Below are 55,147 nucleotides of genomic sequence, written 5' to 3'. Positions count from 1 at the left end.
GCCGTTGATGTCGCGGAAGATCGTGTCCAGCTTGTCCACGCTCTCGCCGAGAGCGAAGCCCTGACCGGACAGCGCCTGGGAGAGCGCGCCGAGGGTGGCGGCCAGATCCTGCGGCGGGATCGCCTGCAGCAGCGGGAGCAGATCGTCGAGCAGCTGGCTGATCTCGATGGCGTTGCCGCTGGCGTCCTGGTACAGGGTGACGCCGTCGGTCAGGTGCTGCGGGCTGGGATCCTCGGGGATCACCAGGTCGACGTAGCGCTCGCCGAACAGGGTCTTCGGCAGCAGCCGCGCGGTCGCGTTCACTGGGATCTGCTCGGCCTTACCCGGGTCGATGGCCAGGTCCAGGGTGACCTTGCCGCCCTCGGACCGGCTCGACCGCACCTCGCCGACCGTCACACCGCGCGCCTTCACGTCGGCGTTCTTGCTCAGCGCGTTGCCGACGCTGTCGGTCACCAGGTCCACGTCGACGGTCCTGACGAACTGCTTGTTGTAGATCGCGACGGTCGTCCACAGGAACAGCCCGACGATCGCGAAGAACGCGATCCCCAGCAGCCGCACCCGGGTCTTCTCCGTGGCCCGCCACGCCCGCGTGGTCATCCCGCCACCCGCACGGTCGTGGTCGTCCCCCAGATCGCCAGGCTGAGGAAGAAGTCGAGGATGTTCACCAGCACGATCGCGGCGCGCACCGCGCGACCGACGGCGACGCCGACGCCCGCGGGTCCGCCGGTGGCGGTGAAGCCGTAGTAGCAGTGCACCAGGATGATCACGAACGCGAATATCAGCACCTTGAGGAACGAATAGAGCACGTCCTCCGGTGGCAGGAACAGGCTGAAATAGTGGTCGTAGGAACCGCTGGATTGGCCGTTGAACCAGATGCTGACCGAGCGCGAGGCGAAGTAGGCGCCGAGCAGGCCGACGATGTAGAGCGGGATGACCGCGAGGAAGCCCGCGATCACCCGGGTGGTCACCAGGAACGGCACGCCGGGCACCGCCATCACCTCGAGCGCGTCGATCTCCTCGGAGATCCGCATCGCGCCCAGCTGCGCGGTGAAGCCGCAGCCGACCGTCGCCGAAAGCGCCAATGCGGCCACGAGAGGGGCGATTTCACGGGTGTTGATGTAGGCGGTGAGGAAGCCGGTGAGCACGGAGCTGCCCAGCGCGTCGAGCGCCTTGAAGCCCTGCAGGCCGACGACGACGCCGACCGAGCCGGACATGAAGACGATGACGCCGATGGTCCCGCCGATCACCGCGAGCGCGCCGGAGCCGAAGGTCACCTCGGCCAGCAGCCGCATGACCTCCTTGCGGTAGTGCACGGCGGTGCGCGGAATCCACGCGATGGCGCGCGAGTAGAACGACATCTGCTCGCCCGCGCGGTCGATCACGTTCAGCGGCCCGCGCGCGATCTGCCCCGCCCGGCGAGCCGACTTGGCGAACACCGGGTTGCGGTAGGAGGTGGCCATCTGTCAGGAGCCCTTGGCCGGGACGACCTGCAGGTAGACCAGTGTCAGAACGAGATTGACGAAGAAGAGGACCAGGAATGTGATCACCACGGATTGGTTCACCGCGTCACCGACTCCTTTCGGCCCCCCTTTGGGATGCAACCCCTTGTACGCGGCGATCACCCCGGCGAGCAGACCGAAGATCGCCGCCTTGATCTCGCCGATCCACAGGTCGGGCAACTGCGCCAGCGCGGAGAACGACGAGAGGTACGCGCCGGGCGTTCCGCCCTGCAGCAGCACGTTGAAGAAATAGCCGCCCGCGATGCCGACGACCGACACCAACCCGTTGAGCAGCACCGCGACCAGCGTCATGCCGAGCACCCTCGGAACGACCAGCCGCGCCACCGGATCGACGCCGAGCACCTCCATGGCGTCGATCTCCTCGCGGATGGTGCGCGCGCCGAGATCGGCGGCGACCGCCGACCCGGCCGCGCCCGCGATGATCAGCGCGGTCACCACCGGCGCGGCCTGCTGCACGGTGGCGAGCACGCTGGTGGCTCCGGTGAACGACTCGGCGCCGAGCTGCTTGATCAGCGAACCGGTCTGCAGCGCGACGACCGCGCCGAACGGGATGGCCACCAGCGCGCTCGGCAAGATCGAGACGCTGGCGATGAACCACGACTGCTCGATGAACTCGCGCCACTGGAACGGGCGGCGGAACATCTTGCGCATGACGTCGACGAAGAGCGCAAAAACGTTGCCCGCCTGGGCAAACGCCGACTCGACTGGTGTCCGCACACGGGCCGGAGTCGAGTTCACGGGCGTATGTTACCCGTTGGTTGTGTTGTGGCGCACGGTGGTGTCGAACGAGTCGCCCTGGTAACTGGCGACACTGGGGGCGTTGTACGACATCACTTGTGTGTCGTCGTTCTCGGCCATCGATTCGCGGATCGCCACCTGCGCGGCGTGCGGCAGGGTGTGCATGATCTCCCGCACGCGGGCCTTGCGGCGTGCGACCGCCTGCCGCACCGGCATACCCGGCTGCGCCTTCATCTGCGGGATGATGCCTTCGACCTCTTCGGCGCCGCCGTGGTGATGGCCCGCGTCGACCATCGCCTGCTCGCGCGCCATCTGGGCCTCGTCCTTCTCCTCGGACATGCCGATCGGGCCGATCATGCGGCCGTTGAGGAACTGCTTGACCACCGGCTCCTCGGAGGTCAGCAGCACCTCACGCGGACCGAACATCACCAGCTGGCGGCGGAACAGCATGCCGATGTTGTCGGGCACGGTGCGCGCCAGGTTGATGTTGTGGGTGACGATCAGGATCGTCGCGTCGATCTGGGCGTTGATGTCGATCAGCAACTGGCTCAGGTAGGAGGTGCGGACCGGGTCCAGACCGGAGTCGGGCTCGTCGACCAGAATGATCTGCGGGTCGAGCACCAGGGCGCGGGCCAGACCGGCGCGCTTGCGCATACCGCCGGAGATCTCGCCGGGCAGCTTGCCCTCGGCGCCGAGCAGACCGGTGAGCTCGAGCTTCTCCATGACGATCTTCTTGATGTCGGCCTCGGACTTCTTCGTGTGCTCACGAAGCGGGAAGGCGACGTTGTCGAAGAGGTTCATCGAGCCGAACAGCGCGCCGTCCTGGAACAGCACGCCGAAGAGCTTGCGGATCTCGTAGAGCTCCTTGTTGGAGCAGGTGGTGATGTCGGTGCCGTCGATGTAGATCGAGCCGCGCTCGGGACGCAGCAGGCCGATCAGCGACTTGAGGAACACCGATTTACCGGTACCCGAGGGACCGAGTAGCGCGCTCACCTCGCCGGAGGGCAAGGTCAGACTGACATCCTGCCAAATTCGCTGCGAACCGAAGGACTTGGTTACACCCTCGGTCCTGACCTCGACGCCCACGCCAACCTCCACTTTTCTCAGCGAGCAGCCCACCGGCGAACCGCGCTCGGTCATCGCGGTGCGTCACGTCACAGTGGGTTCGGTCACTGTAACCCATGCGGGAGACGGGGCACACCCCAACCTGACTCCAGAGTAAGCCGAATGCGCTCGTGCTTTTCGACAAACCCGCTCGCATGTCCCCCGAAAAATGCGAAACGGGCGGCCCCCCGAATTTGGGGGCCGCCCGTTCGAGTAATTCGTGGAATTACTTGACCGAAACCTTGGCGCCGGCCTCTTCCAGCTTCGCCTTGGCGGCCTCGGCGGCCTCCTTGGCGACCTTCTCCAGGATCGGCTTCGGGGCACCCTCGACCAGGTCCTTGGCTTCCTTCAGGCCCAGGCCGGAGACGATCTCGCGGACCACCTTGATGACCTGGATCTTCTTGTCGCCGGCACCCTCGAGGATGACGTCGAACTCGTCCTGCTCCTCGGCGGCCTCGGCCGGAGCGGCAGCGCCACCGACGGCGGCGACGGCGACCGGAGCAGCGGCGGTGACCTCGAACTTCTCCTCGAACTTCTTGACGAAGTCCGACAGCTCGAGCAGGGTCATGTTGCCGAAGGTCTCGAGCAGTTCGTCAACGTTGGCCATTGTTGTTTTCCTTTCGGTAGTTGGTGTCCATGGGGGCGTACCGCCCGCGCACGGTGGGTGTTACTCGGCGGCTCCGCCTTCGGCGCGCTTCTTCTCCTCCAGCGCGGCGGCCAGGCGGGCCACCTGCGAAGCGGGAGCGTTGAAGAGGCCGGCGGCCTTGGCGAGGTTGCCCTTCAGGGCGCCGGCCAGCTTGGCCAGCAGGACCTCGCGGGTCTCCAGGTCGGCGATCTTCTCGACCTCGGCGACGGACAGCGCGGCGCCGTCCATGTAGCCGCCCTTGATGATGAGCGCCTTGTTGTCCTTGGCGAAGGTCTTGAGCGCCTTGGCCGCGTTGACCGGCTCACCCTGGATGAAGGTGATGGCGGTCGGTCCCACGAACAAGTCGTCGAGGCCCTCCACGCCCGCCTCGGCGGCGGCGCGCTTGACCAGGGTGTTCTTGGCGACGGAGTAGGTGGCCTCCGCGCCGAGCGCACGCCGCAGTTCGGTGAGCTTGCCGACCGACAGGCCACGGTATTCCGTGACAACGGTGGCCGTCGAGTTCCGGAACTGTTCCGCGATCTCCTCGACCGCGGTGACCTTCTCAGCCTTTGCCATACTTCGCCTCCTCTCTGGATGTCGGTTCGTGTACACGAACTACCGATCCGAGAGCCCGGCGACAAAACGAACGCCCCGGACGCAAGGCGTTCCGGGGCGCAAAGGAAAAATCAACACGAGCCACAGGACTCGAATCGACTCCCAGCCTCGGTTCTCCCTGCGTGGGCCGCCGGCAATGTCGCCGGACCTTCGACCGAACCCATGCGGGATCGGCGACCAACGGTCTTCGGTAGAACGGATTGGGTAGCGATCGAACTCGTCGATAACTGTCGTCCACAGTACCTGGCGCCGCCCCCATCTGCCAAAACGGCCCTCGATTCGGCGCGAATCGAAACCTTTCGGCGGTCGAATTGTTGTGGCGCACGTCACTTTTCACCGCCGGATGTGTCGGATATCGCCGTCAACAAGTGTTACCAAGAGTGACAGATACCTGCTTAGCTGCTGAACTATGGCAACCTCCATAGTCGATCCACCGGTGTTGCTGGAACGACGCAACCAGCGCTTTCTCGCCTTGGCCGTCATCTGCCTGGCCGAACTGCTGGTCGTCCTCGACAACACCATCGTCAACGTGGCCCTCCCCTCGATCGGTGTCGAGCTGGCCACCGGTGTCAGCGGCCTGCAATGGGTCGTCGACGCGTACACCCTGACCTTCGCCGGGCTGTTGCTCGCCTTCGGCAATCTCGGCGACCGCTACGGACGCCGCAGGGTGATGGCCGTCGGCCTGATCGGCGTCGCCGTCATGTCCATCGGTGGCGCACTGTCGGATTCGATGGGCGCGGTCATCACGGCCCGCGCGGCCATGGGCGTGTTCGCCGCGGCCGTCTTCCCCGCCACCCTCGCCCTGATCATCAACATCTTCACCGACCGACGCGAGCGTGCGCTCGCCATCGCGGCGTGGACGGCCATGGCGGGCTTCGCCATCGCCATCGGCCCGATCTCCGGCGGCTGGCTGCTCGAGCACTTCAGCTGGCACTCGGTCTTCTGGATCAATGTGCCGGTGGCGCTGGTCGCGCTGGTCGCCACGCTGCTGTGGGTGCCGGAATCGCGGTCCGCGCATGTCGGCAGGCTCGATCTGCCCGGCATCGCGCTGTCCATCGCGGGCATCACATTGCTCGTCTGGGCCATCATCGAGGCCCCGCACTACGGCTGGCTGTCGGTCACCACACTGGCCGCGGGCGTGCTCGGCGTCGCGCTGCTCGCCGCGTTCATCGCGTGGGAATTGCGCACGGCGGCACCGATTCTGGATATGCGTTTGTTCCGCAATCGCCGTTTTTCTATGCCCGCGTTGTCGATTGCCGTCGGCTATTTCTCGATGTTCGGCTTTCTGTTCCTGATCACCCAATATTTCCAAGGGGTGCGCGAGTACACGCCGCTCGAATTCGGTATCGCCTCATTGCCGTTCGCGTTCTCGGTCGCCATCGGCGCGCCCGTCGCGACGTTGCTCGCGCAACGCTGGGGCACCACGCCGGTGATCGTCTTCGGCCTGCTGCTCACCGGATTAGGCCTCTACCTGGGCGGCCAGGTGACGGTGGACAGCGGCTACGTCACCGATGTGCTGCCCTCGATGGTGTCGATGGCGCTCGGCTTGGCCATCGTCCAGGGCCCGGCCACCGAATCCATCATGTCCTCGCTGCCGTTGAACGAGGCGGGCGCGGGCTCGGCGGTCAACGACACCACCCGCGAGATCGGCGGCACCCTCGGCGTTGCCGTCCTCGGCTCGATCGTGGCCTCCTACTACACGACACGTGTCGAACCGCTGCTCGATCGCGTGCCGAGCACCCTGATGAGCGAGGACCAGAAGAGCCTGGTCGCGGCCAGCCCGCTCAGCGTGCTGGAACTCCGCAAACGCGAACTCCCCGCGTTCCTCGAATCCCAGCGCGAAAACCTCATCACCGCGATGAAAACCGCCGCCCTCCAGGGCTCCCACGCGGCTTCCCTCGTCGCCGCGGGCGCGGTCGTGGTCTGCGCGTTGCTCGTCGCCCTCTTCCTCCCGTGGGGCGCGCAAAGCGGTGAGTCCGTCCTCCTCGCCTGGCGCGAATCTCCCGACGACCCAGCGGAATAGTCACCGGGCAACATGACCGCCGGTCAATCCGACCGAGGGCCACTGTCAGTCGGCCCACCACGCTGGAGGTCACCCTCGGTCGGTTCACGCCGCACGCAGGTCGGGTGAATGAAGGTCACCTCCTGTCGGTCTGGCGGGATGAAGGAGGCCTTCGGTCGGTTAGCGCCGACCCGCTGGAACGCGGCACTAGTTGTCGACTGTGCCGGTGCGACCCTGCCCGTGGCGAACCAGCGCCTCGAGAGCTTCGGCTACACCGTCGCGAAAACCTTGCGCCGCAATCAATCCATCCGCACCGATGTCGGCGGACAAGACTGGTAGGCGGACACAGGCCGCGCTGACGACGTCGGCGCCGACGTAGCCGAGGACGCTCGCCAGGGTGGCGGTGGCGCCGTCGCCGCGCCCCGGCGCCGCGACGGTGAGCCAAGCGGTGGGCTTTTCGTGGAGGTCGGCGGTGCCTACGGTCCAGTCCAGGAGGTTCTTCAGGCTGCCGGGGAGTGTGCCCGCGTATTCGGGTGTCGAGATCAAGACCGCGTCGGCCCACGCGAGGGCATCGCGTAATCCGACTACCGCCGGATAGTTCGCGGGGTCCGCGCCCGGCACGAAGGCAGGCAGCTCCAATAGTCCTGTGTAGAAACGTGTTTCCACGTCCGCGGGGGCGATGGCCTGCACGGTGCGCAGTGCGGCGGTGTTGGTGGAGCCTTCGCGGGTGCTTCCGGAGATCAGCAGAATCCTGGTCACCTCGGATGCAACCGGCAAAGCCGGCGGGTTACTCCGACGGAGCCTGCCAATTCTTCGAACGCCTCTGCGAGGCCTGAAACGCGCCGAGGGCGGGAACGCGGTTGCGTTCCCGCCCTCGGCGGCTCGGTGAGGTCAGGGGACCTCGGTGCTGCTTACGCGTCCTCTTCGAGGAGGTTGCGGGTGCGGTTCGGGTCCACCGGGATGCCCGGTCCGGTGTTCGTCGAGACCGTCACCTTCTTGACGTAGCGGCCCTTGGCGGTCGACGGCTTGGCACGCAGGATCTCGTCCAGCGCGGCGCCGTAGTTCTCCACCAGCTTGGCCTCTTCGAAGGAGGCCTTGCCGATCACGAAGTGCAGGTTGGCCTGCTTGTCGACGCGGAAGTTGATCTTGCCGCCCTTGATGTCGTTGACGGCCTTGGTCACGTCGGTGGTGACCGTGCCCGTCTTCGGGTTCGGCATCAGACCGCGCGGGCCGAGGACACGCGCGATGCGGCCGACCTTGGCCATCTGGTCCGGGGTGGCGATCGCGGCGTCGAAGTCCAGCCAGCCGCCCTGGATCCGCTCGATCAGGTCCTCGGCGCCGACGGCGTCCGCGCCCGCGGCCTCGGCCTCGGCAGCCTTCTCACCGGCCGCGAACACGATGACGCGGGCGGTCTTACCGGTGCCGTGCGGCAGGTTGACGGTGCCGCGGACCATCTGGTCCGCCTTGCGGGGGTCGACGCCGAGACGAACGGCGACCTCGACGGTCGCGTCGGTCTTGGTGGTCGCGGTCTCCTTCGCCAGGCGCGCGGCGGCCAGCGGGGAGTACAGCTTGGTGCGATCGACCTTCTCGGCCGCGGCGAGATACGCCTTGCTTCGCTTTGCCATGATTCTCTGTCCTTAAAGTTCTTGGTTCAGAAGTGGTTTCCGGGTCTGGCCGACCCTCCCACCGAGTTCTCGGGCTTACGCCTCGACGGTGATACCCATCGAGCGCGCGGTGCCCGCGATAATCTTCGCCGCCTGGTCCAGGTCGTTGGCGTTGAGATCTTCCATCTTGGTCTTGGCGATCTCGCGAACCTGGTCCATGGTCACCTTGGCGACCTTGTTGCGGTGCGGCTCGGCCGAGCCCTTCTGCACGCCTGCGGCCTTGAGCAGCAGCCTGGCGGCGGGCGGGGTCTTCAGCTTGAAGTCGAAGGTCCGGTCTTCGTAAACGGAGATCTCGACCGGGATGACGTTGCCACGCTGCGACTCGGTCGCCGCGTTGTACGCCTTGCAGAACTCCATGATGTTGACGCCGTGCTGACCGAGGGCGGGACCAACGGGCGGAGCCGGGTTCGCCGCGCCGGCCTGGATCTGCAGCTTGATGATCCCGGCGAGCTTCTTCTTCTTGGGGGGCATCTTTCTTCCTTGGTTTCGGGTCCTTACGGTTGCCGTAAGCCTGTCGCGGGCACTGCCCGCATCCGGGCACGCGGCCCGGCGCTCGCGAACGAATCCGGCTGACGCTGTTCGGATCCGCGCACGAACCCATACACCTTACCGGGGGGCGTGCCCTGGTCCTTCGGGCGGGCCGGTTGCCCGGCCCGGCGCCCGACCGGTCGGACGCACTCCGCCCTCGGTCCCGGCGGCCGGGGCGAGGGCGGAGGTGGGACTAAATCTTCGCGACCTGGGTGAACGCCAGCTCGACCGGCGTCTCGCGACCGAAGATCGACACGAGCACCTTGAGTTTCTGCTGCTCGGCGTTGACCTCGGAGATGCTGGCGGGCAGCGTCGCGAACGGACCGTCCATGACGGTGACCGACTCGCCGACCTCGAAGTCGACCTCGATGACCGGCTTGGGCGCAACCTCGGCGGCGCTTTCGGCGCTCGCGGCGGCGGCAGCGGCGGCCGGGGCCTTCTTCTGCTGGGCGGCGGGGACCAGGAACTTCACCACGTCGTCGATGGACAGCGGCGAGGGCCGCGAGGTCGCACCGACGAACCCGGTGACACCGGGGGTGTTGCGCACCGCGCCCCACGACTCGTCGTTGAGCTCCATGCGGACCAGGATGTAGCCGGGCAGCACCTTGCGGTTGACGTGCTTGCGCTGGCCGTTCTTGATCTCGGTGACCTCTTCGGTCGGCACCTCGACCTGGAAGATGTACTCCTCGAGGTCCAGGTTCTGCACACGGGTCTCGAGGTTGGCCTTCACCTTGTTCTCGTAACCGGCGTAGGAGTGGATGACGTACCAGTCGCCGGGGGCGCGCCGCAGCGCGGCCTTCATCTCGGCGACGGGATCCGCCGGCTCGGCATCGATCGGGGTAGCGGGTGCGGATTCCTCGACCACAGCTTCTTCGACGGCCGCGGCGTCTTCCGCCTCGTCGTTGGCGGGCTCCACCACCGCGTCGTCGACCGGGAACTCGTTGTTTGTGTCGTTCTCCGGGGTGCTCACTAGGGCACTCGCTTCCTGTGTCGTCACGTACATCCTCTGCGTGCCGGGCCGGGCGCGGCGGATTACTCCCGCCGGTCCGCCCCCGGGATCGGCTACCGGCGTCGGCGTCGTACTACTAGCCGAACAGCCAGTCGACACCCTTGACGAACGCCAGATCCATCCCGCTGATGAACGCGACCATGAAGACCACGAACACCAGAACAACGCTCGTATAGGTGACCATCTGCTTCCGGTTGGGCCAGATCACCTTGCGCAGTTCCGCGATGACCTCTCGCAGGAACTTGATCAAACGCGAGAACGGATTGCCCGATCCTTCGCGCTTGGCCTTTCCGGCAGTTTTGTCCTTCTTGGGCGACGTCCGGTCGATCGTGGCGATCGAACCGGTGTCGGCCGACGTGGAGCCCGAACGGGTCCGCCGCGCGGACCGCTTTCCGCTCGGCCGACTCACCGCGGCGGTGCCATCGCCTTCGTCGGCCGCATGCGCGCCGTGGCGATCCCGCTCGTCGCTCACGTCGATCCTCTCTCCGTCGCTGGCTTAAGGGCAGGGGCGACAGGACTTGAACCTGCAACCTGCGGTTTTGGAGACCGCTGCTCTGCCAATTGAGCTACGCCCCTTTGGTTGGACGGTGGAACTCGTTGTCCAACCACTGTCTGTATTCAGTTGTCGCTCTGGTCCACACAACACGCGCGCTGCTTCGGCGGTTGCCGGCTCCCATGGGCAGTCCGTCGGAGATCGTCCTCCGGACCGCCTGGAACCAGCCCCACAGAGCAGCGCGCAGCGGCTGGTGACCCCAGAAACCTGAGTGTACGTTACCGCCTAGGCCAATAGCCAATCAGGGTCGATCGACCAGGTCAGGCCAGTTGCACGGTAGCCGTCGCGCGGCCGAAGATCTTCTTGCCCGCCGACTTCGCCACGATGGCGACGACCGCGGTCCGCGTCTCCGGATCCACGGACTTCACCTTACCCGTGTACTCGATTTCGGCCGCCTCGTCGGAGCCGACGTAGACCGGGCTGGTGAAGCGGACGTTGTACTCCTTGACCGCGCCGGGATCGCCGAGCCAGGAGGTGACGAAACCGCCGCCGAGGCCCATCGTGAGCATGCCGTGCGCGACCACGTTGTCCAGGCCGACGAGCTTGACCACGTCGTCGCTCCAGTGAATGGGGTTGGCGTCGCCCGAGGCGCCCGCGTAGTTGACCAGATCGCCGCGGGTGAGGCGGACGATGCGGGTGGGCAGTTCGTCGCCGACGGAGACGTCCTCGAAATTGATCGCGTGCTTGCTCGGCGCGACCTCCGGGATGACGGCGATCGGGGCGGGCTGCTCGTCGCGCGCGGTGCGCGGGTGGTGTTCCGGCGCCTCCTCGCCGATGCCGTGCATCAGCACGTTGCGGACTGCGCCGGTGAGGTTGGGGTCGATGTCGGCGCCGCTGCGGCCGACGAGCGTGGTGTAGGTGGTGAGCACCAGCTCGTCGTTCTGCGCGGTGACGATGTTCTTGGTGACGATGATGTCGCCGCCGAAGGCCTGCCGGAAGGAGTGCAGGTAGACGTCGCAGGTCAGCTGGTCGCCGACCCGGATGGGCCGGTGGAATTCCAGAATCTGGTCGGTCTGCATGATCTGGCTGAGGTCGTAGCCCGTGACGATCTGCTCGAAGAGCTTGCGCTGGGCCAGAATGCCGACCAGGGAGATGAAGGTGAGGGGCGCGAGCAGGCCGTCGTAGCCGTATTCGGCGGCGACGTCCTCGTCCCAGTGCACCGGGTGGTAGTCCTGCACGGCGCGGGCATATTCGCGGACCTTCTCGCGGCCGACCTCGTAGTAGTCGTCGACGCGGTAGTGGTGACCGACCATGGCCGCGGCGTGGGCGGCGGGATCGAGATCCGCCTCGCTCGCCTGGACCGCTTCTTCTGTACCGGTGTTGATTGTCACGGGAGGAATGTACCTATCTGACCCCGCACCCCGGGGTCGGCGAGCGTTCACCACCGCACCCGACCGTAGAAAGCGCTCAGGGCCGGACTGATGTCCGGCCCTGCACAGCTTCACGGTTCCGAGATCCCGGGATCAGCGTCCCGGTTGCCCTTCACGCGGCAGTTTCACGCGTGGATGGGATCAGCGGGATTCGCGGTGCGCCCGGTGCGTGCCGCAGTTCGGGCAGAACTTCTTCAGCTCCAGCCGGTCCGGGTCGTTGCGCCGGTTCTTCTTGGTGATGTAGTTGCGGTGCTTGCACTGCTCGCAGGCCAAGGTGATCTTTGGCCGGACATCGGTGGACTTCGCGGCCACGACTTTCCTTCTTTCCGGTACCTGATGGGCGTAATCGGTTTTGGTAGCGATGGCCGGACTTGAACCGGCGACACAACGATTATGAGTCGTTTGCTCTACCGACTGAGCTACACCGCCACGGCGTCGCATTGCAGTGGTGCGAGCCCAGCCCCACGACAATGGGTGCGATGCCGAGTCGGTCACCACCGGCAATCCGGCGAGCCCCCTAACGGAATCGAACCGTTGACCTTTTCCTTACCATGGAAACGCTCTGCCGACTGAGCTAAGGGGGCATGACTACTTCCGCACCGTGATCCGCGTTCTCGACCCCGGGGCGGCGAAGTCTTGAACGAGATTACACACCCAACGCTCACACTTCCAAATTCCGAGGTCAGCACGCGTTTTCTCACGCGCGCAAACACCGTGAAACGCGGCCCCCGAGCGCCCTCCCACCCACGGGCCGACATCGAGCAAAGCTCACTTGCTCCGACACCCGGCAAAGCCGTGCTACGAACACGCGTCCGCAGCACCCGTCCGTCGACATCTCACAGACACGCGATCCGCCGAGGGAGCTGATCGTCCGAGAAGGTGCCATCAGCCGATCCGTCCCCGCACGGGATCTACACCCGCGCAGTCACCCCCGCACGGGATCCGCGCCCGCCCAGTCACCTCGGAACGCAAAGAGCATCCAAGATCACAGAATCCGAGCCACGGAGCGCGGCAACACCGAAATGCGGTCCGCCGGCGACCCCGAATCCAGCCCGCTCGCGACCGCCGCGGTCACGAGCAGCCCGTACCTGGGCAAAATCTCCACACTTCAACGGAGCATGCGGCACTTCAACGGAGCATGCGGCCAAACCCCCGTTCGCCGAGAAGCCCCGCCTCGAAACCACCTCGAAAATCAACCAAGGACACCAACCGCACATCCCCACAAAACGCAACCACTGCAAGGGGGGTCCGGGGGGCGAAGCCCCGCCGGGCGGGGCGTGGGGGTTGCACCCCCACAAACAAATACGAAGCGAGCCCCGCACGCGCTTTCTGCGTGCAGGGCTCGCCTGTGAGCGAAGTGGCAGGTGTAGGATTCGAACCTACGTAGGCTTTCACCGACAGATTTACAGTCTGCTCCCATTGGCCGCTCGGGCAACCTGCCTTACGTGCGCTTTCTCGGCGCGCAGAGCAGAATACAACGAACCCCGGTGTCGAATGCAAACCGGCTGGCCAAGGGCCCTGCGACGGGACTACGGTCGGGCTTCCGGGTAGAACTGACGATGCCGGTTGCACCGGTGCAGTGAGCCCGTCGGACCGTCAGGAACAGGAGCGTAGTGTGGCCGATTCGTCTTTCGATGTCGTCAGCAAGGTCGACCGGCAGGAGGTCGACAACGCTCTGCATCAGGCGGAGAAGGAGCTGAACACCCGCTACGACTTCCGCGGCACCGGCGCGAAGATCGAGTGGTCCGGTGAGGAAACGATCGTGTTGACCGCCGAGGCCGAGGAGCGGGTGAAAGCCGCGCTCGAGGTGTTCAAGGAGAAGCTGATCCGCAGGGACATCTCGTTGAAGGCGTTCGACGCGGGCGAGCCGGTGGCGTCCGGCAAGACGTACAAGATCACCGGCAGCCTGGTGCAGGGCATCGACGCCGAGAAGGCGAAGAAGATCTCGAAGAAGATCCGCGACGAGGGCCCCAAGGGCGTGAAGGCGCAGATCCAGGGCGACGAGCTGCGGGTGAGCAGCAAGAAGCGCGACGATCTGCAGGCCGTGATCGCGCTGCTGAAGGGCGAAGATTTCGGTATCGCGCTGCAGTTCGTCAACTACCGATAGGGTTGCGCCGCAACATCTTTCGCGACGGCGCAGGAAGCTGAACGAGCCCGTCGGCCAGGTGGTCGACGGGCTCGTTGTGTCGGTCGCGCGCCGGAGCCGCGGCCGCCGCGCACTCAGTAGTTGCGCGGGCCGCCCGCCATTTCCTCGAGCCGGGAGATGCGCTCGGCCATCGGCGGGTGCGTGGAGAACCAGCGTGCGGCCCGCTCACCGGCGCGGAACGGGTTGGCGATCATCAGGTGCGACTGGGCCGTCAACTGCGGCTCAGGGGGCAGCGGAGCGGCCTGTACGCCGCGTTCCAGCTTGCGCAGGGCCGAGGCGAGCGCCAGCGGGTCGCCGGTGAGTTCGGCGCCGGATTGGTCGGCCTGGTACTCGCGGGAGCGGGAGACGGCCAGCCTGATCAGGGTGGCCGCGATCGGGCCGAGCAGCGAGACGAGCAGCACGCCGATGATGTTCGGGCCGCCGTTGCCGCGGCCGCCGAAGGCCGAGGCGAAGAACGCGAGGTTGGCCAGGCCGGAGATGACCGCGGCCAGCGCGCCCGCGATGGACGAGATCAGGATGTCGCGGTTGTAGACGTGTGAGAGTTCGTGGCCGAGCACGGCGCGCAGTTCGCGTTCGTCGAGGATCTGCAGGATGCCGCTGGTACAGCAGACCGCGGCGTGCCGCGGGTTGCGGCCGGTGGCGAAGGCGTTGGGCGCGTTGGTCGGGCTGATGTAGAGCCGCGGCATCGGCTGGCGCGCCGTCGTCGCGAGCTCCCGCACGATCCGGTAGATGACCGGCGCTTCGAGCTCGCTGACCGGCTGCGCGTGCATCGCCTTCAGCGCGAGCTTGTCGCTGTTGAAGTAGGCCCAGGCGTTCATGCCGACGGCCAGCAGGATGGAGATCACCAGGATCGTCGGGCTGCGGAACATGGCCCCGGCGAACACGATGATGGCCGAGAGCCCGACCATCAGACCGAATGTCTTCAATCCGTTCGCATACCCGTGCCCGTGCATAGGTCTCCTTGCCCACTCCCCCGTCCGTCGAGTTCGTTATGCGAGATCAACGATAGGACCCGGGCGAAAGTTCCTGGTAGATCCTGACGATCGTCGGCACCGAGTGGCTTCCGGACCCGGCGCGCAACGATCCCCGACGAACCGTCCAAGCCCTGCCGACCGCCCACGGAGCGAGCCCGACGAGCGACCGTTCGCGGCCAGCGCGCCAACAACACAGCGCAGGCGCGCGGACAACTCAACCCACGCGTTCGATGGTGTAGCGGACCAGCTGTTCGAGCGCGTCGTTGGCCGGGCCGGCGGGCAGCGCGGAAAGCTCGGCGTGCGCGAGGTCGGCGTAGCCCTGCAGCTTCTCCTTGGCGAGCACCATGCCGCGCGAGTGCGCGAGCAGTTCCAGCGCCTCGGCGACCTCCTCGTCGGTCTCCAGCGGACGGGCGAGCAGCTTGCGCAGCCGGTCGCCCTCGGCGCCCTCGTCGCGCAGCGCGTAGAGCACCGGCAGGGTGTGCACGCCCTCGCGCAGGTCGGTGCCGGGGGTCTTGCCGGACTGCTCGGAGGCCGAGGAGATGTCGATGATGTCGTCGGAGATCTGGAAGGCGGTGCCGACCGCGTCGCCGAGGCGGGCCAGCCGCTCGATGTGCTCGGGGTGCGCGCCGGAGAAGGTGCCGCCGAAACGACCGGCCGCGGCGATCAGCGAGCCGGTCTTCTCCCACACGACGCGCAAGTAGTGCTCGACCGGGTCCTGCGATTCGCGGGCGCCGACGGTCTCGCGCATCTGGCCGGTGACCAGTTCGGCGAAGGTCTCGGCGATGATGCGGACGGCATCGGGGCCGAGCGTGGAGGTGAGGCGCGAGGCGTGCGCGAACAGGTAGTCGCCCGCCAGGATCGCGACATTGTTGCCCCAGCGCGAGTTCACACTGGGCGCGCCGCGGCGCATCGGGGCCTCGTCCATCACGTCGTCGTGGTACAGCGTGGCCAGGTGCACGAGTTCGACGACGGTGCCCGCGGTGATCAGGTCCGGATCGGTGGGGCGCGGGCCGAGCTGGCCGGTCAGGATGGTGAACAGCGGACGGAACCGCTTGCCGCCCGCACGTGCCAGGTGCAGTGCCGCGTCCTGCAGGAAGTCCTCGCCGTCGGAGAGTTCGGCGATCAGGAGTTTCTCGACCTCTTCCAGGCCGTTGCGGACGCTCGCCGCGAGCTCGGTGTCACCGAGTTCGACCCCGGCGACCACCGTGCTCTCATCACTAACAGCCGATGTGCTCATCTCATCTCCCAGCGCCGCGTCCGACCCCACGGTAGAGAACCTAGCGTGTTCAGCCCGCGCGGCCCATGAACACCGTCACTATGCGGTGTATCAGACACTTTTCCACATTTCGGCGGGGCCGGATCGGCCGACCTGGCGAGCGGTACTGCGTCGACACCGATCCGGCTGTCCTGCAAGTATTGAGCGCATGGGTGCACCGGATGTCTCAGCCGAGGACCGCGGGGGGAACCCGCTGCCCGATCGCGCCGAAGTGCTCGTCGTCGGCGCAGGTCCGGCCGGTTCCGCCGCGGCCGCCTGGGCCGCGCGCGCCGGCCGCGACGTGCTGCTCACCGACGCCGCGGTCTTCCCGAGGGACAAGACCTGCGGCGACGGCCTGACGCCGCGGGCGACCAAGGAGCTCGAGCACCTCGGTCTAGGCGAATGGCTGCGCGCGCACACGGTCAACCACGGCCTGCGCATGACCGGCTTCGGCAGGGAAGCCCTGCTCAGCTGGCCGGGCGGCGGATTCCCGAGCTACGGAAGCGCCGTCGCGCGAACCGAACTCGACGACAAGCTGCGCGAAACGGCGGTGAAGTCCGGCGCGCGGATGCTGGACGGCACGAAGGTGGTGGATGTCACCCGCGCGGGTGACCGCGTCACGGGTGTGACGGTGCAGACGGCCGAGGGGTCGCGCGAGATCGCCTGCGACATCCTGGTCGTCGCCGACGGCGTGCGCTCGCCGGTCGGCAAGCTGCTCGGCCGCGTCTGGCACCGGCGGTTCGCCTACGGCACCGCGGCGCGCGCCTACATCAAGTCGGGCCGCAGCGACGATCAGTGGATCACCTCGCACCTCGAATTGCGCGATGCCGAAGGCCGATTGGTGCCTGGTTACGGCTGGGTGTTCCCCCTGGGCAACGGCGAGGTCAACATCGGCGTCGGGTCGCTTGCCACCGAGCGGCGGCCCTCGCACATCGCGCTGAAACCGCTACTGCGCCATTACACCTCGCAGCGTTACGAGGAGTGGCAGTTCGAGGGCGAGCCGCGCGCGGTGGCCTCGGCGCTGCTGCCGATGGGCGGCGCGGTGTCGAACGTGGCGGGCCGCAACTGGGTGCTGATCGGCGACGCCGCGGGCTGCGTGAACCCGCTCAACGGCGAGGGCATCGACTACGGCCTGGAGGGCGGGCACATGCTCGCCGACCTGCTGGACGCGCCCGATTTCACCGGCTTGTGGCCGGATCTGCTGCGCGCACGCTACGGCCGCACCTTCTCGGCGGCGCGCCGGATCGCGGGCCTGGCCACCCATCCCCGCATGGTCCCCACCGGCGGCCCGCCGGTGATGCGCTCGAAGTACTTGCAGCGCACCGCGGTTCGCGTGATGGGCAACCTGGTCACCGACGAGGACCTGGACATCACCGCGCGCGCTTGGCGGCTCGCGGGACGGGCGTCCATGCGCTACGACGATCTGCCGCCCTTCACCTGAGGCACGCGATGGGCGAACCACGCGGATTGCCCGCGCTCTACCTTCTTCCGCACCTGCGCAAGGCGCGGGATCTCGCGGATCGGCACTACGCCGACCCGCTGAATCTAGACGAGCTGGCCACCGCCGCAGGGGTTTCCAAGTACCACTTCCTGCGCGCCTTCGCGGCGGTGTACGGCCGGACACCGGCGGCGTACCTGGCCGAGCGGCGCATCGAACGCGCGCAAGATCTGCTGCGCGCCACCAACCTGACGGTCACCGAGGTCTGCATGATGGTCGGCTACGCCAGCCTCGGTTCGTTCAGCTCCAAGTTCCGCCAGCTGGTCGGGGTCACCCCGTCGGAGTACCAGGCGAAGTTCGCCGACGGCGCGCCGCGCATCCCCGGTTGCTACGTCTTCATGCACGGGCTATCCGACCGCGAGCGGCCCTGACACCGCAATTTCGGAGAAGCCACAGAGCGGCGGCCGCCCATAGCCTGGGAGCATGACGACGATTTCGAATATCTCCCTGGTCACCGTGTACGTCACCGATCAGGACGAGGCCAAGCGGTGGTACATCGACAAGCTCGGATTCGTGGAGACCGGCGACGTCACCATGGGCGAGAACGGTTTCCGCTGGGTGACCGTCGCACACCCGGACCACCTGGAACTGGAGGTCACGCTGATGATTCCCGGGCCGCCGCTGGACGAGAACATGGCCGAGGCGGTCCGCCGGGCGCTGGCCAACGGCACGCACGGCGCGTTGGGTCTGCGGACGGAGAACTGTCAGAAGGCCTTCGAGGAGCTGACGGCCAAGGGCGTCGAGTTCATCCAGCCGCCCGCCGAACGGCCGTACGGCACCGAGGCGATCATCCGGGACAACTCGGGCAACTGGCTGGTGCTGGTGGAGCAGAAGGAATTCGACCCGAAGGGCTTCGCCACGCAGTGACGGGCTCGAACGGAATCGGGCGCCCGACCCTGGGCGCCCGATTCGACGGACTGGATCAGGCGGACGTCTCCGCGGTGAGCCACTCCTCGAAGAATTTGCGCTCACTGTTGAGCACGCGGTGGAACAGCTGCTCGGCCAGCGGCTCGATGGCGCCGCCGACCAGCGACACCTTCACCGCGACGGTGCCGACGACCTCGATCTCGCACCCTTCGGCGGTGGGACGCAGTTCGAAGGAGCCCGACATCTCACTGGTGACGCCCGTGGTGCCCGCCTGGAAGACGCCCTTGGCGATCTCGCCGTCCAATGCCTGCCAGTCGTCGGTGCGCGAGAGCACCAATTCGTTCTTCAGTACCTTGCGAACGATGCTGGGAATCTTGTCCGGACGGGCCTTTTCGGTCATGTGGATGCGGATGGTGTCCGCGCCGCCGGGGTGCGACAGCTCGAGGGTCGCGGTCTCGGTATTCGCGAAACGGGCGCGCCAGGCGTCGTCGGTGGTGAGTGCCCGGTGGAGATCTTCGACCGGGACGGCGTAGGGCACGGTGAAGCTGAATTTTCGGGACATGGGCGCACACGCTAGTCGAGGCGGTCGGTAGCCTGTGGCGGTGTCGGAAACCAGCCAGTCCGAAAGGCGGACCGTCCGCCTACGGCGGGCGAGGATCGGCGTACTCACCGCCGCGACGGTCGTCAGCGTGCTCATGGTGTTGCTGGTGCTCGCCGCTTGGCGCAACGACTATCTCATCAGTTCCGACAAAGGCGTGACCACCGGCGAGGTGCTTTCCGCGGGCCGGTTGCGTTCGGCGGTCATCTACGTCACACCCGATGGCGAGACGCACAATCCGAAGGTCGGCGTGCTGTACCCGACCAATCTGACCGCGGGCGAGCGCATCAACGTCGAGTACAGCCGCAGCGATCCCGATCTGGTCCGGGTGGCGGGCCGCGACGTCCGGGTCGCCATCCAGCCCGCCCTCTCGGTGATCGTGGTGGTGTGGGCGTTGGCGCTGCCCGCGCTGTGGTTGATCGTCCGCGCGGGCAGGCGCGAACCGAAGGTCATCGCGGCCGCGGCCCGCTGAGCCGGCCCGCCATCGCGGCGCCGACGATCGGCGGATTCACTGCGCCCACGGCGGGCTGAGCTTGCTGCCGTCGGGCATGGTCGCTTGGAATCCGGCGGCGATCGCGACGTGCGCGACGGCCGGTTCGTCGCCGGGATTGCCCACCGCGATGGGCTCGCCCGCGGGCACGATCGCGACATCGCCCGCGCCGAGCCGCTGACCGCTGACCTCCAGCACGCCGGAGAGCACCATGAAGATCTCGTCGCGGTCCAAGACGTGCGCCTCGTCGCTCGCACGGCGCGGCGCGACGGTCAGCCGCCAGGTACAGACGTCCGCCGAACCGCGGCTGGGGGCCGCCATGGCGCTGAATTCGACGCCGGGGAGCTCGAAGCGCTGCGCTTCGGCGGCCTTGATGACGTGCATTGACACTCCTCGAATACCGGGAAATAGACAAGCCAGCTTGATCAAGCTGGCTTGTCTATCATGACGGCATGGCATCCACACCGCAAGACCCGGATCTCGGCATCCTCCTCGGGCTGGCCTACGAACAGTTCGTCGTCGAACTGCGAGCGTCCTTGACCGAGCACGGTTTCGACGACCTCGGCCGCTCGGACGGGTACGTCTTCCGCTGCCTGACCAAGCGGCCGATGAACGTCAGCGAGCTGGCCGAACGCCTCGGGATCACCAAGCAGGGGGCGGCGCAGATCGTCGACGACATGCAGCGACGCGGCTACGTGGAACGACGTCCCGATCCGGCCGACGGCCGCGCGAAACTGCTCTACCTCACCGAACGCGGCAACGCCGCGCTCGCCGCGGCGAGGCGATACCACCGGAATCGGGAACAGCGGCTCGCGCGCGAGTTCGGTCCGGACGCGCTGCGCACGCTGCGCGCGGTGCTCGGCGCGGTCGCGACCGAGGAGCGGCTGGCGGATCCGCAACTGCGGGCGCTGTACGTCTGAGCCGGCGGGCCACTGTCTGCGACAGCGCGAGGAGTTCGCCGGAACTTTCCGCGCGCTTCATGTGCGCGTGGCTGCGGCGCGCGCTGCACGGGTCACGCTGAGGTGGTGCGCGTAGCCATCGTTTCGGAGTCCTTCCTGCCGAACATGAACGGCGTCGTCAATTCGGTCCTCCGGGTGCTCGATCACCTGGACAAACACGGACACCAGGCGCTGGTGATCGCGCCCGACACGCCCCGCGGACTGCCCGCCGCCGCAGGCGAATACGGCCGTTTCCGAGTGCACCGGGTGCCCGCGGTGATGGTGCCCAAGGTCAGTTCGCTGCCGGTCGGGCTGCCGCAGCCGGGCATCACCGCCGCGATCGCCGAATTCGACGCCGACCTGGTGCATCTGGCCTCCCCGTTCCTGCTCGGCGCCGGCGGTCTCGGCGCGGCGCTGCGGCTGGATCTCCCGACGATCGCGGTGTACCAGACCGACGTGGCGGGCTTCGCGCAAAGCTACGGGCTCGGGCTGGCCAGCCGCGCGGCCTGGGCTTGGACGCGGCGCATCCACGAGGGCGCGACTCGCACGCTGGCGCCCTCCCGCGCGGCCGCCGAAGACCTGGCCAGGCACGGCATCCCGCGGGTGCACCGGTGGGGTCGCGGCGTGGACATCGCCAGGTTCACCCCGTCGGCGCATCGCGCGGAACTCCGCGAGCGCTGGCTCGACGGGCACGAGCGACTCGTCGTCGGGTTCGTCGGCAGGCTGGCGCCGGAGAAGCACGTCGAGCGATTGGCCGCGCTGGCGGGCGATCCCACCATTCAGCTGGTGATCGTCGGCGACGGACCGGAACGAGACCGGCTCGCCCAGCTCATGCCGGACGCGGTGTTCACCGGCGAACTCGGCGGCGACGAACTGGCGCAGGCGTACGCCAGTCTGGATGTGATGGTGCACGCGGGCGAGCACGAGACCTTCTGCCAAGGCGTACAGGAGGCGCTGGCCTCCGGCGTCCCGGTCATCGGGCCGGACGCGGGCGGTCCGCGCGACCTCGTCGCGCACTGCCGCAACGGCTATCTGCTCCCGGTCGACCGGTTCACCGAGCTGCTGCCCAGCGCCGTGGCCGCGCTGCGCGATCCGGCACTGCGCGCCCGATTCGCCGTCGCCGCACGCAAATCCGTACTGCACCGAACCTGGCCTGCCGTGTGCGACGAGCTGATGGGGCACTACGCCGACGTCACCGGACAGGACTTTCAGCTGTCGAATACGGCGTAGACCCGACCGGGGGAAGAGCACAACCCGGCCCGACTCCTACAGCCCTGTGATCGGGTACACGCGGGTCCGTAACGGACAGTCGCTTAAGGTCGTTGGCGTGGCGCAAACGCATGCAGGTCGAGCCTCCCTGGACAAGCGGCCGGGCGAGGTCGCAGCGATGTTCGACGGGGTCGCCAAGCGATACGACCTCACCAACACCGTGATCTCCGCGGGTCAGGACCGCTACTGGCGCTGGGCGACCCGTAAGGCGCTCGGGCTCCGGCCGGGCGAGCGGGTGCTCGACCTCGCGGCGGGCACCGGCGTCTCGACCCTGGAGTTCGGCAAGTCCGGCGCCTGGTGCGTGGCCACCGACTTCTCCAAGGGCATGCTCGCCGCGGGCCGGTTCCGCAATGTGCCGATGGTCGCGGGTGACGCCATGGCCCTGCCTTTCGCCGACGACTCGTTCGACGCGGTGACCATCTCCTACGGTCTGCGCAACGTCTCGGATCCGGATCTGGCGCTGCGCGAGATGCTGCGGGTCACCAAGCCGGGCGGGCGGCTGGTGGTCGCCGAGTTCTCGACGCCGACCTTTCCGGTGTTCCGGACCCTCTACATGGAGTACCTGATGAAGACGCTCCCGAAGGTGGCGCGGGCGGTCAGCAGCAATCCGGACGCCTACGTGTACCTGGCGGAATCGATCCGGGCGTGGCCGAATCAGCGGCAGCTGGCCATGCGGATCGCCAAGGCGGGGTGGTCGACGGTCAAGTGGCGCAATCTCAGCGGCGGGGTCGTCGCCCTGCACCGCGGATACAAGCTCGGCTGACTCCGTCAGCGGCCCCTCCAGGCCGCTGACCTGCGCAAAGGTGACGAAAAACACACCTCACAGCCGCTGATGAGAGCGGTGAGGAGAATTGTCACCTGGCGATAACGTTGGGTAAATCCCGCGCAATCGACGTTCCGCATGATCGGTGACATGTCGGACGCAGCCAGCAGCCCCGCGCCGGGCACCGCCAGAACGGCGTGCTCGTACTGCGGCGTGGGGTGCGGCATCACGGTCGAGACCACGTCGGGCCCCGACGGCGCGCCGGTGATCGCCAAGGTCAGCGGCGACAAGCTGCATCCAGCGAACGCGGGCAGGCTCTGCACCAAGGGCGCCACCCACGCGGAACTGATGCGCACGTCCGGCCGGATGACCACCGCCTACCGGCGGCCCGAGCGCGGCCGGGAGCCGATGCCGATCGCCGTCGACGCCGCCGTGCGCGAGGCCGCCGACCGGTTGCGCGCGATCCTGGACGAGCACGGACCGGACGCCATCGCGCTGTACGTCTCCGGACAGATGACGCTGGAGGCGCAGTACCTGGCCACCAAGCTGGCCAAGGGTTACCTGCGGACCGTGCACATCGAGGCCAACTCGCGGCTGTGCATGGCCAGCGCGGGCACCGGTTACAAGCAGTCGCTCGGCGCCGACGGCCCGCCCGGCTCCTACGACGACTTCGAGCACGCCGACCTGTTCTTCGTCACCGGCGCCAACATGGCCGACTGCCATCCGATCCTGTTCCTGCGGATGGCCGATCGGCTGAAGGCGGGCGCCAAGCTGATCGTCGCCGATCCGCGCCGCACCGACACCGCCGCGCGCGCCGACCTGTTCCTCCAACTGCGCCCCGGCACCGACCTCGCGCTGCTCAACGGCCTGCTGCACCTGCTCGTCGCCAACGGCGACATCGACGAGGAGTTCATCGCCGAGCACACCGAGGGCTGGGACGCCATGCCCGAGTTCTTGGCCGACTATCCGCCGGAGCGGGTCGCCGAGATCACGGGGCTCGCCGAACAGGACATCCGCACCGCGGCGCGCTGGATCGGCGAGGCGCGCGAGTGGATGACGCTGTGGACGATGGGACTCAACCAGTCCACGCACGGCACCTGGAACACCAACGCGATCTGCAATCTGCACCTGGCCACCGGCGCCATCTGCCGCCCTGGCAGCGGGCCCTTCTCGTTGACCGGCCAGCCGAACGCCATGGGCGGGCGCGAGATGGGGTACATGGGCCCCGGTCTGCCCGGCCAGCGCTCGCTGCTCTCGGCCGCCGACCGCGTCTTCGTGGAGACGGCGTGGGGCGTCGAGCCCGGGACGATTCGCACCGAGGCCGGGCCGGGCACCATCGAGATGTTCCGCGGCATGGCCGAGGGCGACATCAAGGCGGCGTGGATCATCTGCACCAATCCCGTAGCGTCCGTGTCGAATCGGAAGACGGTGATCGCGGGCCTCGAGGCCGCCGAACTGGTGATCGCGCAGGACGCCTACACCGAATCGGCCACCAACGCCTATGCCGACCTGCTGCTGCCCGCCACGCTCTGGGCCGAGGCCGAGGGCGTGACGGTGAACTCCGAACGCAACGTCACCCTGTTGCAGCGCTCGGTCGACCCGGTCGGCGACGCGCGGCCGGATTGGCTGCTGATCGCGCAAGTCGCCATGGCCATGGGCTTTCCCGGCTTCGAATACTCCTCCAGCGCCGAGGTTTTCGCCGAAATCCAGGGCTTCGCCAATCCGGCGACGGGTTACGACCTGCGCGGCATGAGCTACGATGCGCTGCGCGACGGCCCGATGCAGTGGCCGTGCGCCGAGCCGGACAAGCGCCGTAACCCGATCCGCTACCTGAACGACGGCGTCAGCCAGGAACTCTTCGTCGACGACGCGGGTCACCGCCCGCGGCTCGCGTTCGCCACCGCGAGCAGGCGCGCGATGTTCTGGCCGCGCCCCCACCTGCTTCCGGAGGAAATGCCGGACGACGACTACCCGTTCGTGCTGAACACCGGTCGCCTGCAACACCAGTGGCACACCATGACCAAGACGGGCAAGATCGCCAAGCTCACGAAGCTGAACGGGCAGCCGTTCCTCGAGGTGCACCCGCGCGATGCCGAACGCCTCGACGTGCGTCCCGGCGATCAGCTCGAAATCGCCTCCCGCCGTGGGCGAGCCGTGCTTCCGGTGCAGATCAGTGACCGGGTCCGCCCCGGCGACTGCTTCGCGCCGTTCCACTGGAACGACGAACAGGGTGAGTACCTGACCATCAACGCCGTCACCAACGACGCCGTCGATCCGGCGTCGCTACAGCCCGAGTTCAAGCAGTGCGCCGTCTCGCTGCGCCGCGTCGCGCCGATGAAGCGCGCCGAAACGCCCGTCGCCGAGCCGGTTTCCGCGCCGTCGACCGGCGCGCATCCGCTCGCGGTGATGCTCGGGCTGGACAACGGTGTCGCGCCTACGCTCAGCGACACCGAACAGATCTACCTCAGCGGGTATCTGGCCGCGCTGCACTCGCTTCCGGTGGTCGGCCAGCCGGTGCTGCCGGAGACCGCGCCGCTGTCCAGCCGCAGCAGGCTCTGGATCGACGGCCTGCTCGCGGGCATGTACTCGCGCGGCGCGTCGGCGGCCGAGTCTCCGGCGCCCGCCGCCGAGGAGCGGCCGGTCACGGTGCTGTGGGCCTCGCAGACCGGCAACGCCGAGGAGTTCGCCGCCGCGACGGCCGAGCGGCTTGCCGAGTCCGGCTTCGCGCCACGGCTTTTCGACATGGATTCCTGCGATCTCGGCGTGCTGACCGGCGACGCGCTGTTCATCAGCAGCACCTTCGGCGATGGCGGCCCACCCGACAACGGCGCGGACTTCTGGGCCAGGCTGACCGACAGCGCGACCCGCCTGACCGGCCTGCGCTACGCGGTCCTCGCGCTCGGCGACTCCTCCTACGACGACTTCTGCGGGCACGGCCGCAAGCTGGACGAGAAGCTGGCCGAGCGCGGCGCGACCCGGCTGCTGCCGCGGGTGGACTGCGAACCCGACTACGAGGAGCCCGCGGCCCGCTGGCTCGACGACGTGCTCGGCGCGTTCGGCGGCGGGAACGACGGCGGCGGCGGGAACGACGGCGGCCCGGACGACGGCGACGGTCCTGCTCCCACGGGCGGTTCGGGCCCGCGCCGATCGGTCCGCGCCGCGAGCTCCGGCGGCACCATGGTGCTGACCAGGCCCGAAGCACCGGCTCCCGCACGCTCGCTGCGCACCGCGCCCGCGCCCTTCACCCGAAACGCTCCGGTGGCCGCGCCGCTCGCACGCAACGAACTGCTCTCGCTCGCCGGATCGCCGAAAGAGGTGCGCCAGTTCGGTTTCGACCTGCGCGGCCTGGACGCGGGTTACGAGGTCGGCGATTCGCTGGGCGTGTGGCCGTCGAACTGTCCGTCGCTGGTCGAGGAATGGCTCGCCGCCACCGGCCTGGACGGTCGGCGCGTCGTCGAGGTCGACGATCGGGAGATGCCGCTGACCGAAGCGCTGCGCACCCGGTACGACATCACCAGGGTCAGCCACGACTTCTTGAGCTTCATCGGCGACCGCAATGCCAGCAACCAGCTCGCCAAACTGCTGCGACGGGACAACCGCAACGAGCTCGACAGCTACCTGTGGGACCGTCAGGCCGTCGACGTGCTGCGCGACTTCCCGGTGCGCGCCGACCTGGTGGAATGGCTCGGCGCGCTGAAAAAGCTCCAGCCGCGCCAGTATTCGATCTCGTCGAGCCCGCTGGTCAGCCCGGACGAGGTGCAGCTGACGGTCGGCGTCGTGCGCTACGGCGAACCCGTTGGCACATCAGCCCGGCGCGGCGGGGTCTGTTCGACCTACCTCGCCGACCGGGTGGGCGATGCGACGGTGCCGATCTTCCTCCAGCGCGCACCGCATTTCCGGCCGCCGCTGGACCCGACCGCACCGATGATCATGGTGGGGCCGGGCACCGGCATCGCACCGTTCCGCGGCTTCCTCCAGGAACGCAGGGCGCTCGGCGCGACCGGCCGCAATTGGCTGTTCTTCGGCGAACAGCACGCGGCGCAGAACTTCTACTACCGCGCGGAGCTGGAGGACATGTTCCGCACCGGTTTCCTCACCCGCCTCGACCTGGCGTTCTCCCGCGACCAGCGGGAGCGGATCTACGTGCAGCACCGGATGATCGAGCACGGCGCCGAGCTGTGGTCGTGGCTTCGCGACGGCGCCCACTTCTACGTGTGCGGCGACGCGGCGCGGATGGCCAAGGACGTCGACGACACGCTGCTCGCCATCGCCCGCATCCACGGCAAGCTGGACGAGGAAGGCGCGCTGGCGTTCCGCAAGCAGCTCGTCGCCGAGAAGCGTTACGTGCGCGACGTCTACTGAGCCGCCGCGCGTCGGCCCATCGCTTCGCGAATCCGCCCGCGCCGCACCATCGCTCGAGCGCGCCCCGAACTACACCGCGGGCGGGTTGAGCCGGGTGAAGTCCGGCAGGCGGTAGTACGGGTAGTAGGGGTACGGCGGTGTGGCGGCGCTGGCCTTGTCCAGGCGGGCGATCTGGTCCTGGTCGAGGCGCCAGCCGACCGCGCCGAGGTTCTGGCGCAGCTGTTCCTCGTTGCGCGCGCCGACGATGACCGTCGCGACGGTGGGGCGACCGAGCAGCCAGTTGAGCGCGATCTGCGGGACGGTCTTGCCGGTCTCGGCGGCGATCTCGTCCAGCACGTCGACCACGTCGTAGAGCAGGTCGTCGTCGACGGGCGGGCCCGCCTCGGCGGTCTGGTGCAGCCTGCTGCCCGCGGGCAACGGCTGTCCGCGCCGGATCTTGCCGGTGAGCCTGCCCCAGCCGAGCGGGCTCCACACCACGGCGCCGACGCCCTGATCCTGCCCGAGCGGCATCAGTTCCCACTCGTAGTCGCGGCCGACCAGCGAGTAGTACACCTGGTGCGCGACGTAGCGGGTCAGGCCGTTGCGGTCCGCGGCGGCAAGGGATTTCATCAGCTGCCAGCCCGCGAAGTTGGAGGCCCCGAGGTAGCGGATCTTGCCCGCGCGCACCAGGTCGTCCAGGGCGGCCAAGACCTCGTCGACGGGAGTGTGCGCGTCGAAGGCGTGCAGCTGGAACAGGTCGATGTGATCGACGCCGAGACGGCGCAGCGAGCCTTCGACCGCGCCGATCAGCCGGGCTCGGCCCGAGCCCGCGTCGTAGGGCCCGGGTCCCGTCGGCAGGCTCGCCTTGGTGGACAGCAGCAGCCGATCCCGCCTGCCCTTGATGGCCGCGCCGAGGACTTCCTCCGAGGCGCCGTCGGAGTAGACGTCCGCGGTGTCGAACATCGTGACGCCCGCTTCCAGGCTGATGTCGACCAGCGTGCGCGCCTGCTCGGCATCGGTGTCGCCCCACGCGCCGAACAGTTCGCCGCGACCGCCGAAAGTGCCCGCGCCGAAGCTCAGGGCTGGGACGAGCAGACCCGATGCGCCGAGCCGCCGGTACTCCATCTGTGAGTCCATGCGCGTATCCCATCCATGCTTCACAGGACGGCCCTCCTAAAGGGTCTATAGTTCCGTTAACACTTCGGACAGTACACCCCTTTCGCCGCAAATGAAACTGGAGTTCCGTTATGACGCCAGAAGAACCCGCTCCCGGCTCGATTCGCCCAGGTGGGCGCACCGCGCGCATCCGCGCGGCCGTCCTGCGCACCGCGGGTGATCTCCTCGCCGAACGGGGTTTCGCCACACTGGATCTCGCGGAGATCGCGGCCGCTTCCGGTGTCGGCAAGACCACCGTCTACCGGCGCTGGGGCACCCCGGCCGGGCTCGTCGCCGACCTGCTCGACGACATGGCCGAGCAATCGGTGCCGCGCGCCGACACCGGATCGCTGCGCGGCGATCTCACGGCCAACGCGCGGCTGGTCGCCGAGACGCTGACCGATCCGCGCCAAGGCCGCCTGTTCCAGGCCGTGATCGCCGCCGCCACCGGCGATCCGGTGACCGCGGCGGCGCTGCGCCGCTTCTACGACGTCCGCCTCACCGAGTGGGCGCCGTGCGTCGAAGCCGCCATCGCGCGCGGCGAGGCTCCCGCAGGGACCGATCCGCGCGCGGTCCTGTCCGCCGTCTCCGCGCCGCTCTACTACCGCCTGCTGGCCAGCGGCGATCCGATCGACGAGGCAGCCGCCGATTCCGCTGCCAAGGCGGCGCTGGATGCCGTGGCCGCAGGCACTTTCGTCACGGACCGGTCCGCAACCCCCGACCGAAGGTGACATTCGGTCCGCCCGGCCAGCTCGCGGACGCCTTCGGTCGGGCGCAAAGTTCCGGCCGAAGGTGACATTCGGTCGGTCCTGCCGGCTGGCGGACGCCTTCGGTCGGTTAGGCGGACCAGTTCGGATCGCGACCCGTCAGCCCGAGCACGCGGTCGAAGAGAGGTCCATCGGTGGGGACCTCGACCACCGGTCCGAAGAGCCCCGGCGTGCCTGAGAGTGGGGTTTCGCGCAGGAAATCGAACAGGATCGCCGCGTGCGATTCGGCGCAACCGAACGGCTGACCGGTGGCCTTGGCCAGGTCCCAGCCGTGCACGACGACCTCGTCCAGCGCGATCACGGCCATCACGATCGCGGCTTCGCGCACGCCGCCCGCCTCGGTCTCGCCCTCCCACGCGTCCGGCTCCCGCCAGGCGGCGACCAGCGCCTTCAGCTGGGCGGGGATGCGCGTACGCCAGTCGTCGGGCAGTTTCGAGTCGTGTTCGAGGGCGGGCGGGGTGCTGTTTCCGACGGATTCCTTGGTCGCGGACTGCCGGAACGCCTCGGTCAGTTCCAGGACGTGTTCGAGCAGCGCGGCCACGGTCGTGTCGGCGCAAGGCGTCGGCGCGGCGAGCTGGTCGTCGGCGATGCCCGCGACCACGGTCTCCAGTGCGGTGGCGGCGGGCTCGAAATCGAACGTGGGGGTCATCGGGTCTCCTGCCGGATGTGAGAGGTCTGCGTGAGTTGAGACGCGGCGGGCGCGCGGAATTCATCGGTGCCCTGCCGCGACCAACTCGTAACGGCGAAAAGCACTGGAAAAGCGGAGAATTGGTAGATGAAGGGTGATCGGGTGGAGATCGTCGTCGACGTCGGCGACGGCTCTCGAAGTTACGAAATCGCGGCGACGCGCGCGGGGCGGCGGGTCGAGGTGCGCATCGCGCGCGGGGTGGTCGAGGTCAGCGAGGTGACGCGGACCGGCGTCGCGGTCCGCACGGCGCGGTTCATGGCCGGGCGCACCCTCGCGCTCGTGGAGCATCCGGTGAACGGGGGCGCGGCCGTCGAGGGGGAATGAAGACGAACGATCGCGCCGGTTGCCGGGAACTCGCGGTCGGAGCAATCTCGACACCGCCGGACTGTTGCCCGCGCCCCGAACTGGGTATACACCCTGCGGGAGACCACCAGCGGAGAGGAGCACACGATGATCGATCGCAGCACGCCGCGCACGTTGGACGACGCGCCGGAGGCCGACCGCGTCGAGCAGTCCACGCCCGCTTACCAAACGGACGACGCCGACACCGACGACCGGGCCGTCGCGGAAACCGCCGTCGCACGCGAGGCGCGCACCGCGGTCGATCGCGACGTCTGGTCCGCGAGCGAGGCCGACCTCATCGAGCAGGCCATTCCCGTGCCGCTCGACGACGAGGATCGCGACGACACCGAATAGCCGGTTCCGGCGGCGGCCTCAGGGCGCGATGTTGGCCCGCACGGTCGCGTGCAGCTCGCGCAGGCTGGAACGTTCCGTTGCGACTTCCAGCACCCGCAATCCGTGCGCGTGCTCGGCCAACTCGGCCGCGAGCTGCTCGGTATCGACCTGCCGGTGCGGGACGCGGTAGGCGGCGCACAGCGCGGCCAGATCCATGCCGTGCGGTGTGCCGAAGACGCGCTCGAACACGCCCGCGTACTGCGGGTCGCCCTGTTCGAGCAGCTCGAAGATGCCGCCGCCGTCGTCGTTGGCGACCACGATCGTCAGGTCGGCGGGCCGCGGTTCGCCCGGCCCGATCAACAGCCCGGACGCGTCGTGCAAGAAGGTCAGATCGCCGATCAGCGCGACGGTGCGGCCTCCGTGTGCCAAGGCGGCGCCGACCGCCGACGACACCGTTCCGTCGATGCCCGCGACACCGCGGTTCGACAGCACCTTGATGCCGGGCCGCGGATGGGAGACGAGCGCCGCGTCGCGCACCGGATTGGACGCGCCCAGCAGTAGTTGATCGCCCTCGTGCAGCGCGTCCATCACGACCGCCGCCACGTGCAGGCCGGTCGGCTTAGGGTGCTTTGCCAGCGCGTCGCGCACCACCTGCTGGGCGTTGGCGTTCAGCGCGCGGCAGTGCGCGAGCCATTCCGCGCGCGGCGCTCCGGTCGTGATCGCGCGGGTTCCGGTTCCGACCACGTTGCCGGACACATCGGGCCAGCGCGGACCGGTGGTCAGCGCGAAGACCGTGACGGACGGGTCGGCGAGCACCTTGGACACCTGCCGGTGCAGGGTCGGCCGCCCGGTGATGATGGCCTGCTTCGGCTTCAGCAGCGGTAGGGCCAGCGGATGCAGCGCGGGGCCGTGCATGGGGGCGGTCGGCTCCGCGACGGTCGGCAGCTCGGCCAACTCGGGACGCAGGCCCGCGCCGTGCCCGGAGATCACCACGGTGTCCAGGCTCAGATCGATGTCGAGCGGCACGTCCAGCGTCGCGTACTGCGTCGCGGTCCAGGGCCGATCGCCCGCGCGCCCCTCCGGACTCGCGCCAGCGGCCGGATCCGGCACCAGCGGCTCGCGCAGCGGAATGTCGAAGTGGACGGGACCCGCGTTGCCCGAACGCGTGCCGCGGGCCGCGGCGAGCACCCGGCACACCGCCGAACGCCACACGCTGTTCTGCTGGCCGTACGGGCCGCTGCCGTTGCCGCTCGGCTCGTCCTCGGCCAGCCCGAGACTGATGGTGGCGCGTACCTGGCTACCGAACAGGCCCAGCTGCTCGACGGTCTGATTGGCGCCGGTTCCGAGCATCTCGTAGGGCCGATTGGCGCTCAACACGATCAATGGAACCCGCGCGTAGTTGGCTTCCAGGACCGCGGGGCCGAGATTCGCTACGGCCGTGCCGGAGGTCATCACCACCGGGACCGGATTGCCGCCCGCGATCGCCAAGCCGATGGCGAGAAAGCCCGCGGTCCGCTCATCGATGCGCATGTGCAGCCGCAACCGACCGGCCGCGTCGGCGGCTTGCAGCGCGAAGGCCAGCGGAGCGTTCCGCGAGCCGGGGCACAGCACCACATCGCGGACACCTCCGCGCACGAGTTCGTCGACGACTACTCGAGCCTGAGCGGTAGACGGGTTCACGTCACCAGCCTCTCAGACAGTCTCCCCGCCGTCTCCGTCACCCTGGTCACAGTGTTTGTTGGCGCGCTGGCGCGCGCGTGTTCGCGGCCTTTATGTCTCGCTTCCGAGCGGTCGAGACTCGCGACTGCGTCGCATGCGCTTCGACCGCTCGGAAGCGAGACGGCCGCGAACGGGCTCGTAAGACTCGCCCTCGAGGTGGCTGGGAGGGCGGGATCGAGCGGTCGGGTTCGAGTGCGCGCCGTGCTCGCCGCTCGGGCATTCGGTGCGCTGCGCTGAAGCACGGCGGCGCTGTGCGGCGAACGAGGCCGCACGCCGAGTTCGGTTGTCCGGAACTCGGCGTGCGCTCGCTGGGCGCGATCAGTTCGCGTGGCGCTGCACCAGGTCGCCGAGGCGCGGCAGGGCTTCGATGACGTTCTTCTTGGCCGAGGAGCGCATCGAGGAGTACACCTTCTGCAGCGCGGGGCGCGAGGAGGCCTCGGCGCGGGCGTCGGTCACCTGGAGCAACGCCTCGGCGACCTCGTCGGACTTGGCGACGAGCAGGTCGGCGAACTGACCCGAACCCGAAGCCTTGTACTCCTGCCAGAACGGCTCCAGCTGCTCGACCAGCTTGGGGGCCAACGATTCCAGCGCGTCCGGGACGATGGACGGGCTGATCTTCTTCACCGCCGCGTAGCCACCCTTGACCGCCAGGCCCGACGCGCCGCCCTTATCCGACACCTCGGCGTCCAGAACCTCCTTGGCATCGGCAAGGAAGGCCGAGCGCTTCGCGTCGTCGAGCAGGGATTCAGACAGTGCTGCAACCACTTTCAGGTTCCTCCGAAATAGATGTCGATGAACGAGCGCACGCCACTATACGCACTGGTGCGCGCGGTCACATTAGCTACTTCCGCTCACGGCTGCCACGGCAGCAACTGCACCATCAGTCCTTCACAATCGGCGAGCAAATCGCCCTGCTCATCGCGTAATTCGGCGGTGATGAAGGTCTTGCGGCCCTCGATGCGGTCGACGCGTCCGCACACTGTCAGCGTCCGCTCCAGCGGAGTTACCTTGCGGTAGTTGACGTGTAGGTAGGCCGTGCGGCTGATCGGCCTGCCCGCGTAGTGCACGATCATGCCGAGCAGGTCGTCGAACAGCAGCGGAAGCACGCCACCGTGCGCGGCGCCGTTGCCGCCGAGATGGAATCGGCGGAACTCGCCCGTCATGGTGATGCCGTCCGGCCCGGCCGAGACCACCTGCCAGGGCAGCAGCAACAGGCTGCCGCGGCCGGGCAGCTCCACCGCGCGCCCGGCCGGACCCTGCAATTCCGGTGCGCGATACGGCTCGAGCAGCTCGGCGAGTTCCCGCGCCTTGGCCAGCGCCTCGCCGAACACCTCGTCCGGCGCGTCGACGGAGACCGCCAGATCTTGCAACGTCCGCATGGCGTCCACGAAAGGCCCGAAATTCGAGCCGATCCGCGCGCGGGACACCTTCGGGAAACCGCCGTGTTTCTCGTACCGGTTCTCGTCCACCGCGCTGCGATCGATGCGCGGGCGGATCGCCGTCCCGTTGGAACGCTGCGCACCCGATTCGGCTGCGCCTGCGGCATTATCTGGAACAGGTTTCACACGCTCGCTCATACCTGCACGGTAACGCGTAGTTTTACACCGTCAAGTCCTCGGCGCCGCCACGCGCGGAAGTCGCTGGCCCCGGATCTTTCGCCGCGGGCAATAATCACAAGCGTGACGTTCAATCCCAAGCTGTGGCGACCGGTCCCCGGATTCGAGAATCTGACCGACATCACCTACCACCGCCATATCGAGCAGGGCACGGTGCGGGTGGCGTTCGATCGCCCCGAGGTGCGCAACGCGTTTCGCCCGCACACCGTCGACGAGCTCTACCGGGTGCTCGACCACGCGCGGATGACCTCCGACGTCGGCGCGGTCCTGATCACCGGCAACGGCCCGAGCCCCAAGGACGGCGGCTGGGCCTTCTGCTCCGGCGGCGACCAGCGCATCCGCGGCCGCAGCGGTTACCAGTACGCCAGCGGCGAGACCGCCGACACCGTCGACCAGGCGCGCGCGGGCAGGCTGCACATCCTGGAGGTGCAGCGCCTCATCCGCTTCATGCCCAAGGTCGTCATCGCCCTGGTCAACGGCTGGGCCGCGGGCGGAGGACACAGCCTGCACGTGGTCTGCGACCTGACCCTGGCCAGCCGCGAGCACGCCAGGTTCAAGCAGACCGACGCCGACGTGGGCAGCTTCGACGGCGGCTACGGCAGCGCCTACCTGGCCAAGATGGTGGGCCAGAAGTTCGCCCGCGAGATCTTCTTCCTCGGCCGTCCCTACACCGCCGAGGAAATGCACCAGATGGGCGCGGTCAACAAGGTCGTCGACCACGCCGAGCTGGAAGACGTCGCGCTGGAGTGGACCGCCGACATCAACGGCAAGTCCCCGCAGGCCCAGCGCATGCTCAAGTACGCGTTCAACCTGCTCGACGACGGGCTGGTCGGCCAGCAGCTGTTCGCGGGCGAAGCCACCCGCATGGCGTACATGACCGACGAAGCCGTCGAAGGCCGCGACGCGTTCCTGGAGAAACGCAAGCCGGACTGGACGCCCTACCCCTGGTACTTCTGACGAAGGGACTGGCCACATGGAGATCCTCAGCAGCCGGGTGATTCTGCGGCCTGGGAACTACGCGAAGACGCTCGAGTTCTATCGCGACGGACTCGGTCTCGCGATCGCCAGGGAATATCCAGGTGGAACCGTTTTCTTCGCTGGACAGTCGCTGGTCGAGGTCGCGGGGCACGGCGGGACGGGTACTTCGACGGCTTTCACCGGCGCGATCTGGTTGCAGGTGCGCGATGCCTCCGACGCCGCGGCCGAGCTCGCGCTGAAGGGAATCCCCATCGATCGAGCGCCCGAGCGGGAGCCGTGGGGCCTGATCGAAATGTGGATACGGGACCCGGACGGCGTGCCGATCGTGCTCGTGGAGATTCCGCCCGAACATCCGATTCGCCGGGATTCCCGCTGGTCGGACGACTGATCGCGGCGCGACGAGCGGACCGGGGTCCGAATGCCGAGTTGCCAAGCCCTGTCCCGGCGAGGACGATAGGCGTACCTCCGCATTCGCTCCGGCCATGCGCAGGCTGAGGGCGGACTCCGTCCGACAACACCCTCCAACGGCCCCCCGGCCGCCGATGCCCGGGCGATCGCCGTCCGCGTCCCGTCCGACGAGTGAATCGCAGTCTCGATGTCTGGCCTATCCGAGCCCCATTCCTTCGGGGCGGCCGCACTCCCCGCGCGCCGCCCCAGCAAACCGACCCGTTCCGCGCGCGGCGGCGCGGGCATGACACGATCGCTGTCGTGATGGAACCGAGCGACGGCGAGGTGCGGTCGTGAGTAACACCTTGCGGACTTTGCCGATGCCCACCGGATCCGGCTTGGGCGACGTGCTGCCGCATCTGCGAGAAGCGTTGGAGGGCAACGGTCCCGCGTGGCTGCCCATCCCGACCAGCGACCGCAGGGAGGCCCGTCGGCTCAGCGACGCGCTCTCCCCCGGCGAGACGATCGACGACGACGTGGCGCTGGTGGTCACCACCTCCGGCACCACGGGCGTGCCCAAGGGCGCCATGCTCAGCGCCTCCGCCCTGCGCGCGAGCGGCACCGCGACCCACGACCGGCTCGGCGGCCCGGGAGCCTGGCTGCTCGCGCTGCCCACCCACCACATCGCCGGTATCCAGGTGCTCTTGCGCAGCATCCTGGCGGGCACCGAACCCACCGTGCTGGACGTCTCCGGCGGCTTCCTGCCCGAGGCGCTGGCCGGCGCGGTGGCGGGCATGCGCGGCCCGCGCCGCTACACCGCCCTGGTGCCGACCCAGCTCATCAAGGCGCTCGACGCTCCGGGCGCGGCCGAGGCGCTCGCCGAACTCGACGCGGTGCTCGTGGGCGGCGCGGCCACCCCGCTTCCGGTCTACGAGCGCGCGAAAGCGGCTGGTATCAACGTCGTTCGCACCTACGGCATGAGCGAGACCTGCGGCGGCTGCGTCTACGAAGGCGTGCCGCTGGACGGCGCCGAGGTGCGCATCGAAGACGGTCGCATCCTGCTCGGCGGCGCCATGATCGCCGGCGGCTACCGCGGCCAGCCCGACCATCCCGCCTTCGCCGAACCCGGTTGGTTCCGCACCGAGGACGCGGGCACTTTCGAGACCGGCGTCCTGCACGTCACCGGACGGCTGGACGAGGCCATCATGACGGGCGGGCTGCTGGTCATTCCGCAGGTCGTGGAGGCCGTGCTGGTCACCCATCCGGCTATCAGCGAGTGCGTGGTGCTCGGCCTGCCCGACGAGCGGCTCGGCCAGCGCGTGGCGGTCGCGGTGGTGCCCACCGCCGGAGCCACCCCGACACTCGAGGAACTGCGCGACCACGTCGTCCGCGAACTCGACGCCATCGCCGCCCCGCGCGAGCTGGCGTTGCTGGACGAACTGCCGCTGCACGGACCGGGGAAGCCCAATCGGGCGAAGCTTCGCCAGCTGTTGGTCGCCCAGTCCACGAACTGAGGTGCGCCCGGACTCGTCGCGCGCCTCGCGGAGCAAGCGATCTCCGCGAGGCGCGCGAGACGGGCGCAGCGGCCTATCCGACCTTCGACTCGCCGCCTCCGGTTCAGGCGAAGCCGAGCGCCAGCGCCGTCAGCGTCGACCAGACCAGCAGGGCGAGGCCGGAATCGCGCAGCGCCGGAATCAGTTCCAGGCCGTTGCCGCCCGAGCGCACCGGCGCGTTGGCGCGCACCGCGAGCGGGACGGCGAGCAGGCCGACCAGGGCGAACGGGGTGCGGATCACCAGCAGCAGGGTGACAACGAACGGCACCGCGAGCAGCGCGAGATGCAGGGTGCGGGTGCGCGGATCGCCGAGTTTGACCGCGAGCGTGGTCTTTCCGGACTCGGTGTCGGTGGGGATGTCGCGAAGGTTGTTGGCCACCAGCACCGCGCTGGAGAACGACCCGACCGCGACCGCGAGCGCCGCTCCGACCCAGTCGACCCGCTCTGCCTGCACGAACTCGGTGCCGAGCACGGCGACCAACCCGAAGAACACGAACACCGCGAGCTCGCCGAAACCGCTGTAGCCGTAGGGCTTGCTGCCGCCGGTGTAGAACCAGGCGCCCGCCAGGCAGGCCAAGCCGACCAGCAGCAGCCACCAGGCCGTCGTCGCGACGAGCACGAGGCCGAGGACGGCGCCGATCGCCAGGCTCAGGATCGCGGCGTTCTTGACCGCGGCGGGCGAGGCGAGCTTCGACCCGACCAAGCGCAGCGGGCCGACGCGCTCGTCGTCGGTTCCCCTGATGCCGTCGGAGTAATCGTTGGCGTAGTTGACGCCGATGATCAGCGCCAACGAGACCAGCAGCGCCAGAACGGCTTTCCACCACACCGCGGCGTCGAGCGAGGCCGCCGCCCCGGTGCCCGCGATGACCGGAGCGATAGCGTTCGGCAGGGTGCGGGGCCGTGCGCCCTCGATCCATTGCGCTGCTGTAGCCATGAAAGCAGCCTAGTGGGCGCAGCCGGGCGAAGCCCGTCGACAGCCCCGCGCATGGCCGGAGCGAAGGCGGAGGTACGCCTAGTGGGCGCAGCCGGGCGCGGCCCGTCGACAGCCCCGCGCATGGCCGCTCAGGCTTCGGCCGCCGCCTTCAACCGGGTGAGTCCCTTGTCGAAGTCCTTGCCGACCAGCCGGTCCATCGAGATCACCTTGCCGAGCAGCGCCATCAGGCCCTGCTGCTGGCCGCTCATCCGCCACACCACCTCGGTGGCGCCGCTCTCGGTGGGATTCAGCTCGAAGACGACGTTGTTGGTCGCCTTGAAGGGCTTGAGGAACTCGAGCCGGACCCCGATCTCGCGTTCGTCGTCGGCGACCAGTTCCATGCTGCCCGCGCCCGCCTTGCGGTTGCCGCTCCAGGCGTAGTGCGCGCCGACGCCGGATTCCGGACCGGAGTAGCTGCGCTGTAGCTGCGGGTCGAGGTCCTCCCACGGGGACCACTTCGTCCACTCCCGGAAGTTGTCGATGAGCGCGTGGATACGCGCGGGCGGGGCCGAGATGACGATGCGCCGGACCACTTCGAAGTCAGCCATGCGGACAGAGTAGTGCGCGCTGCCGGGACCGGCCTGCCGACAGACCGCATACGATGACCACGGCATGTCTCCAGATCGGCGCGGCCCCGACGGCCCGAATCCCACCGCTACGCCCGCCGGCGCATCGGTCGTGGTCGCCCTGTTGGGCGAGGTCGCCGTGCGCCGCGACGACGGGCTCACTCCCGTACCCGGCACCCGTTCTCGGCTGTTGCTCACCGCGCTCGCACTGCGACCGGGCCGCAGCCGCAGCGCACCGGCACTGATCGAGGACGTGTGGGCCGAGCAGCCGCCGCGCTCGCCGATGAACGCGCTGCACACCCAGGTCTCCCGGCTGCGCTCGGCGCTGCCCGACGGCGCGCTCGAGATGGGGCCCGCCGGCTACCGCCTCACCTTCGCACCGGACCAGGTCGATCTGACGCTCGCCGGTGAATTGCTGGCCCGCGCCCGCCGCGATTTCGCGGCCGCGGACTTCGCCGCGTGTCTGGCTTCCGTGCGAACGGCACGAGCGCTGTGGCGCGGCGAGCCCGCGGCGGATCTGCTCCCGGGCGACCTCGCGACGGAACTGAGCCGGACCGCGGGCGCGCTGGCTACGGAACTGGACGCGGTCGAACTGACGGCGCGCGAATCCAGCGGCGACATTCGCGGCGCGCTGGAGCTCGCGCGCCGCCGCTGCGCCGCCGACCCCCTCGACGAAGGGGCCCAGCTGGACCTCATGCGCCTGCTCGCTCGGGCCGATCGGACGAACGAGGCGCTGGAATCCTTTGCGGCGTTCCGCGTCCACTTGGCCGACCAGCTCGGCGCCGACCCGGGCCGGCCGCTGGTCGAGTTGAACACCGCCATCCTGCGCGGTGAGGTCGTCGGCGCTGCCGCCTCGACTGCGTTCGGAGGTCCGGCCGCGAATTCGCCGGCCCGTCCGGCCGCGAGTCGCACCCCGCGCGAGGCCATCGGTTTGCGCGCCGCGCCGAACGCACTGCTGGGCAGGGACGCCGACCTCGACGAACTGGTCGAGCTGCTACACGCCGCCCGGGTGGTCACCGTCCTCGGCCCGGGCGGCACCGGAAAGACCCGGGTCGCCAACGAAGTCGGGGCCAGAGTGGCGCGGCGCGAACCCGTGGTGCTCGTGGAACTCGCCTCGGTGCGCTCGACCTCCGTCGCCGACGCGCGCACCGATATCGAGTCCGCGATCAGCACGACGCTCGGCATCGGCGAGGTGGTGCGCGATCCGGGTCTGTTGCGGCCCGGGCGAATCGACACCGGGCGGCCGCTGCGCGACGCGCTCTCGGCCCGGCCGATGCTGCTGATCCTGGACAACTGCGAACATCTCATCGACGCCGTTGCCGAGGTCGTCGCCGACCTGATCGGCAGCTGCGACCAGCTGACGGTGCTGACCACCAGCCGCGCGCCGCTGGCCATCAGCGCGGAGAGCGTCTATCCCTTGGCACCCTTGGCCATCGACGCCGCGGGCTCGCCCGCCACCGACCTGTTCTGCGCGCGGGCCCGCGCGGTGCGTCCGTCGGTTCGGCTGGATCCGGACGCCGTCGCCAGGCTGTGCGCGATGCTCGACGGCCTGCCGCTGGCCATCGAATTGGCCGCCGCCCGCGCTCGAACCATGAGCGTGGAGGAGATCGAGTCGCGGCTCGAGCACCGGTTCGCGCTGCTACGCGGCGGCGACCGCTCCTCGCCGGAACGTCATCGCACGCTGCACGCGGTGATCGCTTGGAGCTGGAACCTGCTGGACCCGCCGCAGCAGGCGACGCTGCGCCGAATGTGCCGGTTCCCAGCCGGTTTCACGCTGGCCGCCGCCGAGGTCGTTGCGGGTGGATCGGACGTGGGCGACGTGGCGGTCGCGGTGGACGGCCTGGTCGGCCAGTCGCTGCTGACCGTGCTCGAGGACGAGGACGGCACGCGCTACCGCATGCTGGAAACCGTCCGCGAATTCGGCGAGGAACAGCTGACCGCCGTCGACGAGGGCGAGCTGGTGATGCGGCGCATGTCGCACTGGGCGTCCGAATACGCGGTGGCCTCGGCCCGGCGCTATCGCACCGACGATCAGGTGGGCGCGGTGCTGTCGGTCGCCGCCGAACTGGACAATCTCACCGCCGTGCTGCGCTACGCGCTGGACCGGGGCGATTTCGGGACGGTCTATCGAGTGTTCCCGGTCGCCGCGATGCTGTGGATGATTCGCGGCGCGCACCTGGAGTTGACGTCGTGGGCGCCGCGCGTGTTGCGCCTCACGCCCGAACGAGGACCCGCGCGCGGCGTCGTCGCGAATCTACGGATGCTGACGTGCGTGGTGATCGGGCTGCACATGGTCTACCTGAACTCCGACCTGCGCCCGCTGGCCTCGGTGCGCGCGCGGGCCCGCGCGCTGCTGCGCACCGCGGTGGACATGAATCCTGGGATGCGCCTCCTCGGCGGCCTGCTCGTCGCGGACGTCTCGGGAAAGGGCGTGGCGCGCAAGCTCGCCGAGGGCGCGCGCTCGCCGGATCGGGACGTACGGGCGGCCGCACTCATCGCGCGGGCGAACATCAGGGAGAACGCGGGCGACGTGCACGGCTCGGCGCGCGACGCGCTCGGCGCACTGCGGCTCGTCGAGCCCGACGATCTGTGGGGCACGGCGATGGTCTGCCAGCACCTCGGCCAGCTCGGCGGTCAGCGGGCACGCTACGCGGAGTCGGTGGACTATTACCGCCGTGCCGTCGAAGCGCTGCGCACCCTGCGCGCCCACGAGGAGATCGTGGAGATTCGCAGCTATCTCGCGGTCGCGCTGATCGGCATCGGCCGGGTGGATCAGGCGCGCGCGGAATTGTCCTTCGCGCTCGGCTCTTCCGACGATCCGGCCTATCTCGCGCCGCTCGACGATCCGAACGTCCGGCGCAATCACCGGCTGGCCACGGTGGCGGCCGGCGTCGCGGAACTCGCTCTCGCCGAAGGCGATATCGATTCCGGCATCCGGTACTACCGGCGGTCGCTTGACTTGCTTGGCTGGCCCGAGGACGACCTGACGCCGGGGCCCGGCGGGCTGATGCTGGCCGGCGCCATGGTCGGCGCGCACGTGCTCTACGGACGTGTCGATGCCGCGACGGAGCTCGCCGCCGAATTGGCCGCGGGCGCGGCGGGCCGCCTCGCCCAGTTCTACGACTTGCCGCAGATCGGCGCGGTGGCCTGCGGCGTCGGCTCGTATCTCCTCGCGGTCGATCCGGGCTCCGACCTCGGCATGGAACTGCTCGCGCTCTCCGCGAAGGTCGTCGCCCGGCAGGACTATCCGTCGATGGTGGTGGAACGACACCTGGAGCTGCACCGGCCGCGGGTCGGCGCGGAGCGGATGAGCGCTGCCCTGCGCTCGGCCGCCGCGATGCGCCGCAGGATCGGAGCCGCACGGATCATCGCGCTGCTGCGGGAGTTCAGCGGAATGCTGGATGCGTGAAGGGCCGGAACCCCTTTCGAGATTCCGGCCCGCGGGCATCGATCAGGCCCTGCGCATGTACGCCTTGACCGTCAGCGGCGCGAAGATCGCGATCACCACCAACGAGCCGAGCAGCGACCACGCCAGATTGCTGCCGTACACGTTGCCGTTCATCAACTCTCGGCACGCGTTGACCATGTAGTACACCGGGTTCGCGTGATTGATCGCCTGCATCCAGCCCGGCATCGTGCTCACCAGGGCGAACGCGCCGGACATGAAGGTCAGCGGGAACATCACCATCATCGAGATGCCCTGCACAGAGGCCGCGCTCTTGCCGGTGACGCCGACCAGCGCCCAGATCCAGCTGATCGCGAACGAACACAGCACGATGACCACGGCGGCGGCCAGCACGCCGAGCGCACCGCCGCCCGGACGGTAACCCAGGCAGATGCCGACGACGACGGTGAGCACGGTGGCGATGCCGTAGCGCACCATGTCGGCGATCAGCGCACCGGCCAGCGCCGAGACGCGGGCGATCGGAAGGGATTTGAACCGATCGAAGACGCCCTTGTCCATGTCCTCGCGCAACTGGGTGCCGGTCACCACGGAGGTGAGCACCACCGTCTGCACCAGGATGCCCGGAATCAGGATGGGTAGATAGTCGTGCACGTTGCCCGCGATGGCGCCGCCGAAGATATAGGTGAACAGCGCCGTGAACAGGATCGGCTGGATCGTCACGTCGAACAGCTGCTCGGGCTTGTGCTTGATCTTGAGGATGCCGCGGTAGGCCATGGTCAACGAGGTCGACATCGTCTGGCGGATGCCGATTCGGTTGTTCACCTGAGGAATTCGAGTGGCCGCCGCGGTGGCGGTCGGTGGTGCGGTCAGTGTCGTCATGCCGCGCTCCGTTCGTCGTCGTCGGCCGGGTGGCCGGTGATGGTCAGAAAGACCTCGTCCAGGCTCGGCTTGCTCACCGTGATCTCATCGATCGCGACATCCCATTCGCGCAGCCGGATCAGCAGGTCGGTGGTGACGCTCGCGTCCGGAAGCGGCGCGGTGAGACGGCCCGCCTCCGGGGTGATCTGGGCGTCGACGCCGAGGAAATCGCCGACGATGCGGCGGGCTTCGGCGAGCTGGTCGCGATCGACCAGTGTCAGGTGCAGCGAGGAGCCGCCGACCGAGGCCTTGAGTTCGTCGGCGGTGCCGTCGGCGATCACCTTGCCGCGGTCGATCACGGCGATCCGGTCGGCCAGCTGATCGGCCTCGTCCAGGTACTGGGTGGTCAGCAGCACCGTCGCGCCCTCGCGGACCAGGCGGCGGATGGTGTCCCACATCTGCGCGCGGGTGCGCGGATCGAGGCCGGTGGTCGGTTCGTCGAGGAACAGCAGCGGCGGGGTGGCGATCAGGCTGGCCGCGAGGTCGAGGCGGCGGCGCATACCGCCGGAGAAGTTCTTCAGCGGCTTGTTCGCCGCCTCGGTGAGGTCGAACTCCTCGAGCAGTTCGCTCGCCTTACGCCGGGAGGCGGCCCGGCTCAGGCCGAGCAGGCGAGAGAAGACGATCAGGTTCTCGGTGGCGGTCAAATCCTCGTCGACCGAGGCGTATTGGCCGGTGAGCCCGAGCAACGAGCGGACCGCGGTCGGCTCGGCGACCACGTCGTGGCCGAAGATCCTGGCCTGCCCGCCGTCCGGCCGCAGCAGCGTCGACAGCATCCGGATGGTGGTGGTCTTGCCAGCCCCGTTGGGCCCGAGCACCCCGTACACCGAGCCCTGCGGCACCGCCAGGCTCACTCCGTCCACGGCCCGCTGCTCCCCGAACACCTTGACCAGAGCGTCCGCCTCGACAGCGAGCGCCGCATGTGGTGCGAAAGAATTCATGCCACGAACTCTGTCGCCTCCCACTTGCACAGCCCTTGCACCGCGATTGCACGCACTTGCGTCCGACGGGTGCGGCGGCCGGGCATCCCTCAGGAAGTCGAGTGCCGGTGGCCGAAGTGTCAGCCTGCTCGCTGAGCGTACGGCCGGAGAGCCGCACGAATCCTGGTTTCCCGTGGGCTGTCCGGCGACCCACTGGTCGGATAACGATGCTGTTCAGCGCCACTGCCCGCACCCGAACGGTCGATGCAGACGGCTGAAGCGCTTTGGGCAGCGGAATCAGTCGTTGTCGGGGACGAGCACGCCGAGCACCCAGTTCACCAGCGAGATGATGATGCCGCCGAGCACCGCGGCCCAGAACCCGTTCACCTGGAGGCCGAAATCGGTGGTCTCGGCGAGCTCGGTGATCTCCGCGGTGAGCCAGAGCATCAGGGCGTTGATCAGCAGCAGGAACAGGCCGAGGGTGAGCATGATCAGCGGCAGCGACAGCAGCTTCACCAGGGGCTTCACCAGCGCGTTCACCACGGTGAAGATGATCGCGATGATGAGCGCGACGACGACCTTCCCGGCGGTGCCGTTGTCGTCGGGACTGATGATGGCGATACCGCTCACCCAGGCGGCGGCCAACCAGATGGCGACCGCGTTGATGATCAAGCGAAGCACTAGCTGCATGCGCACATGCTAAGTGCGCGCACCGGCCGCCGCTGGGGGGAAATGTATTTCGCGACGCGTCAGGCGGCGCGGTCGAGCAGCGCGTGCACCTTCGGTCGCAGGTCCTGAATCGGGCCGGAACCGCCGAACAATCCGACCGTCGTCTGATTCGGCGCGCGCAGAATGCCGAGCAACACGTGCCCCGACTCGATGCTTTTGTCCTTGCGGGCGAGGGCTTCTCGCAGCGAGAGCTCGAGCACCTTCTTCGCGTCCTTGGTGAACGGGATGTGGTTACCGCTCCACCGCGAGCGTCCGAAGAATCCGCGCCGCTCCTCCGGGATCGGCCGGTCCAGCGCGTCCGCGCCGAAGCCCGCCTCCAGTGATTCGCGGACGGCGTCCAGGTCGATGCCGATCGAGCGCAGCGCCTCCGCGTCCTCGGGGCCGAGCGGCTCGCCGCGTCCCTTGGCGTTCAACGCGCTCAGCGCGCTCTCGTGGGTGAGTCCGGCCTCGGCGAGTAGCGCCTTCAGCTCGGGTTCCCCCTGCGCGAGCAGACCGAGCAGCACGTGCTCGACCTCGATGCTCGGCGATCGCAGCTCGCGAGCGTCTTCCTGCGCGATCACCACGGCCGTCCGCGCCGCCCTGCTGAACCGTTCGAACATCAGCCCCTGCCTTTCCGGTTGTACTTCTGGTGGACCGCCTGCTTGCTGACCTCGAGCGCGTCGGCGATCGCCTGCCAGGACCAGCCCTGCGCGCGGGCGTTGGTCACCTGGATCGCCTCCAGCCGTTCGAGCAGCCGACGCAGTGCGAGCACGGCGCGCAGCCCGACCTTCGGGTCGGGACTGCCCGCGGCGGCCGCCAGGGTGGTTGCCTCAGTCATGCCGTCAATTTTGATTGACGCAACCGGCGCATGTCAACAAAAATTGACGATCGCCGACATGCGGCACCGATGTTTCGCTAAGGAAGGAACGCCGACGCCGCGCGCGGCCGGAGAAGGTACCTAACCGTTCCAGATGCCGGTGGCGTGGAATTCGTCGAGGACAGCGGTGGGCTCGGACAGGCTCATGCCCTGCGCGGAGACCCACTCGTCGTCGAAATACGTTCCGGCGTAACGGTCCCCGCCGTCGCAGAGCAGGGTGACCACGCTTCCGCTGCGTCCCGCCGCGAGCATCTCCGCGATCAGGTGGAACACGCCCCACAGGTTGGTGCCGGTCGACCCGCCGACGCGGCGGCCGAGCACCCGGCTGGCATGCCGCATGGCGGCGATGGAGGCGACGTCGGGGACCTCGATCATCCGGTCCACGACCTGCCCGACGAACGAGGGCTCCACCCGAGGGCGGCCGATGCCCTCGATCCGCGAGGGCATGCCCGTCTGATAGCCGGCGTCGCCGGTCTCGTAACCGCCGTAGAAGGCGGAGTTCTCCGGATCGACAACGGCGAGCTTGGTGGCGTGCCTGCGATAACGGATGTAGCGGCCGATGGTGGCGCTGGTGCCGCCGGTGCCCGCGCCCGCGACGATCCACTCCGGCACGGGGTGCGTCTCCAGGATCATCTGCTCGAAGATGGATTCGGCGATGTTGTTGTTGCCGCGCCAATCGGTGGCGCGCTCGGCGTGGGTGAACTGGTCCATGTAGTGGCCGCCGCATTCGGCGGCCAGGCGCGCCGCCTCGGTGTACATGTCCGGCGGCCGCTGGACGAAATGGCAACGGCCACCTTGTGCTTCGATCAGCGCGATCTTCTGCGGCGACGTGCTCGCGGGCATCACCGCGACGAAATCCAGCCCGAGCAGCTTGGCGAAATAGGCCTCGCTCACCGCGGTCGAACCGGAGGACGCTTCCACCACCGTCGTCCCCTCGGTAACCCAGCCGTTGCAGATCGCGTAGAGGAACAGCGAGCGGGCCAGGCGGTGCTTGAGGCTGCCGGTGATGTGGGTGGACTCGTCCTTGAGGTAGAGCTGGATGTTCCACTCGACCGGAAGCGGATAGCGCAGCAGATGCGTGTCGGCCGAGCGCTGGGCGTCCGCGTCGATCAGCCGCACCGCGTTGTCGACCCAGTCGCGCGGGGTGCTGCGATCGCAGTACTTCACTTGCCCGCCTCGGGCCCGTCCTCACCCCGTAGGCGCGCGCGCAACTGCGCCTTGTCCCTGCGGCGCTTCTCGTCGACCACCGCGATGTCCTCGTTGACCTTGGCGCGCAGCTTCTTGAACAGCGTCAGCGACAACGGCATCGCGATGATCAGGGCGAACAGCGCGGCGACGATGATCGGGATCTCCACCGAGATCAGGCGCGCGGCCAGCCAGATCAGCGCGGTGATCGCCGCGACCAACGCCAGCCTGGCCAGGGTGTACAGCGCCAGGTTCACGGCCAGTCTGCGGCCGGGACGCGCGGTGGACTGGGACGATGCACCGTCCGGACGAGTGGAGTCGCTCACGTGGACCAGCGTATGCGAAGCTGTTGCCCGCCCTCGGCCCACACCCGTTCCCGAGGTCGGACGACGATCCGTTTTGTCCATTACTTCGCCTTTACCAACTGTAGGTGGTTCGCGTACCTAGGGGTCGGGGTGCAACGATGGCGCTCATCTGATGAGGGAACTGTCGAGAACGGAGAGGTTTGCTATGACTGCGATCACCGTCGGCGGCCAGGACACTCTGCTGACACCCGGCCAAGTGGCTGCCCTGTTCCACGTCGACCCGAAGACCGTCACCCGCTGGGCCCACGCCGGGCGCCTCGGCTCGCTGCGCACCCCGGGCGGACACCGCCGCTTCCGGGAATCCGAGGTGCTCCAGTTGCTGAAGTCGCTGACCACGGAAGCAACCCCCACCCGCTGAACGACCGACCGAGGCGCGGGCGCGATGCCCGCGCCCGGTCATGTCGGTCTATTTCGTCTCCACTGTGTGCTCGGACGTCGCGCACGGCTACCCTCGATAGCAGGAGGTGAGCGAACGTGACGTACCTGTTGGCACTCATCGCCATAGTGGCTGTCGCGGTGTTGTGCTGGAAGGCGTTCGGCCCCGTGCGTGAGAGTGAACGGAATCCACGTTCACCCCAGCGCAAGCGGATTCTCGGACCCGACGACGATCCCGAATTCCTGTGGCGGATCTCGCGGCAGGAGCATCCCGACAGCGACGGCACCACCGAGCGCTGAACGGACTCGTGCACGGGGGCGGTAGTGGCGCGCCCCGATATCAGTGCTGATCGACCGGTGCGGCGCGGCAGATATCGCGACGCTGCTCGGGATTCGCCAGATAGTGCCGCAGCAGGTGGTAGGCGATCAGCGGGTTCATCAGCAGGGCTTTGTCCTGCACCTTCAAGAGGGCGCGATCGTCGCGTTTGCGCGCCAGCCGCCGGAGAGCGGGGTTGACGGACTCCCAGACCTCAGCGGTCGGGTGCGCTTCGATCGCGATGAGGTTCAAGTAGCTGCTTCCGCCCTGTTTCAGTATTCGCGCCTCGATGCCCGCGACGTCCCGCCACGGGATCGCGAAGACCTCGCCCGCGTTGTCGCGAAAGAGGATCCGGGTCGGCGTGAGGAGAAGTCCGGGTACGACGTCGCGACGTCCACGCAGATTCAGATACGCCGACAGCAACGCCACCACGCCGAGCGGGCCGACGACTACCAAGGCGCCCAGTCCGAACCAGGTGCGTTCGACGACCGCGGACACCGCGTTCGCTCCGGTGGCCGCCAACAGCAGCATGCCGAGAACCGCCGCTAGGACGCCGAACACTTTGCGCGGCTTGCTCATCGCCAGAAACAGCCCGGATTCCCGCAGGCCGTCGTGCTCGATGTCCTCCACCCGCACGCCCGCCCAGCCGCGGCGCCGGTAATCTCGCTCGCGCTTCGCGTCCCATCGCCACCGATCGGGCCAAGAATGCTCCGCCCCCAAGGCGTTCTCCCCACTCACCCGGCCGATCCTGCCACAGCGGAGCGGGGCGAGGCAGGTTCTCTCGGCGCGGGCAGAATCGAGTCAGAGTTCGGCGGGAGCGGCGTCGCGGGTCGCGATGATCTGCACGACCGTCGGAAGCAGCAGGTGTTCGGCGGCCAAGACCCGCTCGGCAAGCGACTCGACCGTATCGTCGGCCAGCACCGGCACTTCACTCCGCGCGATGATCGCGCCCGCGTCGTACTCCTCGGTCACGAAGTGCACCGTCGCGCCGGACACCTGGTCGCCCGCGGCGAGGACGGCCTCGTGAACCGCCGTGCCGTACATACCTTTTCCACCGTGCCGCGGCAGCAGCGCCGGATGGACGTTGATGATGCGCGAATCGAACTCCCCCCGCGTCGAAGGCCCGAGCTTCTTCATATAGCCCGCCGTCACGACCAGCCCCGTACCGTGCGCGACGAGCGCCGCCCGCATCGCCTCATCCAATTCGTCCGGATCCGGATGCGTCCGCCCCGACATGTGCACCGCCGGAATTCCGACCTCCCGCGCATACGCCAACGCCCCGGCCCCACTGTTGTTCCCGATCACCAGACTCACCGCGAACCGCGCATCCCCCTCCAGCGAAGCCTGATGCAGCGCACGCAAATTCGATCCCCTACCCGACGCCAACACCGCAACCCGAAGCCTCGCCATATCCGCAGTCTCGCACACGGCAGCGCCCGGTTCCGGACCGCTTCCGAGCACCGGCTCCCCGACTGGACGCAAGAAGAAAGGCACTGGGGCGGATCGTGTCCGCCGCAGTGCCCTTCTCGGATTTCGGTTCAGCGGGTCAGCCGCTGGTTGTCAGGGCAGGACCTGCGGGATGACGTCGGGCATGGCCGTGCCGACGAGCGCGCCGATGATGGCGCCCATGACGCCGGTGGTCACCACGCCGACCACCGCGCACAGCGCGTAGCCGACGACGAAGATCGCCAGGGTCGGAATGCAGGTGATCAGGGCGAGGACAGCGCCGACGCCCGCGCCCGCGGCCGCACCGTTCTGGACCGGGTCCGGGTACTGCGCGTGCGGGTTGGTCGCGATGTCCTTCAGCTCGGCGCCCGTCGCGGCCGAGACCTCGGGGGTCTGCACCGACAGCGTGTGGCCGTCCTCGGACACCGCGGCGTCCAGCTCGATCTTGGTGCCGGACGGCGTGGCCAGCTCGAGCGGAAGCTCGCTGACCGCCGCGCCCGCCTTGTCCACGACCTTGATCGAGGACTCACCGAGCTGGAACGTGCCCGCCTCCAGCGTGGCCGAGACCGTGCTCAGATCCGGCGCCACGGTGGTGCGGTAACCGAGCTCGCCCGCCGTGCCCGACGTCGAGATCGCCGCGGCCAACCGCGCCTGCTGATCGGCGTGATTGTCGGCCGACGCGGCCCCCGCCCCCGCGAACGTGGTCGCCACGACCAGCGGCAGCGCACCGATGAGCGCCTTCCGACCGACCCGCATTGCAGCGCTGTGGAACATTGAAATCATTTCTCCCTCCCAACCCCCGACCCACCCCCCACGTGGACGAATCGAACGTCGTGTCGTGCGATGTGAACGCACTATTGGTAGCCGCTGCAAGATCGGCGAAGCAACTCTTGTGAGATAGTGAACAATCGGGAACCGATTGGGAGACAAGGTTTTTGGGATTCGGCATGGATGCCGGGCAATTTCCGGGCACATTCCGTCACCGCCGCTGTCGCGATATACGGCGACCGCCGCAATATCCCGCATCTCCGCTGGTCCAGCGGGGACAACCGCCAGACGAGCAGACACCGAAGCTCAGCGCGTCCCGAGTCCATCCACACGTTCCGAAGTCGCCCAGCAGCCCGCGCGAATCCGGATTCCCTACCCCCGAGACCACGCCGATTCCGGCGTTTCGGTCGCCCTGAGAGCACGCCGACAGCGCCCGCCTTCCGACGAGCGCTATGCGATTCCGGTCAGTTCAATCCGGCGTACGAGTGCAGACCCGAGATCACGATGTTGATGATGAAGAGGTTGAACAGCATCGCGACGAAGCCCGCGACGTTGATCCAGGCCGCTTTGGTGTCGCGCCAACCGGAGGTGGCGCGGGCGTGCAGGTAGGCGGCGTAGAGGACCCAGGCGATGAAGGAGCAGGTTTCCTTGGGGTCCCAGCCCCAGAAACGGCCCCAGGCGGCTTCGGCCCAGACGGCGCCGAGGATGACGCCCGCGCCGAAAAGCGGGAAGCCGATGATGGTGGTCTTGTAGGCGAGGCGGTCGAGGGCGCGGGCGTCGGGCAGCCTGCGGGCGATCTTGCCGAGGAGGTTGTCGGACTCCTGGCCCTCGGGCTGGCGGATCCGGTACAGGAAGAGCAGGCTCGCGACGCCGGAGAGCAGGAAGATGCCGCTGCCGACACTCACCACGGTGACGTGGATGGGCAGCCAGAACGACTTCAGCGCGGGCACCACCGGAGCGGCGTCGGCGTAGAGCACCTGCCCGGCGAGGAACATCAGGACGAGCACCGGCGCGAGCAGGAACACCCACATGGCGCGGAACTTCTGCTCGTACAGGAAACCGAGCCCGACGATCAGCGCCGCCGCGCACGCCATGGTGATGAACTCGTACATGTTGCCGAGCGGGAAGCGGTGGGTTGCGAAGCCGCGCAACACGATCGAGGCCAGGTGCGAGAAGATGCCGACCAGCAGCACGGCGAACGCCATGTTGCCGAACTGTTCGGCGCGCGAGCGGCGCGGCGGCGGGGCCACCTTGCCCGGCACGCCGGGCGCCGCGCCGCCGCCGGCGGTGACGAGCTCGCGTGCCTCGGACTTCCGCGTCTGCACCGACGCGTACTGCGCGATCAGCAGGCCGAGCGCGAGTACGTAGATGACGAACGCCGATTTGAAGGCGAGGTTGCTGTACCCGGCGAGGGTCTCGTCGATCGGCATGTTCACTCTCCCGTGCGTGCGCGGTCGGTCTTCACGTCGTCGCCCGCAGCCTCCAGCAGGCGCGCGCGGAGCCGGTCGAATTCGCCGCCCCAGCCTGCCTGATCGGTTCTGGCGAGCCCGCCCATCTCTACTACAGTGCGTCGTTTGTCAACGGTACCGGCAGGTTCCTCGGCCGGGTACACCCGCACCCAGATCCGCCGCCGCTTCACCAGCAGCGACACCAGCAAGCCCGCCATCATGGCCAGCGCGCTCACCAGCACCCACTGCTGCGCCGGGTCGTGCGAGACCTGCAGGTTCACGAATTCGTGCGCGCCGTCGAAGGTCACCTTGGTGCCGTTGGGCAGCGTCGTCGATTCGCCCGGGCGCAGGTTGACCCTCGCCTCCTTGGCCAGCCGTCCCTGCCGCACCATCTCCTGGTCCAGCGAGAACAGATCCTGCGAGCGTCCGGTGTCGAGGCCGGTGTCGCCGCGGTAGATGTCCACCGCGACGGCCGGGTCGTCCATGCTCGGGAACACCGAGGTCAGCAGGCTGCCGTGGAACATGGCGGTCGGCGCGAACAGGCCCTCGATGGCGATCTGGTTCTTGCGGCGCTCCTCGTCGGTGGCGTACAAGCCGCCGGGCGGGTCGATCCGCAGCACGCCGCTGGACAGGAAGGTCTGCGCGTCGTCGGGCCGCCACTGGATGGTCTCGGTCCTGGTCTGGCCGTCCGGGAAAGTGACCGTGAAGGTCGGCGCGTAGCCGTGGCCTTGCAGGTAGAGACGGTCGCCTTCGACGCGAAGCGGGTGGTTGACCCGGAGGGTTGCGTCGCGCCAAGTGTCGCTCGTCAGATCCGATCCGGCCTGGTAGCTGATGTTCGAGGTGAACATCTCGGCCTGACCGGTGCGCAGGTAGTCGGCCTGGAAGTCCTTGACGCGCACGCAGATCGGCGTCATGCCGGTGCCGTCGTTGACGTTGCCCGCGCGGAAGGAGTCGAACACCGCGGGCGAGGTGGTGCAGAAGCCGGGACCGTTGTTGGCGATCACGATGACGGTGCCCTCGTAACCGAACAGCTTGCCGACCGCGATGGCCACCAACAGGCAGACCAGCGCCAAGTGGAACACCAGGTTGCCGAACTCGCGGGTGTAGCCCTTCTCGCCGGAGAGCGTGAGCTCGCCCTCGCGGTTGCCCGGCCGCACCTCCGTGCGCCAGCCGCGCAACTGGCCACGCGCGTGCTCGATCAGCGCCTCGGGGCTGCTCGTCGACTCGCCCGAGTAGTTGTGCGGCAACCGCGCGAGGTTGCGCGGCGCGCGGACCGGCGGGGTGCGCAGCGCCTTGTAGTGATCGAAGGTGCGCGGCAGGATGCAGCCGACCAGCGAGACGAACAGCAGCACGTAGACAGCCGTGAACCAGAAGCTGGAGAACACGTCGAACAGCTCGAACCGGTCCATCCACGGACCGAGCGTCGGACGGTCGGCGATGTACTCCCTGACCTTCTGCTCGTTCAGGTTCCGCTGCGGCAGCAGCGCGCCCGGGATCGCGGCCAAGGCCAGCAGGAACAGCAGGACCAGCGCGGTGCGCATACTGGTCAGGCCGCGCCAGGTGTTGCGCACCAGCGCCCAGGCGCGACCCGGCAGTGACTGGCGGGGCGGGCGCGGCGACGCGGATTCGGTCACGGGATGGTCGGCCACGGTCATATCGGCAGGGTCACCTCGGAGACGAACGCGTCGCGCACCCAGGCCACGAACTGATCCCACGCCCCGGTGACCAGCGCGACGCCGACTGCCACGAGCAGGATGCCCCCGACGATCTGGATGGTTCGCGAATTGCGGCGCAGCCAGCCGACGCCGCGCAGGGCGCCCGCCGAGCCGAAGGCAAGGATCACGAACGGCAGACCGAGCCCGAGGCAGTACGCGACGATGAGCGCGACGCCGCGCACCGCGGTGGTGCCCTCGGTGCCCGCGGACACCGCCATCACGCCCGACAGGGTCGGTCCGAGACACGGCGTCCAGCCGAGCGCGAAGACGCCACCGAGCAGCGGCGCGCCGACGATGCTCGTCAGGCGGCGCGGCTCCATCCTGGTATCGCGCTGCAGTGCGGGCACCAGACCGACGAACACCAGACCCATCAGGATCGTGACCACGCCGCCGACGCGTTGCAGCAGTTCACGATTCACGTTGAGCGTCTGGATCACGCCGAACACGGTGGCCGTCGCGAGCACGAAGACCACGGTGAACCCGGCGACGAACAGTCCGGCCGCACCGGCGACACGCAGCTTCGCGCCGCGCTGGGCCACCGCGACCGCCGACCGGCTCTTCGCGGACTCGGCGGTCGCGGGCGGGGCCTCGGCGCCGACCAAACCGGCTAGGTACGACAGGTAGCCGGGCACCAGCGGAACGACGCACGGCGACGCGAACGACACCAGCCCGGCGAGCAGGCACGCGCCGAGCGCCAGCAGCAGCGGCCCGGTCGCCGCCGTCTGCTGGAACGAATCTCCCACGCTCGCGAGCACCATCACCGCACGCACCGCGAGGTCACACACCGCGTCACTGCTGGGCCTCCCCGGCGAGCGAATCGACGATCGGCCGCAGGTCGTCCGCGATCAGCGACCGCAGATAGACGGCCGCGACGCGGTGCTGACGGTCCAGGACGAGGGTGGTCGGGATGACGCTGGTCGGGAAGTTGCCGCCGAGCGCGAGCAGGGTCCGCATGGACGGGTCGTAGATGGACGGGTAGCCGACCTTGTTGTCGGTGACGAAGTCCTGCGCCTTGTCCCGCTGCGGATCCCGGACGTTGATGCCGAGGAAGGCGACGCCCTTGTCCTTGTAGGCCTCGTAGACCTGCTCCAGCGCGGGCGCCTCCGCCCGGCACGGCCCGCACCACTGGCCCCACAGGTTGATGACGACGACCTTGCCGGGGAAGTCGGCGACCGAGACGGTCTTGCCCTCGGTCATCAGATCCGGACCGGACAGCTCGCCGATGGTGCCGCGCGCGGCGGGCGGGTTGTAGTAGATGTCGGTCTTACCGCCCGGCGAGACGAATTGGAAGGTGCCGCCGGTGGCCACCGCGTCCGATCCGGTCGAGCAGCCGGCGAGCGCGGCGACCAAGGCCACGCACGCGAGGAGCACCGGCACGACCCGCCCGGCCGCCTTCCGAGCGGAGGCAGGCCGGGTTGTCGCGAGTGACGCGGTGGAGCGGATCATGCGCCGTGCACCGTGGGATCCGAACCGCCCGCGGGCTCGGAGTAGACGATGTCGACCAGCGTGTCGCCCTGGTAGACCAGCGAAGTCAGCGAGGCGAGCGAGCACTGCCTGGTGCGCGGGTCGTGCCAGAGCCGCTGGCCCTGCAGGAACCGGCGCAGCGTCCAGACCGGCAGCTGGTGCGAGACGAGCACCGCCTCGCGCCCGGCCGCCTCCACCCGGGCCTTGTTCACCGCCGCCAGCATGCGGTGGGCGATCTGCAGATACGGCTCGCCCCAGGACGGGGTGAACGGGTCGCGCAGCTTCCACCAGTGCCGCGGCTTGCGCAGCGCGCCGTCGCCGACGGACACGCGCAGGCCCTCGAAGGTGTTGCCCGCCTCGATGAGGTTCTCGTCGGTGCGCACGAGCACACCGTGCTGCTCGGCGATCGGCGCGGCGGTCTCCTGCGCGCGCTGCAGCGGGGAGGCGATGACCACGGCGATGTCGTGATCGGACAGCGCCCGGGCGACCGCGCCCGCCTGCGCCCGACCGGCGACGGACAGGCTGAAGCCGGGCAGGCGGCCGTAGAGGATGCCCTTCGGGTTGTGCACCTCGCCGTGCCGCAGAACGTGCACGATGGTCTCGACATCGGGGCCCGCCTCGAAGTCGGGTTCCGTGGGGCGGGGCGTGGTGGTGACGCGCGAGGTGGGCGCGGCGGTTTCGGAGTCCTTGGCGACGGCGGGCGGCTCGTCGGCGACCGCTTCGGTAGCGGTCGCGTCGGCGATGCTCGCGGTCGCGGGCGGCTCGGACGCGGAGTCGGCCGAATCGGTCTCGGCCTCAGCGGGGGCGCCCGCAGTGCTCTGGCCCTCGGCGGGGGCGTTCACGTCGGTGGCAGCGCTCTCGGCCTCGGCGGCGGCGTCGGCGGCAGCCAGCTCGTCGATCTCGATTTGCGATTCGGCGGCGGCACTTTCGTCGGCCTCGGAAGCCGCACCGGCGGCTTCACCTTCGGTCGAAGCGGGCGCATCCGCGACGACCTCGTCGACCGGCGAGGCGGGTTCGGCCGCTGCGGCCGCCGATGCCGCGGCGCGGGCGGCGGCTTCCTCGGCGATGTCGGCTTCGGTGAGCGCGCCGACGGCCTCGGCCTCGCTGAAGGGCGAGTCCACGCTCGGGGGGACGTCGGTCGTGTCTTCTGGATTGTTCGGTAGTTCGCGGCGGGCGGCGCCGGGCTGGTCGTGGTCGGAACTCACGCGCGGGATCCTTCGGGGGTGGCGGCCGCGGCCGCGTTCGCGGCGGCGGGCAGAGCTGCGGCGATTCGGTCGAATGCGTCCTCGTCGAGC

59 protein-coding genes and 4 tRNA genes (2 of these 63 running past the window's edge) are annotated in these 55,147 nt (G+C 68.7%); 19 read left to right on the top strand and 44 right to left on the bottom strand.

Translation table 11 applies throughout. The features are described 5' to 3' along the window. The 6 genes from FB390_RS09530 to rplJ all read right to left on the bottom strand — a co-directional run. On the bottom strand, positions 1-597 hold the 5' end (the start) of the coding sequence (locus tag FB390_RS09530; RefSeq protein WP_141808633.1) for an MCE family protein. It extends 750 nt beyond the left edge of the window; 597 of the gene's 1,347 nt are visible here — the first part of the coding sequence; its start codon is at positions 595-597; the stop codon falls past the left edge of the window. Then, positions 594-1,460 carry an MlaE family ABC transporter permease gene (locus tag FB390_RS09525; RefSeq protein ID WP_141808632.1) on the bottom strand — a complete coding sequence of 289 codons (867 nt, stop codon included), beginning with the start codon at positions 1,458-1,460 and terminating at the stop codon, positions 594-596. The genes FB390_RS09530 and FB390_RS09525 overlap by 4 nt, the downstream gene beginning before the upstream one ends. A gap of 3 nt (positions 1,461-1,463) precedes the next feature. Further along, positions 1,464-2,171 carry an MlaE family ABC transporter permease gene (locus FB390_RS09520; RefSeq protein ID WP_246124266.1) on the bottom strand — a complete coding sequence of 236 codons (708 nt, stop codon included), beginning with the start codon at positions 2,169-2,171 and terminating at the stop codon, positions 1,464-1,466. A 96-nt stretch (positions 2,172-2,267) separates the two neighbouring features. Next, the gene (locus FB390_RS09515) at positions 2,268-3,398 is read right to left on the bottom strand and encodes an ABC transporter ATP-binding protein (protein ID WP_141808630.1); all 1,131 of its coding nucleotides are present in this window, start codon (positions 3,396-3,398) and stop codon (positions 2,268-2,270) included. Between the two features lie 190 nt (positions 3,399-3,588). After that, positions 3,589-3,969 (bottom strand): 50S ribosomal protein L7/L12, encoded by a 381-nt coding sequence (rplL, locus tag FB390_RS09510; RefSeq protein ID WP_067791435.1) that lies wholly within the window; start codon positions 3,967-3,969, stop codon positions 3,589-3,591. A 60-nt stretch (positions 3,970-4,029) separates the two neighbouring features. Beyond that, positions 4,030-4,563: a 50S ribosomal protein L10 gene (gene rplJ / locus FB390_RS09505; protein ID WP_067791433.1), complete on the bottom strand. Its 534-nt coding sequence runs from the start codon at positions 4,561-4,563 to the stop codon at positions 4,030-4,032. A gap of 448 nt (positions 4,564-5,011) precedes the next feature. On the opposite strand from rplJ, the gene FB390_RS09500 reads away from it, so the two are divergent. After that, positions 5,012-6,625, top strand: coding sequence for an MFS transporter (locus FB390_RS09500; RefSeq protein ID WP_141808629.1), 1,614 nt, complete (start codon positions 5,012-5,014; stop codon positions 6,623-6,625). Positions 6,626-6,811: 186 nt separating this feature from the next. Here FB390_RS09500 and FB390_RS09495 read toward each other — a convergent pair whose 3' ends face one another. From FB390_RS09495 to FB390_RS09445, 11 genes are all read right to left on the bottom strand, one after another. Beyond that, positions 6,812-7,381 (bottom strand): NADPH-dependent FMN reductase, encoded by a 570-nt coding sequence (locus FB390_RS09495; RefSeq protein WP_246123937.1) that lies wholly within the window; start codon positions 7,379-7,381, stop codon positions 6,812-6,814. Positions 7,382-7,515: 134 nt separating this feature from the next. Beyond that, on the bottom strand, positions 7,516-8,229 hold the full coding sequence (gene rplA / locus FB390_RS09490; RefSeq protein WP_067791425.1) for a 50S ribosomal protein L1: 714 nt from the start codon (positions 8,227-8,229) through the stop codon (positions 7,516-7,518). A 75-nt stretch (positions 8,230-8,304) separates the two neighbouring features. Then, positions 8,305-8,739, bottom strand: coding sequence for a 50S ribosomal protein L11 (gene rplK / locus FB390_RS09485; RefSeq protein ID WP_141808628.1), 435 nt, complete (start codon positions 8,737-8,739; stop codon positions 8,305-8,307). Positions 8,740-8,989: 250 nt separating this feature from the next. After that, positions 8,990-9,766 (bottom strand): transcription termination/antitermination protein NusG, encoded by a 777-nt coding sequence (gene nusG, locus FB390_RS09480; RefSeq protein WP_141811644.1) that lies wholly within the window; start codon positions 9,764-9,766, stop codon positions 8,990-8,992. A 115-nt stretch (positions 9,767-9,881) separates the two neighbouring features. After that, the gene (gene secE / locus FB390_RS09475; protein ID WP_141808627.1) at positions 9,882-10,277 is read right to left on the bottom strand and encodes a preprotein translocase subunit SecE; all 396 of its coding nucleotides are present in this window, start codon (positions 10,275-10,277) and stop codon (positions 9,882-9,884) included. A 31-nt stretch (positions 10,278-10,308) separates the two neighbouring features. Then, positions 10,309-10,381, bottom strand: a tRNA-Trp gene (locus FB390_RS09470). A gap of 237 nt (positions 10,382-10,618) precedes the next feature. Further along, entirely contained in the window at positions 10,619-11,683 is a 1,065-nt protein-coding gene (locus FB390_RS09465) for a fused (3R)-hydroxyacyl-ACP dehydratase subunits HadA/HadB (protein ID WP_141811643.1), read from the bottom strand. Between the two features lie 186 nt (positions 11,684-11,869). Further along, complete coding sequence (gene rpmG, locus FB390_RS09460; protein WP_011211653.1) at positions 11,870-12,040, bottom strand: 50S ribosomal protein L33; 171 nt, start codon at positions 12,038-12,040, stop codon at positions 11,870-11,872. 41 nt (positions 12,041-12,081) lie between these two features. Beyond that, positions 12,082-12,157: transfer RNA gene (locus FB390_RS09455), tRNA-Met, on the bottom strand. 82 nt (positions 12,158-12,239) lie between these two features. Continuing rightward, positions 12,240-12,312, bottom strand: a tRNA-Thr gene (locus tag FB390_RS09450). Between the two features lie 774 nt (positions 12,313-13,086). Beyond that, positions 13,087-13,169 (bottom strand) — tRNA-Tyr (locus FB390_RS09445). Between the two features lie 174 nt (positions 13,170-13,343). Between FB390_RS09445 and FB390_RS09440 the strand changes: the two genes are divergently transcribed. Beyond that, the gene (locus FB390_RS09440; protein ID WP_141808626.1) at positions 13,344-13,835 is read left to right on the top strand and encodes a YajQ family cyclic di-GMP-binding protein; all 492 of its coding nucleotides are present in this window, start codon (positions 13,344-13,346) and stop codon (positions 13,833-13,835) included. A 113-nt stretch (positions 13,836-13,948) separates the two neighbouring features. On the opposite strand, the gene htpX is transcribed toward FB390_RS09440, so the two are convergent. Together htpX and FB390_RS09430 are read right to left on the bottom strand one after the other, a co-directional pair. Continuing rightward, entirely contained in the window at positions 13,949-14,827 is an 879-nt protein-coding gene (gene htpX / locus FB390_RS09435) for a zinc metalloprotease HtpX (RefSeq protein WP_141808625.1), read from the bottom strand. Between the two features lie 235 nt (positions 14,828-15,062). Next, a complete protein-coding gene (locus FB390_RS09430; protein ID WP_141808624.1) occupies positions 15,063-16,085 on the bottom strand; it encodes a polyprenyl synthetase family protein in 1,023 nt (340 codons plus the stop codon). A gap of 187 nt (positions 16,086-16,272) precedes the next feature. Between FB390_RS09430 and FB390_RS09425 the strand changes: the two genes are divergently transcribed. From FB390_RS09425 to FB390_RS09415, 3 genes are read left to right on the top strand one after another with little or no spacing between them, the layout of a single operon-like run. Then, positions 16,273-17,544, top strand: a complete 1,272-nt coding sequence (locus FB390_RS09425) for a geranylgeranyl reductase family protein (RefSeq protein ID WP_141808623.1) — start codon at positions 16,273-16,275, stop codon at positions 17,542-17,544. An 8-nt stretch (positions 17,545-17,552) separates the two neighbouring features. Further along, positions 17,553-17,972 (top strand): helix-turn-helix transcriptional regulator, encoded by a 420-nt coding sequence (locus FB390_RS09420; protein ID WP_141808622.1) that lies wholly within the window; start codon positions 17,553-17,555, stop codon positions 17,970-17,972. A 52-nt stretch (positions 17,973-18,024) separates the two neighbouring features. After that, on the top strand, positions 18,025-18,468 hold the full coding sequence (locus tag FB390_RS09415; RefSeq protein ID WP_141808621.1) for a VOC family protein: 444 nt from the start codon (positions 18,025-18,027) through the stop codon (positions 18,466-18,468). 55 nt (positions 18,469-18,523) lie between these two features. Here FB390_RS09415 and FB390_RS09410 read toward each other — a convergent pair whose 3' ends face one another. Continuing rightward, the gene (locus tag FB390_RS09410; protein ID WP_141808620.1) at positions 18,524-19,030 is read right to left on the bottom strand and encodes a DUF2505 domain-containing protein; all 507 of its coding nucleotides are present in this window, start codon (positions 19,028-19,030) and stop codon (positions 18,524-18,526) included. A gap of 40 nt (positions 19,031-19,070) precedes the next feature. Here FB390_RS09410 and FB390_RS09405 point away from each other — a divergent pair, with 40 nt between their 5' ends. Further along, positions 19,071-19,538, top strand: a complete 468-nt coding sequence (locus FB390_RS09405) for a DUF3592 domain-containing protein (protein ID WP_141808619.1) — start codon at positions 19,071-19,073, stop codon at positions 19,536-19,538. Between the two features lie 36 nt (positions 19,539-19,574). On the opposite strand, the gene FB390_RS09400 is transcribed toward FB390_RS09405, so the two are convergent. After that, positions 19,575-19,940, bottom strand: a complete 366-nt coding sequence (locus FB390_RS09400) for a cupin domain-containing protein (protein ID WP_185756981.1) — start codon at positions 19,938-19,940, stop codon at positions 19,575-19,577. A gap of 68 nt (positions 19,941-20,008) precedes the next feature. Here FB390_RS09400 and FB390_RS09395 point away from each other — a divergent pair, with 68 nt between their 5' ends. The 4 genes from FB390_RS09395 to FB390_RS09380 all read left to right on the top strand — a co-directional run bounded on the left by FB390_RS09395 (position 20,009) and on the right by FB390_RS09380 (position 26,888). Then, positions 20,009-20,476: a MarR family winged helix-turn-helix transcriptional regulator gene (locus tag FB390_RS09395; protein WP_141808617.1), complete on the top strand. Its 468-nt coding sequence runs from the start codon at positions 20,009-20,011 to the stop codon at positions 20,474-20,476. 105 nt (positions 20,477-20,581) lie between these two features. Beyond that, positions 20,582-21,724 carry a glycosyltransferase family 4 protein gene (locus FB390_RS09390; protein WP_141808616.1) on the top strand — a complete coding sequence of 381 codons (1,143 nt, stop codon included), beginning with the start codon at positions 20,582-20,584 and terminating at the stop codon, positions 21,722-21,724. Between the two features lie 97 nt (positions 21,725-21,821). Then, on the top strand, positions 21,822-22,526 hold the full coding sequence (locus FB390_RS09385; protein WP_141808615.1) for a demethylmenaquinone methyltransferase: 705 nt from the start codon (positions 21,822-21,824) through the stop codon (positions 22,524-22,526). 150 nt (positions 22,527-22,676) lie between these two features. Beyond that, the gene (locus tag FB390_RS09380; protein WP_246123936.1) at positions 22,677-26,888 is read left to right on the top strand and encodes a bifunctional nitrate reductase/sulfite reductase flavoprotein subunit alpha; all 4,212 of its coding nucleotides are present in this window, start codon (positions 22,677-22,679) and stop codon (positions 26,886-26,888) included. Positions 26,889-26,957: 69 nt separating this feature from the next. Here FB390_RS09380 and FB390_RS09375 read toward each other — a convergent pair whose 3' ends face one another. Continuing rightward, positions 26,958-27,992, bottom strand: a complete 1,035-nt coding sequence (locus FB390_RS09375) for an aldo/keto reductase (RefSeq protein WP_141811642.1) — start codon at positions 27,990-27,992, stop codon at positions 26,958-26,960. 122 nt (positions 27,993-28,114) lie between these two features. On the opposite strand from FB390_RS09375, the gene FB390_RS09370 reads away from it, so the two are divergent. Next, positions 28,115-28,753, top strand: coding sequence for a TetR/AcrR family transcriptional regulator (locus tag FB390_RS09370; RefSeq protein WP_141808613.1), 639 nt, complete (start codon positions 28,115-28,117; stop codon positions 28,751-28,753). A gap of 106 nt (positions 28,754-28,859) precedes the next feature. Here FB390_RS09370 and FB390_RS09365 read toward each other — a convergent pair whose 3' ends face one another. Next, positions 28,860-29,438 (bottom strand): TIGR03086 family metal-binding protein, encoded by a 579-nt coding sequence (locus FB390_RS09365; protein WP_141808612.1) that lies wholly within the window; start codon positions 29,436-29,438, stop codon positions 28,860-28,862. Positions 29,439-29,564: 126 nt separating this feature from the next. Here FB390_RS09365 and FB390_RS09360 point away from each other — a divergent pair, with 126 nt between their 5' ends. After that, positions 29,565-29,801, top strand: a complete 237-nt coding sequence (locus FB390_RS09360; RefSeq protein WP_067791385.1) for a hypothetical protein — start codon at positions 29,565-29,567, stop codon at positions 29,799-29,801. Between the two features lie 126 nt (positions 29,802-29,927). After that, positions 29,928-30,173: a hypothetical protein gene (locus FB390_RS09355; protein WP_141808611.1), complete on the top strand. Its 246-nt coding sequence runs from the start codon at positions 29,928-29,930 to the stop codon at positions 30,171-30,173. 18 nt (positions 30,174-30,191) lie between these two features. On the opposite strand, the gene menD is transcribed toward FB390_RS09355, so the two are convergent. The 3 genes from menD to FB390_RS09340 form a co-directional block, all read right to left on the bottom strand. Continuing rightward, on the bottom strand, positions 30,192-31,832 hold the full coding sequence (gene menD / locus FB390_RS09350) for a 2-succinyl-5-enolpyruvyl-6-hydroxy-3-cyclohexene-1-carboxylic-acid synthase (protein WP_141808610.1): 1,641 nt from the start codon (positions 31,830-31,832) through the stop codon (positions 30,192-30,194). 357 nt (positions 31,833-32,189) lie between these two features. After that, positions 32,190-32,636, bottom strand: a complete 447-nt coding sequence (locus FB390_RS09345) for a DUF6918 family protein (protein ID WP_141808609.1) — start codon at positions 32,634-32,636, stop codon at positions 32,190-32,192. An 86-nt stretch (positions 32,637-32,722) separates the two neighbouring features. Further along, a complete protein-coding gene (locus FB390_RS09340; RefSeq protein WP_141808608.1) occupies positions 32,723-33,448 on the bottom strand; it encodes a PaaI family thioesterase in 726 nt (241 codons plus the stop codon). A 102-nt stretch (positions 33,449-33,550) separates the two neighbouring features. On the opposite strand from FB390_RS09340, the gene FB390_RS09335 reads away from it, so the two are divergent. From FB390_RS09335 to menE, 3 genes are all read left to right on the top strand, one after another. After that, entirely contained in the window at positions 33,551-34,444 is an 894-nt protein-coding gene (locus FB390_RS09335) for a 1,4-dihydroxy-2-naphthoyl-CoA synthase (protein WP_141808607.1), read from the top strand. Positions 34,445-34,460: 16 nt separating this feature from the next. Further along, positions 34,461-34,853, top strand: coding sequence for a VOC family protein (locus FB390_RS09330; RefSeq protein WP_141808606.1), 393 nt, complete (start codon positions 34,461-34,463; stop codon positions 34,851-34,853). 379 nt (positions 34,854-35,232) lie between these two features. Further along, positions 35,233-36,366, top strand: coding sequence for an o-succinylbenzoate--CoA ligase (gene menE, locus FB390_RS09325; protein ID WP_141811641.1), 1,134 nt, complete (start codon positions 35,233-35,235; stop codon positions 36,364-36,366). Positions 36,367-36,469: 103 nt separating this feature from the next. Here the strand turns inward: menE and FB390_RS09320 are convergent, their stop codons facing one another. Both FB390_RS09320 and FB390_RS09315 read right to left on the bottom strand, forming a co-directional pair. Further along, entirely contained in the window at positions 36,470-37,339 is an 870-nt protein-coding gene (locus tag FB390_RS09320; protein WP_097245212.1) for a 1,4-dihydroxy-2-naphthoate polyprenyltransferase, read from the bottom strand. 128 nt (positions 37,340-37,467) lie between these two features. Continuing rightward, positions 37,468-37,926, bottom strand: coding sequence for an SRPBCC family protein (locus tag FB390_RS09315; protein WP_141808605.1), 459 nt, complete (start codon positions 37,924-37,926; stop codon positions 37,468-37,470). A 64-nt stretch (positions 37,927-37,990) separates the two neighbouring features. Here FB390_RS09315 and FB390_RS09310 point away from each other — a divergent pair, with 64 nt between their 5' ends. Next, on the top strand, positions 37,991-41,353 hold the full coding sequence (locus tag FB390_RS09310) for an AfsR/SARP family transcriptional regulator (protein ID WP_141808604.1): 3,363 nt from the start codon (positions 37,991-37,993) through the stop codon (positions 41,351-41,353). A 42-nt stretch (positions 41,354-41,395) separates the two neighbouring features. On the opposite strand, the gene FB390_RS09305 is transcribed toward FB390_RS09310, so the two are convergent. The 7 genes from FB390_RS09305 to FB390_RS09275 form a co-directional block, all read right to left on the bottom strand. Next, a complete protein-coding gene (locus FB390_RS09305; RefSeq protein WP_141808603.1) occupies positions 41,396-42,229 on the bottom strand; it encodes an ABC transporter permease in 834 nt (277 codons plus the stop codon). Beyond that, positions 42,226-43,206 carry an ATP-binding cassette domain-containing protein gene (locus FB390_RS09300; protein WP_141808602.1) on the bottom strand — a complete coding sequence of 327 codons (981 nt, stop codon included), beginning with the start codon at positions 43,204-43,206 and terminating at the stop codon, positions 42,226-42,228. The genes FB390_RS09305 and FB390_RS09300 overlap by 4 nt, the downstream gene beginning before the upstream one ends. A 276-nt stretch (positions 43,207-43,482) precedes the next feature. Beyond that, positions 43,483-43,875: a phage holin family protein gene (locus FB390_RS09295; RefSeq protein WP_141808601.1), complete on the bottom strand. Its 393-nt coding sequence runs from the start codon at positions 43,873-43,875 to the stop codon at positions 43,483-43,485. 59 nt (positions 43,876-43,934) lie between these two features. Further along, entirely contained in the window at positions 43,935-44,513 is a 579-nt protein-coding gene (locus FB390_RS09290; protein WP_141808600.1) for a Clp protease N-terminal domain-containing protein, read from the bottom strand. Next, positions 44,513-44,731: a hypothetical protein gene (locus FB390_RS09285; protein ID WP_067792172.1), complete on the bottom strand. Its 219-nt coding sequence runs from the start codon at positions 44,729-44,731 to the stop codon at positions 44,513-44,515. Before FB390_RS09285 ends, FB390_RS09290 begins: the two co-directional genes overlap by 1 nt. 120 nt (positions 44,732-44,851) lie before the next feature. After that, the gene (cds1, locus tag FB390_RS09280) at positions 44,852-45,937 is read right to left on the bottom strand and encodes an L-cysteine desulfhydrase Cds1 (protein ID WP_141808599.1); all 1,086 of its coding nucleotides are present in this window, start codon (positions 45,935-45,937) and stop codon (positions 44,852-44,854) included. Further along, a complete protein-coding gene (locus FB390_RS09275) occupies positions 45,934-46,281 on the bottom strand; it encodes a DUF4229 domain-containing protein (protein WP_246123935.1) in 348 nt (115 codons plus the stop codon). Before FB390_RS09275 ends, cds1 begins: the two co-directional genes overlap by 4 nt. 184 nt (positions 46,282-46,465) lie before the next feature. On the opposite strand from FB390_RS09275, the gene FB390_RS09270 reads away from it, so the two are divergent. Both FB390_RS09270 and FB390_RS09265 read left to right on the top strand, forming a co-directional pair. Further along, complete coding sequence (locus FB390_RS09270; protein ID WP_067792165.1) at positions 46,466-46,678, top strand: BldC family transcriptional regulator; 213 nt, start codon at positions 46,466-46,468, stop codon at positions 46,676-46,678. A gap of 116 nt (positions 46,679-46,794) precedes the next feature. Continuing rightward, the gene (locus FB390_RS09265) at positions 46,795-46,995 is read left to right on the top strand and encodes a hypothetical protein (RefSeq protein WP_141808597.1); all 201 of its coding nucleotides are present in this window, start codon (positions 46,795-46,797) and stop codon (positions 46,993-46,995) included. Positions 46,996-47,035: 40 nt separating this feature from the next. Here FB390_RS09265 and FB390_RS09260 read toward each other — a convergent pair whose 3' ends face one another. The 9 genes from FB390_RS09260 to hemL all read right to left on the bottom strand — a co-directional run. Continuing rightward, positions 47,036-47,749 (bottom strand): hypothetical protein, encoded by a 714-nt coding sequence (locus tag FB390_RS09260; RefSeq protein ID WP_141808596.1) that lies wholly within the window; start codon positions 47,747-47,749, stop codon positions 47,036-47,038. Positions 47,750-47,812: 63 nt separating this feature from the next. Continuing rightward, entirely contained in the window at positions 47,813-48,421 is a 609-nt protein-coding gene (gene purN / locus FB390_RS09255) for a phosphoribosylglycinamide formyltransferase (RefSeq protein WP_141808595.1), read from the bottom strand. 150 nt (positions 48,422-48,571) lie between these two features. Continuing rightward, positions 48,572-49,213: a DUF8020 domain-containing protein gene (locus FB390_RS09250; RefSeq protein ID WP_141808594.1), complete on the bottom strand. Its 642-nt coding sequence runs from the start codon at positions 49,211-49,213 to the stop codon at positions 48,572-48,574. A gap of 476 nt (positions 49,214-49,689) precedes the next feature. Continuing rightward, positions 49,690-50,655 carry a c-type cytochrome biogenesis protein CcsB gene (ccsB, locus tag FB390_RS09245; protein WP_141808593.1) on the bottom strand — a complete coding sequence of 322 codons (966 nt, stop codon included), beginning with the start codon at positions 50,653-50,655 and terminating at the stop codon, positions 49,690-49,692. A gap of 2 nt (positions 50,656-50,657) precedes the next feature. Further along, positions 50,658-52,328: a cytochrome c biogenesis protein ResB gene (resB, locus tag FB390_RS09240; protein WP_141808592.1), complete on the bottom strand. Its 1,671-nt coding sequence runs from the start codon at positions 52,326-52,328 to the stop codon at positions 50,658-50,660. Then, positions 52,325-53,146 carry a cytochrome c biogenesis CcdA family protein gene (locus FB390_RS09235; protein WP_141811640.1) on the bottom strand — a complete coding sequence of 274 codons (822 nt, stop codon included), beginning with the start codon at positions 53,144-53,146 and terminating at the stop codon, positions 52,325-52,327. Before FB390_RS09235 ends, resB begins: the two co-directional genes overlap by 4 nt. Before the next feature lie 31 nt (positions 53,147-53,177). Next, positions 53,178-53,834 (bottom strand): TlpA disulfide reductase family protein, encoded by a 657-nt coding sequence (locus tag FB390_RS09230; RefSeq protein WP_141808591.1) that lies wholly within the window; start codon positions 53,832-53,834, stop codon positions 53,178-53,180. Then, the gene (locus tag FB390_RS09225) at positions 53,831-54,448 is read right to left on the bottom strand and encodes a histidine phosphatase family protein (protein ID WP_067792212.1); all 618 of its coding nucleotides are present in this window, start codon (positions 54,446-54,448) and stop codon (positions 53,831-53,833) included. The genes FB390_RS09230 and FB390_RS09225 overlap by 4 nt, the downstream gene beginning before the upstream one ends. 605 nt (positions 54,449-55,053) lie before the next feature. Then, on the bottom strand, positions 55,054-55,147 hold the 3' portion of the coding sequence (hemL, locus tag FB390_RS09220; RefSeq protein ID WP_141808590.1) for a glutamate-1-semialdehyde 2,1-aminomutase. The gene runs 1,244 nt beyond the window's last position; only the last 94 of its 1,338 coding nucleotides appear in the window; the start codon falls outside the window, past its right edge; the stop codon is at positions 55,054-55,056.

It is taken from the genome of Nocardia bhagyanarayanae, assembly GCF_006716565.1.
In the GTDB taxonomy this organism is placed as follows: domain Bacteria; phylum Actinomycetota; class Actinomycetes; order Mycobacteriales; family Mycobacteriaceae; genus Nocardia; species Nocardia bhagyanarayanae.
This window is presented reverse-complemented; position numbering and strand designations above follow the sequence as displayed.

What these genes read in the sequence shown, in the direction of transcription:
- FB390_RS09525 (WP_141808632.1), bottom strand. Translation starts at nt 1,460, where the DNA reads ATGGCCACCTCCTACCGCAACCCGGTGTTCGCCAAGTCGGCTCGCCGG.
- FB390_RS09520 (WP_246124266.1), bottom strand. Translation starts at nt 2,171, where the DNA reads ATGCGCAAGATGTTCCGCCGCCCGTTCCAGTGGCGCGAGTTCATCGAG.
- FB390_RS09515 (WP_141808630.1), bottom strand. Translation starts at nt 3,398, where the DNA reads ATGACCGAGCGCGGTTCGCCGGTGGGCTGCTCGCTGAGAAAAGTGGAG.
- rplL (WP_067791435.1), bottom strand. Translation starts at nt 3,969, where the DNA reads ATGGCCAACGTTGACGAACTGCTCGAGACCTTCGGCAACATGACCCTG.
- rplJ (WP_067791433.1), bottom strand. Translation starts at nt 4,563, where the DNA reads ATGGCAAAGGCTGAGAAGGTCACCGCGGTCGAGGAGATCGCGGAACAG.
- FB390_RS09500 (WP_141808629.1), top strand. Translation starts at nt 5,012, where the DNA reads ATGGCAACCTCCATAGTCGATCCACCGGTGTTGCTGGAACGACGCAAC.
- rplA (WP_067791425.1), bottom strand. Translation starts at nt 8,229, where the DNA reads ATGGCAAAGCGAAGCAAGGCGTATCTCGCCGCGGCCGAGAAGGTCGAT.
- rplK (WP_141808628.1), bottom strand. Translation starts at nt 8,739, where the DNA reads ATGCCCCCCAAGAAGAAGAAGCTCGCCGGGATCATCAAGCTGCAGATC.
- htpX (WP_141808625.1), bottom strand. Translation starts at nt 14,827, where the DNA reads ATGCACGGGCACGGGTATGCGAACGGATTGAAGACATTCGGTCTGATG.
- FB390_RS09430 (WP_141808624.1), bottom strand. Translation starts at nt 16,085, where the DNA reads ATGAGCACATCGGCTGTTAGTGATGAGAGCACGGTGGTCGCCGGGGTC.
- FB390_RS09425 (WP_141808623.1), top strand. Translation starts at nt 16,273, where the DNA reads ATGGGTGCACCGGATGTCTCAGCCGAGGACCGCGGGGGGAACCCGCTG.
- FB390_RS09420 (WP_141808622.1), top strand. Translation starts at nt 17,553, where the DNA reads ATGGGCGAACCACGCGGATTGCCCGCGCTCTACCTTCTTCCGCACCTG.
- FB390_RS09415 (WP_141808621.1), top strand. Translation starts at nt 18,025, where the DNA reads ATGACGACGATTTCGAATATCTCCCTGGTCACCGTGTACGTCACCGAT.
- FB390_RS09410 (WP_141808620.1), bottom strand. Translation starts at nt 19,030, where the DNA reads ATGTCCCGAAAATTCAGCTTCACCGTGCCCTACGCCGTCCCGGTCGAA.
- FB390_RS09400 (WP_185756981.1), bottom strand. Translation starts at nt 19,940, where the DNA reads ATGCACGTCATCAAGGCCGCCGAAGCGCAGCGCTTCGAGCTCCCCGGC.
- FB390_RS09395 (WP_141808617.1), top strand. Translation starts at nt 20,009, where the DNA reads ATGGCATCCACACCGCAAGACCCGGATCTCGGCATCCTCCTCGGGCTG.
- FB390_RS09380 (WP_246123936.1), top strand. Translation starts at nt 22,677, where the DNA reads ATGTCGGACGCAGCCAGCAGCCCCGCGCCGGGCACCGCCAGAACGGCG.
- FB390_RS09375 (WP_141811642.1), bottom strand. Translation starts at nt 27,992, where the DNA reads ATGGAGTACCGGCGGCTCGGCGCATCGGGTCTGCTCGTCCCAGCCCTG.
- FB390_RS09370 (WP_141808613.1), top strand. Translation starts at nt 28,115, where the DNA reads ATGACGCCAGAAGAACCCGCTCCCGGCTCGATTCGCCCAGGTGGGCGC.
- FB390_RS09365 (WP_141808612.1), bottom strand. Translation starts at nt 29,438, where the DNA reads ATGACCCCCACGTTCGATTTCGAGCCCGCCGCCACCGCACTGGAGACC.
- FB390_RS09360 (WP_067791385.1), top strand. Translation starts at nt 29,565, where the DNA reads ATGAAGGGTGATCGGGTGGAGATCGTCGTCGACGTCGGCGACGGCTCT.
- FB390_RS09355 (WP_141808611.1), top strand. Translation starts at nt 29,928, where the DNA reads ATGATCGATCGCAGCACGCCGCGCACGTTGGACGACGCGCCGGAGGCC.
- FB390_RS09340 (WP_141808608.1), bottom strand. Translation starts at nt 33,448, where the DNA reads ATGAGCGAGCGTGTGAAACCTGTTCCAGATAATGCCGCAGGCGCAGCC.
- FB390_RS09330 (WP_141808606.1), top strand. Translation starts at nt 34,461, where the DNA reads ATGGAGATCCTCAGCAGCCGGGTGATTCTGCGGCCTGGGAACTACGCG.
- menE (WP_141811641.1), top strand. Translation starts at nt 35,233, where the DNA reads ATGCCCACCGGATCCGGCTTGGGCGACGTGCTGCCGCATCTGCGAGAA.
- FB390_RS09320 (WP_097245212.1), bottom strand. Translation starts at nt 37,339, where the DNA reads ATGGCTACAGCAGCGCAATGGATCGAGGGCGCACGGCCCCGCACCCTG.
- FB390_RS09315 (WP_141808605.1), bottom strand. Translation starts at nt 37,926, where the DNA reads ATGGCTGACTTCGAAGTGGTCCGGCGCATCGTCATCTCGGCCCCGCCC.
- FB390_RS09310 (WP_141808604.1), top strand. Translation starts at nt 37,991, where the DNA reads ATGTCTCCAGATCGGCGCGGCCCCGACGGCCCGAATCCCACCGCTACG.
- FB390_RS09305 (WP_141808603.1), bottom strand. Translation starts at nt 42,229, where the DNA reads ATGACGACACTGACCGCACCACCGACCGCCACCGCGGCGGCCACTCGA.
- FB390_RS09300 (WP_141808602.1), bottom strand. Translation starts at nt 43,206, where the DNA reads ATGAATTCTTTCGCACCACATGCGGCGCTCGCTGTCGAGGCGGACGCT.
- FB390_RS09295 (WP_141808601.1), bottom strand. Translation starts at nt 43,875, where the DNA reads ATGCAGCTAGTGCTTCGCTTGATCATCAACGCGGTCGCCATCTGGTTG.
- FB390_RS09290 (WP_141808600.1), bottom strand. Translation starts at nt 44,513, where the DNA reads ATGTTCGAACGGTTCAGCAGGGCGGCGCGGACGGCCGTGGTGATCGCG.
- FB390_RS09285 (WP_067792172.1), bottom strand. Translation starts at nt 44,731, where the DNA reads ATGACTGAGGCAACCACCCTGGCGGCCGCCGCGGGCAGTCCCGACCCG.
- FB390_RS09270 (WP_067792165.1), top strand. Translation starts at nt 46,466, where the DNA reads ATGACTGCGATCACCGTCGGCGGCCAGGACACTCTGCTGACACCCGGC.
- purN (WP_141808595.1), bottom strand. Translation starts at nt 48,421, where the DNA reads ATGGCGAGGCTTCGGGTTGCGGTGTTGGCGTCGGGTAGGGGATCGAAT.
- FB390_RS09250 (WP_141808594.1), bottom strand. Translation starts at nt 49,213, where the DNA reads ATGCGGGTCGGTCGGAAGGCGCTCATCGGTGCGCTGCCGCTGGTCGTG.
- ccsB (WP_141808593.1), bottom strand. Translation starts at nt 50,655, where the DNA reads ATGCCGATCGACGAGACCCTCGCCGGGTACAGCAACCTCGCCTTCAAA.
- resB (WP_141808592.1), bottom strand. Translation starts at nt 52,328, where the DNA reads ATGACCGTGGCCGACCATCCCGTGACCGAATCCGCGTCGCCGCGCCCG.
- FB390_RS09235 (WP_141811640.1), bottom strand. Translation starts at nt 53,146, where the DNA reads ATGGTGCTCGCGAGCGTGGGAGATTCGTTCCAGCAGACGGCGGCGACC.
- FB390_RS09230 (WP_141808591.1), bottom strand. Translation starts at nt 53,834, where the DNA reads ATGATCCGCTCCACCGCGTCACTCGCGACAACCCGGCCTGCCTCCGCT.